The sequence below is a fragment of the Bacillus timonensis genome (genome assembly GCF_000285535.1).
Lineage (GTDB): Bacteria > Bacillota > Bacilli > Bacillales > Bacillaceae_L > Ferdinandcohnia > Ferdinandcohnia timonensis.
Map to the genome: position 1 here is coordinate 1 of NZ_HE610993.1, position 45,756 is coordinate 45,756.

Consider the following 45,756-nt stretch of genomic DNA (forward strand, 5'->3'; position numbering starts at 1 on the left):
TACACCAGATATAAAATCTGGTGCTCAATTATTAGGCTAAGAAGATAAAATATAAAATAAAGATAACAAATAATCCGTACATGATTGGGTGAATTTCTTTTGCTTTTCCTTTTACCATCATAGTAATTGGATAAAAGATGAAGCCAATCGCAATTCCTGTTGCAATACTATATGTTAAAGGCATTGTTACGATTGTTAGAAATGCTGGTACCGCAATTTCGAATTTTTTCCATTCAATATCACCTAGAGTAGCAACCATTAAGACCCCAACAATGATTAGTGCTGGTGAAGTAACGGCTGGTGTTACAACCCCTAATAAAGGAGAGAAGAATAATGCTAATACGAATAATATAGCTGTTACCACTGATGCAAATCCAGATCTTGCTCCTGCTGCAACTCCTGCAGTTGATTCAACATATGACGTAGTTGAGGAAGTTCCTAGAATAGCTCCAATAACTGTACCTGTTGAATCCGAAACTAATGCTCTTCCTGCACGTGGGAGTTTGTTGTTTTTCATGATCCCTGCTTGGTTCGCAACACCGACTAGTGTTCCTGCTGTATCAAAGAAGTCTACAAACATAAATGTAAGGATAACAACTAGCATATCCGTTGTAAAAACATCTCCGAAATGTGTAAATGCCGCTCCGAATGTTGGTGCTAGACTCGGTACGTGACTTACAATTTTGTCTGGCTCATCAATTAAATTAGTAACCATCCCAACAATAGCTGTGATGACCATACCAACAAAAACGGCTCCATTAATGTTACGTACCATTAAGATTACTGTAATAACAACACCGAAGATAGCGAGCAATGTGTTTCCGTTTGTTAAATCGCCTAGAGCTACTAAAGTAGCTGGATCTCCAATTACAATTCCTGCATTTTTAAGTCCAACAAATGTGATGAACAATCCAATTCCTGCACCAACCGCTAATTTTAGGTTTTGTGGAATGGCATCGATAATCTTTTCACGGATACGTGTTAACGTTAGTAAAACTAATACAATCCCTGAAACTAATACTCCAGATAAGGCGGTTTGCCACGCAATACCCATTCCTAGTACAACTGAATAAGCGAAGAATGCGTTTAGTCCCATACCAGGAGCTAAAGCTACAGGGTATTTCGCAACGACACCCATAATAAATGTTCCAAGTGCTGCTGCAAGTGCAGTTGCAACGAAAACGGCGTTAGCATCCATTCTTAATTCTGCCGGTAAATCCGGTACATCGCTTAATGATAAAATGGATGGATTAACAAATAAAATATATGCCATAGATAAGAATGTTGTTATCCCACCAATAATTTCTCGTCTATAAGTAGTTCCAAGCTCATCGAATTGAAAATACTTTTTCATAAAATAATTCCCTCTCCCTTTGATCCATATCGTCGTACAAAAGAGACTTTGGTTTGAACATAGTTATCAAACACATAAAAAGCGCTCCAGAATATCTGAAGCGCTTGACTGCAAGGTTAACGATAGAAAAGGAGAATCGTAGTTAATAGACTCTCTTCATTATCCGTTATACCTCGTAGTCAAGCCAGTTTACGGTAGCTTGGTAGAAACTTTTGGGCCATATCCCCAAGATTATACGACGTATTTCAACAAAATCTTAATTTTGATTTCATTATATGACAATGTACCTAGAGAGTCAACCTAAAAACGAACATTGGTATATTTTTCTTCACTATCGTTCGTATATTTATATTATTCCCATTCGATTGTTGCAGGTGGCTTGCTCGTAATATCATAGACAACTCGGTTTACATGACTTACTTCATTTACAATTCTAGTTGAGATAATTTCAAGAACATCCCAAGGAATACGAGCCCAGTCTGATGTCATTCCATCAATCGACGTAACAGCACGAATTCCAATTGTGTAGTCATACGTTCTTGCATCTCCCATTACACCTACACTACGGATATCAGGAAGAACCGTAAAGTACTGCCAAATCTCGCGCTCTAGACCTGCTTTTCTAACTTCTTCACGTAGAATATAGTCTGATTCACGAACAATCTCTAATTTATCCTCAGTAATCGCTCCAAGTACCCGGATACCTAAGCCAGGTCCTGGGAATGGTTGGCGCCATACGATTTCATCTGGAATACCGAGTTCTGTTCCTAGTGCACGAACCTCATCTTTAAACAGTGTGTTAAGTGGTTCAATTAATTTAAACTGCATATCTTCTGGAAGTCCACCAACATTGTGATGTGATTTGATCGTTTGTGCAGTAGCTGTACCACTTTCAATGATGTCTGTGTAAAGAGTCCCTTGTGCAAGATAATCGATACCTTCAAGCTTAGCCGCTTCATCATCAAACACATAAATAAACTCATTACCAATGATTTTACGTTTTTGTTCTGGGTCACTTACGCCTTCTAATTTAGTTAAGAAGCGTTCCTTCGCATCAATTTTAATGACATTCATATGGAAGCCTTCACTGAATGTCTTCATCACGCTTTCAGCTTCTCCTTTCCGTAAGAGGCCATGGTCAACAAACATACATGTTAATTGATCTCCAATAGCTTTGTGGATTAAAACAGCGACAACTGAAGAATCTACACCACCGCTAAGTGCGCAAAGAACTTTTTTATTGCCAACCGTTTGACGGATTTTTTCCATTTCAATTTCAATAAAGTTTTCCATTGACCAACTTTCAGTGCATCCACATGCACCGAATACAAAGTTTTTAAGTAAATCATTTCCATATACAGAATGGCGAACCTCAGGGTGGAATTGAACACCATATAGTTGACGGTCTTTATCACTCATCGCCGAAATTGGACAAGATGAGCTTACAGCATCAACCGTAAATCCTGCTGGTGTTTCAACAACTAAATCTCCGTGGCTCATCCATACCACTTGTTCATTAGGAAGGTTAGTAAATAGAGCAGATTCATTTTGAACAGTGATGGTTGCTTTTCCATACTCACGGTTATGTGCTTTTTCTACTCGACCACCATAGTGCTGTGTCATGAGCTGCATTCCGTAGCAAATTCCTAATACAGGAATACCTAAATCGAAAATTTTCTCATCACATCTAAATGAGTTTTCATCGTACACACTATTTGGTCCACCAGATAAAATAATTCCCTTCGGCTGCATCGCTTTAATCTCTTCAACCGTCAAAGTGTGTGGATGGAGTTCACTATATACCCCAAACTCACGAATTCTGCGAGTAATTAATTGATTGTATTGGCTACCGAAATCTAAAACAACGATCATTTCTTGAACGTTATTCACAAAATCACCTCGTTTTATTTTGTAATATAACCATCAGATAATATACATGAAATATATCTTGTCGAAATAAAAAAAACTAGAATCCTACCTAAATAAAAAGGCAGAATTCTAGTTCACGTACCAAAATAGAATAGCTGCCTTCATAGTCAAACCATTTACGGTGGTCTGGTAGAAACTTTCGATCCATATTATCGAGGATATACGAAGGGTTAACTCATAACTTCTATTAAAATTGTGTTTTTATTCTATCAATCAGGTACTTATTGGTCAAGATGATATCTTTTTAATTAAATTTTCCCATAATTCAACAGATTTTTCCCATTCAGCATTGGCATTGTCTTTTCGGTATAGAGCACGCTCGTAACTTAGGGTTAATTGCTCCATGTCATGTCCTCTGTAAAATTTATCAACCTGTAAAGAGTAGTCTCTTAAGGTTTGACCTTCCCTTCTTGGGAAGCCCACACGAGACAACTGCTTTAATAATGCATTATACGCTTTAAAATACGCATCTTCATCTTTGTTATTTTTATATCGCAAAATATAAAGATTAGGAATCCATTTATGCCGAGTTTTAAATAGGATATAAACAATCAAGAAAATACTTAATAGAATAATCAATACATATTTCCAAGAGAAAAAATCTGCTATCTCTTCGAAAATGCTGCTGCCTTTTTCTTTTGAAATTGGCGTAGCGACTGTTTCTTGCACCTTTTCTTCCTCAAGGGTTTCCTCAGGTGTTGTTTGTGAAGTTTGATTATTTTGATTACTAGTACTAGTTAAATCATAGGAAAACAAATTCGAATTACTAAATCCTTTGGTTGGTTCAAATGGGACCCAACCGAACTCTGGAAAATATACTTCGACCCAAGAGTGCGCATTATTATTCGTGATTTCATACGAATTTAAGGCCACACGTTGGCCCTCGGTATACCCTTTTACCCATCTGGCTGGTATATCGGCCGCACGTAATAAAACAACCATTGAAGTTGAAAAGTTATCACAATATCCCATTTTTGTATCAAACAAGAACTGGTCAACATAGTCTTGATCTGCCGACGGAATTGCCACATTTTGCGTTTCATACACAAAACCGTTAGTTTGGAAGTAGCTTTCAACTGCCTTTACTTTATCGTACCGGTTCGTTTCAGAACTCGTGATTTCGACCGCAAGCTCTTTTACACGTTTCGGTATGTCAACAGGCAATTGGGTGTATCTTTCTTTGAAAAGAGCGTTCTGCTCCAAGCCACCCGCTCCTGTAACTTCTTTTAAGTGGTTAATATGGTATTTTGGATACTCAAAGTTCATGGTATAAGTATCCAATTTGACCTCATCATCGCCCCTGAATGTTGAAATTTTTTCCGATAAGGGGTTTACACGAAAATGGATATCTGGGTCCACCTCAACGGAAGTCAAACCTAATGGATACACAATATGAGAATAGGTAAGGTCCATTTGAATTTCAGTTTCAAATTCCTCAACCTCTGTTTTTGACTCATACCAATTCAACACTGTATTTTCCGCGTTAAAGGTTTCTTGTTCCGCATCACCTGATAATTTCCAACCTTTTCCGGTATAGGTATCCTTGGATTCAACGCGCCAATAATGGCGTTTCTCTGTCTTCGCCGCAAACACAACAGTATCATCCGCAATAAAAGGCCCACCAAGGTTTTGGTCATTCGTTCCATACCCAATTTTCTTTACTCCATTAATGGAGCCGTTCGTATTTTCTTGCCCATATCCCTTTAAAAATGGAACGGGATCCGGCCATTGTGGAGCTGCTTTCGGTGAAACATAGCCAATGAATGTAGAAAATATAATAAAAATAGCTAAGGGAATCGCCCATTTTTTCCCGATGTTCGCATGTTTTGAGAGTTCTTTATCTTTTAAACGCTCAAACTGCAAAATCCCTAGCATAAAAAAGCCAATGAATACCGTCCGCATTATCGCGATTTTTGCATTATATGGACTGAATGTATCGATTACCGTGATATATATAATGGTCAAAACAAAAAACAAGAGAATTCTTTTTTGAAAAGTAAACCAATAATGAAGTAAATAACTCATTAGCCAAAGCAAAATACAAAAGAGTAGTGTACGAAAGATTGGCGTCATTCCATACCAATTCGCTTGGAACATGAGCCCGATATTTTTTAGAAAATCTGCTACAAATCCATTAACCCACCTTGCATCAAAAAAACCTTGTTGAAAATAGAGTGAGTTGATCATATAGAAAATTAGGAACACCTTAATAAGTGCACCATACACAAACGGGACTCGTAAAAACAGAAAAAGAAAGCAAACACCGATAAAAATAACAAACTCAGACGTCTCCTGTGTATCCGTCACGATTTTTAATGGTCTAAGCCATTCCCAAAGTAGCAAAAAGCCAAAGATATTCAGTAGTAGGTTTCGAATATTGCGTTGAACTTGTATTTTAGGCTTCATGGATATTCACCTCATAAAATACTTCCGAAAACTGTCCTTCATAGACAACTTTTACAAATACATTGTGCTTTCTGACTGCCCCAAGAACATTCATTTCTTCTGTTGTCATTCGAGTGCCTTTTTCTTTTACAACGAAAATCTGCAAATCAGCGTTTCGCATCGTAAATCTTCCCACTACATGTATCGTATCTTGACTTAATTCACTTGTAATAAGTATGAAAGTAACAGGTTGATAGATTTTTTTGATCTCTGATTCAACAATTTGTGAAAATAGAATAGAACTATCGTCTTTTACCTTAGCTAAATGATGATAGATGACTTGTTGCTGGGATTCACCACTTTTTAAAGGAAAGATTGTTTGGTCTTCCCCAATTGAAAAAAATGAAACCTGTGCTCCTTTTCGCAAAATAGCTTTCGTTATGGACGCTGTAAAATTAACGACCTGCTCGAAATGATCTGAGGTTGTGCGATCCATGAATAACACAACATCATGGCTTTGCTGCTGCTCGAATTCTTTCGTCATAATATCATTTCTTCTTGCAGACGCCTTCCAATCAATCCATGAAAAACGGTCACCAGGTGTATATTCCCTAACACCAATCGCAATCGCAGTATCCCGCTGCAGCCTCACGTTTGATGAAGCCATCCCTTGTTCAAATCGACTTTCCTGTTGTCTATAAACCATATCTACGTACTGTGGATATACTAAAAACTGGTCACGTACAGATACAATGGTTTCTTTTTCAATGAGTCCGAACAAATCTCCTGTCTTAATTCGAATTCCCTCTAATAGATGCTCACCTCGAGGAATAGAATCAAACTCATATTTATAGGTCATTTCTCGTTTAAACCAAGGGAAAAGAATCACCTTTGATTGCTTCGATTGCTCGTATTTTTTTAATTGTGCCGGAAGAAGCTCCTCAACAATCAAATACATCAGTGGAAAAGGAATCTTTCGGTTAATCCCAATTGTTGCTTCGAGCTTTTCCCCTGCCACATATTCCGTATGCGTAATGTGGCGCACAAGCTGAAAATCTTTAAGAGGATAGATAGATAGAACAAAAGAATATAAGCCGAACGGGATAAAACTATAAAAAAGAAACCAGCTTACGAATCCTCCCTGAAACATTGCATATACAAATGTTGCAACAATGAGAAGAAAGATGTTGACGAGTTTCCCCGTTTCCTTTAGCTTGCGAAATAGCCTCCTCATCAACGGTTCAACGACCTTTGCACAGGGATAGGTGTTCTTTCAATGATTTTCTCCACTATTTTTTCAGTTGTCATTCCATCAAATCTTGCCTCAGATTTTAAAATGATTCGATGCGGAAGTACATATGGTGCAAGATATTGAATATCATCCGGAATCACAAAATCCCGTCCGTGAATCAAAGCATATGCCTGTGCAGCTTTCATTAATGCGATTGAACCACGTGGACTTGCTCCTAAATAAATAGAGTTATGCTCTCTAGTTCGACTCACTACATCTACAATATATTCTTTAATCGTTTGGTCAACATAGACTTCTTTTGCTTCATTTTGAAGAGTAATTAGTTCTTCAAGGGAAATTACTGCTTCTAATTGTTCAATTGGCTTAGACTTTTCCGCTCTATTTAAAACTTCAATTTCCTCATGTACGGATGGGTACCCCATTTTCATTTTTAATAGGAAACGATCAAGCTGTGCCTCTGGAAGTGGATATGTTCCTTCATATTCAATCGGATTTTGGGTAGCCATAACAAAGAAAGGCTTCGGTAAGGCCCTAGTTACGCCATCAACTGTGATACTGCTTTCTTCCATCCCCTCAAGCAGAGCGGATTGTGTCTTCGGAGAAGTCCGGTTAATTTCGTCCGCAAGCACAATATGACCGATAATCGGACCCGGTCTAAACTCAAATTGAAGCTCTTTTGGATTATAGATTGACGTTCCAGTTACATCTGACGGTAATAAGTCTGGCGTAAACTGAATCCGCTTGAAATCCGCACTCACTGATTTAGCAAGGGAACGCACCATCATTGTCTTCCCTACACCTGGTACATCCTCTAATAAAACATGTCCTTCTGCTAGTAATGCAACCAAACTCAGTGTGGCTACATCTCTTTTTCCAATCATTACTTTTTCAATGTTTTCTATAACTCTTCCTAAAACTGGATGCAACGAATCAAGCTGTGTCATTTCCCATCCCCCTAAAGCCTCGTATCGTCTTACAATATATGTAACTATTATACTATCCGCCCACTAAATATTAAAGCGAATATAGACACTTCTAACTTTCAACAAGCACATTCCGATAGTTGCTGAAGACAAGGTATTCTTGAAAGACTCTCTCAGGATTTTCTGAAAAAAAATGGCTCAGATTCTTACAATCTGAGCCAAAACCAATTCTATACGTATTTTTTAAACAAGACTTGATAGAACATGAACACGGAGGATGATTCCTAACAGTCGCTGATCCTCTTCAACTACTGCTAATGGAAACTTTGTCTCCAATGCCTTTGGTATGATGTCTTGAATGTATTCATCTTTTGAAACTGTAAAAATATCATCCCGAATTACATCAGTCAGAGTCTTCTTTTCTTTGATTCCATCGATGCAATCGTCAATGGTAACAATTCCTTGTAGCTGTCGATGTTTGTTTACAACAAACACACTTGATATCCCGTTCTTCTGCATTTCTTTGACAGCAACCTGCAATCCATCCTTTAGTGTTACCAAAGCACTCGATTTAATCATGACATGCTCTGCCTGTAACACTTTAGAGCGGTCGATATCTTTAATAAACTCTGAGATATAGTCATTGGCAGGTGTTTCTATAATTTCTTCAGGTGTCCCAATTTGTTCGACTACCCCGTCCTTCATGACAGCAACACGATCTCCTAGTTTAAAAGCTTCATTGATGTCGTGTGTAATAAAGATAATCGTTTTCTGGAGCTTGTCCTGCAACTCCAACAGTTCCAGCTGCATTTCTCTACGAATGAGTGGATCAAGCGCACTAAAAGGTTCATCCATAAGGAGGATATCAGGATCGTTTGCAAGTGCTCGAGCAAGTCCAACCCGCTGCTGCATTCCACCAGAGAGCTCTCCTGGATATTTATCCTCATATCCTTTTAACCCAACACTTTCGATATTTTTCAATGCAATTTTCCTACGTTCTTCTTTTGTAACATTTTTAATTTCAAGGCCATATTCCACATTAGCTAAAACAGTTCGATGACTAAATAAACCAAAGTGTTGAAACACCATCGCAATTTTATCTTGTCTGAATTTCTTCAACTGTGATGAATTATAGCGAACTACATCTTCCCCATCTACATAGATGGATCCAGATGTTGGTTTATTTAATAAATTAAAGCACCGAATCAAGGTAGACTTACCACTTCCGGAAAGCCCCATGATGACAAAAATTTCACCTTTTTTAATTTCCATTGATGCTTTGTACACACCAACAGTATGATTTGTTTTTTCTAATATTTCTTTTTTACTCATTCCTTTTTCGACCATTGGAATGATTGACTTTGGTTTTGAACCAAATATTTTTGAGACGTTTTCGATTTTAATTTTCGTTTCCATTATTTAGCCCCCCTGTGTTTCTGGAAGGAATTTGCTACTCCTGATGTCACACGGTCAATAATGATAGCTAGAAACACGATACTGATTCCCGCTTCAAATCCGAGTGCCATATCAATACGGTTAATCGCAATTAGAACCTGCTCGCCAAGTCCCTTCGCACCTACCATTGACGCAATAACAACCATCGCAAGAGCCATCATTGTTGTTTGGTTTACACCCGCCATGATGGTTGGAAGTGCCTGTGGCAATTGCACCTTTGTTAGCATTTGCCATCTGGATGAACCAAATGATTGTGCAGATTCAATGACATCTTCATCCACATTTCGTATCGCAAGCTCAGTCAACCGAATAACCGGTGGCAATGCATAGATTAGAGTTGCAAACACGGCTGAAACATTTCCTAGACTGAAAAAGAAAATCGCCGGAATTAAATAAACGAAACTTGGCATTGTTTGCATCGCATCTAAGATTGGCCTCATAATAACCGAAAATCCTTTACTAAAGGCCATCCACACCCCTACTGGTATCCCAATGACAAGAGAGATGACCACAGATGTTAAAACAATCGCAATGGTAATCATCAATACATCCCATAATCCAAACGTTCCAATTAAGAAAATGAAAAATGCATATAAGACACCGGAAAAAATAGATTTAAAACGCCAACCTAATAGGAAAATAATTACTAAGAAGAGCCACCAAGGAATGAAGCTAAAGAAACTGTCGATTCCATTGATTGTTTGAGAGGAGATAAGATGTATAAAATCAAAGAATCCTTCGAACGTTGTATCTAACCATTTAATAAACTTTTCTACATATTCTCCTAGAAAATCCCATCGTATATCTGGAAAACTACCCATAAGCAGGTTACATGATGTAACCGTTCACCTCACCTTTTTTGACAAAAATCTGTAGTAGTTGGCAAGTTACCAACTACTACGTATGTTTCACTCAATTTTGCCCCTGGCGCCTACGGCTATGGTAATAAGCCAATTGCTTCTGAAGGATAGAACACCTCTGTCAGCGCTTGTCTTATACTTGTCACCGATAATCAGCGGGGCTTAGAACTTTCTTATTCTAATGATGTTTTTACTTTCTCTGCTATATCTTCTGGAACCCAAGAAGTCCAAATGTCTTCATGCTGCTTCATCCACCACTCAGCAGCCTCTTCAGCAGAAGCCTCATTTTCATTCATATAGTTAAGTGCTTCTTCAGTTAAATCGTTACTAGTTTTATAATTTTTTAGAAACTCCACAACCTCTGGTGCTTGTTCAGGCATGTCCTTATGCACAGCTACAACCACATCATTTGGTGGAAATGCCGTTCCAAAATCTTTGTTCCATTGTTCTTCGTTATATTCTGGTTCTTCTAAAAGAGTAAGATCATATTTTGCAGTTACCCATGTTGGAGACCAATAGTAGCCAACCCAACCTTCGCCTTTTTCATATGCATCAACAAGTGTTGCGACAGCACTTGAATCCGAACCTGGGCTAATATAGGTAAATGTTTCACCAAGTCCATAAGTTTCAAATTTCGCCGTCATTGTTTCGTTGACTGCCCAACCAGTTGGGGCACCAACAATACGTCCCTTGCTTGAATCCTCTGGATCCGGGAAAACCTCAGGGTATTTTTTTAAGTCCTCAACCGATTTTAAATCCGGAGCTAACGGCTCAATTCCTCTTTCTTTGTCCCCTTCAATCACATATGTCGGTACATATAACCCTTGACTATTGTCATTAAAGTTTGTAGACACGGTTTCAATATCTCCAGCATCTATCATTTCTGTGTACAGTTCTTTGACATTATCAGTCCATACTTCCATATAGACATTGATGTCACCTTGACGTAGACCCTCTAATGTTGCAGGAGTGGACCCTACCGTAACCTCTGTTTCATATCCAAATCCTTCTTCAAGGATTCTTTGCGCTATACTGTTATGGAAGCGAATACTATCCCAACCAGCATCAGCAAGCACAATTTTATCTAATTTTTCTGGCTCTCCATCTCCTGAAGACCCTTCACTACTACATCCAACTAAGGCTAGTAGCAAAACTGATAATAATGTAAATAGTTTTCTTTTCATCATACATTCTCCCCTTTTTTCTATTTTTAATTTTAAATTAAAAGTAAACCTATTGATTTACTAAGTATAATATGAATAACCATTCATTTTTTTGACGCTAATTCATTTCTCCCTACCCTTTACAAGGATTGCATTAGTTAATGGATTAATAGAAAGGTAACAATTAGGTTATTCTGTCCGATGAAAAATGCGGAGATAGATAAAGTACATTTTTCAAAAGTTTAGAGGATACATCTTTTGAACTATTGTTCTAGGAGGGTTCAGTTTTTTAGTTGAAAAGCAGCAGTACCTTTTCGGGGTACATTAAAAGTATAGAGGAATAATAAAACGAGGACAAACGTGATAATCCAGCATATCTCATGATAAACTAGCATATTTTGCGGTTTCACAACCTGAGGGGGGCAAAATGGTTTATCCTTCAAAGATACTCCCGTATCCTCGAATATCCTCAAAATATGAAGAAATTTTCTGTTTTTTCGCCAAAATACGCTATATGTAGTAACAGCATAGTACCTAAGTACCGTATTTAGTTCCAACATATTGACATGTACACTGTCATTCTTGAATTTTGTGCATATAAAAAAACCAGATTTCGTTTAGAGAATCTGGTTTTGGTCATTATTATTATTAGATTTACCTTTTTTTCTTCTGTAAAAATTTTTCATTGATAACAAGCACTTTCCCATCAACAGTTGGCCTGTATTTACGGAATTTGAACTTATTTTTCTCAAAAATGATATTCCCAACAAAGTAAATCGGCAAAACGATAAGCATATTAATTAACATTTGCAGCAACAAGTTTAATTCCTTCTCAAATATATAAACGGAAAAAACTACAGAAAACGCAAATGATACCATTAAGACAATGAGTATATTACATATATGAAAAGCAATTACACTCGTTTTTTCACGAAACATCCTCTCCAATTCAGCCTTGAAAAATAGTGAAATAAACACTGAAATCCCTATCGCAATTAGGGTCACTATATATGTAAAAACTGTGTTCATTTCCCTAATCCCCTCGCCCTCATTTTTCCTATCATTTTTAGCAATCGAGAATTGATTATCTATCCTCATTGTAACATATCCTATACAAAAGAGGCCTGAATTACCAATACTAGATAAACTGGAGGATGAACTCATGGAAAATGAAAAAGCAGATCGATTACGGGTACAACTAGAGGAAGCGTTACAACCCATTATTGAGCGGCTTGATCATATGGAAAAGATGATAAAAACCTTATTAGACCAGAAACGATACTAAAGAACAGGGGTTGAAGCTCACATCTCAACACCTTACGCCCTAATAAAGGTAATCATCTAGCTCACATTCAATTGGATAATGATCTGATAGTTTAGCTACTTCCGTATTTCTTAAAACCTTTGCGGTAGGATTTTTTTTAAGAAGATAATCATTCACTAGCACATAATCTAGCCTTGAATAAAATGGATCTTTGCTGTTTGAGATCTCGGTTGGCATAGAAAAATCAAGCTTTTCCTCGTCGTTAATATCATGTAATCCTGCTTCCAATAATATTTCCATAGGGCGGTAGTTAATTTTTCCATTTTGGATATGCTGCATCACTTTGCGTTCCCTAGCTAGTATTTTATCTAGTTCATAAAAATCTTGATCGAGTGGGGAAAAGGTATTGAAGTCTCCCATAACAATAACTGGTTCTTGAAATGGATGTATGTACTTAACAATTGCTTCGGCTTCTTTTTCACGTTTTACAGATTCAAACGGACAAAGATGAGTAACCAAAAAGTTTATATGGTGAACTTTCACATGCAACATACCATGGTAGAATGGGCTGTCTTCCAGTTTGTTGATTAGTGTAATTGGAGACTTTGCTGCAACACCAATAAAATATGGGCTCGAATCCATCTGAAATAAACAGGTAAAGGGATACCCGCAGTTATCCATTTCTCGCTGGAACTCTACCTCTGTCCAGTCATTTAACTCATTAAATCCAACTACATCATAGTCTTGAACAGATAACCATTTTAGGAATGGCTCGTAGCGGTCAAGTGTTTTACAGCCATCTAAAAGATTATATTGTAAAATCTTCAAACATAATCACCCCTTCTTTACTTGCACCTTATAACAATAGCCACTGCTCTAAATATAATTATAGCTACACGGTAAGGTCTCTCGTGATAACATACTGCCGCACTTTAATAATTATTCCTAGAAGAAATAATGCGTAAAATAACAGCTAAAATCGATGTATGTTAGAATGAACTAAAATGTATATACGAAAAGAGGCGAAAACATGTTTGATAAAATTAAAAGACAACTACGGAATATCGCACGAGGGAGCAGTAGTAGAAGGCGCCGTTACTATGGTGGAAGCAGTAGCAAAAAAAGGCATCGTTACTACGGAGGAAGCAGTAGCAGAGGACATAAATATAATCCACTGAGCGGTAGTAAACGCTATAAACGAAGAAGCTGGGGAAGTAGCAGTTAAAACCAGTCACTCACTTTCCTCTAGAGCTTTAACTGCAACATAAAGATCGTACAAGATACCATCAATCGAGGAATACGGTTTCTCCATTCTTAGAAGTTTTTTTACTAATAAAACGGTTTCCTGCCTTAACGAAAGTTCTTCTGTCCACGGGAGGGCTTTTTTCGTTTTAGAAGAATACGTCGTATAAAGTAAATATAAAAGAATATCGCCTATATCGTAATAGTCCTGAAGCTTCAACTCTTTACGATCATTTTCATTGGATTGATTTGGTTTTTCTTGTTTTGCCAAGCCAAAATCGATTAAATATGGCTCATTGTTTTTTAATAAAATGTTTGGTATTCGTAAATCAAGATGGTAAATATCCTTTTTATGAAGGTAATCAACTACTTGAATTAATTTAGCAACAAATAATAAAGACTCTTTCTCATTAAATGTCTTCTTATTTTGAAAAATTTCATCCTCTAGGTTTACCCCCTTAATGTAGCTCATTACGTAAAAATAATGGCCACTTTCGGAAAATGCCTCATAGAAAACGGGCATGCGATGATGCTTTAGGTTTCCCATGACAGATACCTCATCATGAAATAGCTTAATTTCATTCATAGCTTTACGCCTGCTAGGACGTAGTTGCTTGAGGATTCTATCTTCCCTCGTTAGAAGATCTCGACAAAGATATACCATTCCATAACTTCCAGATCCAATCATTTCTAAAACCTGGTACCGATGATTTACTATTCCTGATTTTTTTATTGGTTTATCAACAATAAACTGATAGATTTTTCGAATCGGCCGTAGCATGATTTACTCCTTTATAGATAAGGGGATTCCTATGAGAATACTGTCCTGCTTTGCAGCTAGCAAAACACTTCACAAAAAAAGTCTATAGGAGAAGAACAAAAAGTACTTCTCCTATAGACTAATTGAAAAACTTATTTTTTTCTACAAAAGTATTGATGTCATCATTCATTTTGTATACACTAATAAACGGCAAAAAACTTAAGCATGAGATATTTGGATGCTAAGTGCCTCAGTTTTGGGTCTGTCTATTTCCTATTTTCAACTTACCAGGTTAGATTGCTAGGATTAGACACCCGAAACTTCAACTTCACTTATATCTTCCTCTTCATTTGTTTGAGCTTTCACGTAATCAATCATCACTATTGTTTCATCATCTTCATGTTTAATCGTGCAGTTACTATATTCTTTTTTAATATCTGCGATTCGAACAGAATGCCCAATTTCAAATTCAGTGATGTCAATTTCAATGTAATCAGGGATGTCTTTCGCTTTTGCTGTTAGATCCAATTCGTAAACAAATTGTTTTGCAACTCCTCCAGCTTTCTCACCAATGGAAGTTCCCTTTAAAATCACATTAACCTTTGTATCAATTTCAGTATCTTTATCGACTTGTAGAAAATCGACATGGAGAATTTCTTTTTTTATAGGGTCGTTTTGGTAATCCCTTAAAATAACATTCTTTGATTTCCCATTAACAGTTACTGAGAAAATCCCATTTCTTCCCACATCTTTAATGACACTTCTTAAATCGGAATTGTTAATTAATAAAGATTCAGTTTTGCTATTCCTTCCATAAACAATTGCAGGGATTTTCCCTTCACTTCTCCACTTTTTCAAGATAGATTTTTTGAAAGTTTTTCTTTCTTCTGCTAATAGCGTACTCATTTTATTTCCACCTTTCCATAAGTTTCATTTCTTAGACATTAGTTTTTGTAGGAAAAACAGTCTATGAAATATTAGAATTACTTATACTTCTAGTATATCGAATCCTTCATTTTATTTCATCTATTTGGCTTTAAAAACGGATTCGAAATACTTTATTGATAAGTGGATATAGAAATTTCACTCCTTTTTTCGTTAGCATATCTCCTACTATATGTGAGAGATAAGCTATCGTGGAAACAAGAGCCAAACCATCTACGTCGGTGCTAGCTTCTAGCAGATGTGACATATACCACCAATAAATTAGAGCCCAAATCGTATGAGTTGGCCCTCGGTGGGCAAACCACCCCGCTCCCCCTAGATATAAGGAAAACATCACCAACCACCACAATTCATTTGTTACTGCATAATAGATTAGGAATAAACTTAACATGCTCATCAGAATATTTTTCAACGTTTCCTGACTCTTCAGGGAAAGTCCTATTATAACAGCTCCCCACCCAAAAAGCAGAAGTATATTTTGTTGACTAAACCATTTTTCATCTAGGAAAGATAAGAGATTTAAATCAAAAAAGAATGTAATCAAAGACAGGACTATTAATGTCAGACCCGCAAATATTCCACCTTTTTTGATTAATTTAGCCGTTTTCGTTACACGTTTATTTAATAGATTATTCCCATCCAAATCAGGAGCAAGGGAAGCCACCCCTGATGCAACTAAAGTGATAGGCATCATTTCAAGTGGTTGACTAATAGCGGCCACTGCTCCTATTCCTAATCCAATTGTTAAATGTGTCCGACCTTTCATGTTGTCACCTCTTTTGTTGTTATTTCTCTTTTTCTATCAGGACTTATCAGAAACGTAATTACCTTAACAGTTAGCTTCTATTAATATAGAACCACATTTAGACAATCATCAGTCTTAATTCTCTACTAAACTCTATATCTCAATATTTCATTCTAATTTATTTGTCGATATCTGCTCAAAATTTTTAGATATTTCCCGGGAATTTGTTGAAAATTGAAAAATGGTGAGATTTATTGGGGCGAGGGTAATTTTCTAATGTTCAAGTATCGGAATCTCTGTTCAATGGTTCATTCTTATCTTTCTATGTTTAAAAACACAAAAGACCTTTTAATATAACATCTAAGAATGCGCCCGTATCGCGTAACGCTATAAGCTCCGATATCAGATTCTACATAGATACGTGGATTGCTTTGTTGCTTTACTTTTGAAATAGTAGGAGCTACATTCCCACTCATAGGAAAAGAATGGCCCATTCATCAGATGTATATTATGTCCCATATCAGACCTTCTTTTGATAAAAGGTTAGAAGATTTAAAATTCCAAAGCATATCGCCTGGCGATACGAATCATAAAAATAGTTGCCCACCCTTCCTATTGAGCACTAAATACTAGCTACTGGACAAGGTCAACCTTTCTATTAAACTGAGACATATTGCTTAACAGTGAAATCTCACTTTACACATTGCTGGTTAGTTCGTAAAGTATATCGCCCAGCGATATTCAGTAACACATAAAATGTCCAAACAGACACCTATTTTCGGAATATCGAGAAGATTCCTCCCCATTTTTCTTTAGGCTTATGTATCGCTTCTTCTAAACGTTTATTGAAATCATTTTGTGAATTCCATTCTTTTTTCTGTTCGTCCCGCATAATTTGTATTTCTTTTTGCAAAAGTTCAGATTTTTGTTTTTCTTGTTGAAGCAATGTTTCATAATGGTTCTTCTGTTGTTCAGTTAATTTTTCAATTTTAGCATTCGTTTTTTGCGCTGAATTCCCAATAGTAGAACTTATAATATGATGATCTTGCTGAAGGCGAGATACCTTCGTTTTAAGCTCTACCATATCGTTTGTCAGTTGGACATTCATTTCACGTGTGGCTGCAAGTTCATTAGCTAAGAACATTAAGACCTCTTTTAATTGGTTAGGATCTTGTGGTAAATTTTCATATGTATTGGTTAACGCAATCTTCGTTTCATTAGATTCTTCTAATTTTTCTTTTTGTTCTTCCACAAGGTCTTTAGCTGTATCGTCTAGAGACTTGTCTGTATCGCGTAACGCTATAAGCACTTCGATGTCAGATTGAACAAAAATACGCCGATCGCCATCCTTTAAAAACTCATACCCATTCTGCTCTAAAATTTGACCATACTTTCGGACAGTGGGTGTTGCAATCCCCACTACTTCTGCCACTTCCTTAGTTGTGAAAGCTCGTTCATTTGGTTGTATATCGCGTCTCATATCGCACCTCCCTCCTATCTAATATGAAGGTTTTTAGATTTATTTGCAAGTGTTATATCGCCGGGCGATATGATACAAAAAAGGACCGGATTGTCTCCAATGATAAAGATTCCTATCATTTTTTTAATCTCTTAACAGAAGTTTATCCAATTCACGTACTTGATCATATGCATTTAATAGATATTCAGGTACCAGTGTTCTCCCGTATTCCCAAGCATTTTCTTCTATTTCTGCTAAAAGCTGTTGCTTTTCTTTTTCTTCGCCATAAATGAGGGTCTTTAAAACTCGTGTATTTTTCCTATATTCTAAATAATAACCAAGCTGACGATAAAGAATAAGCTTTACAAAATTATCATCTGTTTCTTTAACTTTAAAATTTATTTTAGAGTTATACCCATTAATTTGTAAGTAATTAAACTTTATTGTATTTGTTGATACATTATAACTCAACGGTGCAGGGAGTTTATCGCTTGATTCAACATTAATATTTAGTTTGAGTTCTAGTAACGTAGTTTCAATAATCTTCTCTATATGCCACATATATAGCATTTTTCTTCACCATTCCTAAAAAACATTTTTATATCTATATTTTGGTTCAATTATCTTCCAAAAGGTTGTCACATTATGTCATTTTTACATTATTATAAGCTGTATATTGTGACAAGAGCCATTTATCATGGGCACGATTTACTGTCATTTATCGATTATCCTACTTTCACATTAATGTTTTACAATTGACGTGAACTTTTACTGATAATAATAGATTGATGAATAGAAAAGAAGCTTCTCAAAAGTCTATGACTAATGAGTAGCTTCTTTTAATTTTGTTAAAGTATTTATTACAATATTATGCACGTTGGATGAGTCTGAAATTATAAAGTAATTAATGCTTTCGTAATCCCTAATTTCGGATAGTTTTCCAGGACACTTTGAACCTCTTCCAGTTTAATTCTGTGACTAATCAACGGTTCAATATCCACTATCCCTTTATTCAACAATTGTATCGCTTCATCTAAGGTGAATGGATTGATGAAAGATCCTGAGATAGTTAACTCCTTGTTAAAAATATCATATGGAGTAATTTCAACGACTTCATTTGGACTTGGGACACCAAACAAAAGTAATTGCGCCCCTTTATCTGCACATTTCACTGCATTTTCAATGGTAATTCTTTTTCCGACACATTCAATCACAATATCGAATTGATTGTATAGCGTAGAATTAATTTCAGAAACAACTTCTGTGGCACCCAATTGTTTTAGTACTTCATGCTTTGCTTGATTAATTTCGTTTACAACAATTGATCCGAATGTGTGATTCCGTATAACTTGCAAGAATAACATTCCAATAAAGCCGCCTCCAACAATTAAGACACGGTCATTCGGCCGAATGGTAAGCTGCTTGAAACCATGCAACACACAGCTCAAAGGCTCCACCATGGCTCCCTGTTCATAGCTCATTGAATCTGGAAGTTGATAACAGTTAGCCTCTGGGACTAAAACATATTCTTCCATGCCGCCATTTCTTGTAACTCCCACTGCTGATAAATGTGAACACAGATGGACTTTACCACTTCGGCAATATTTACATTTTCCGCAATAGATATTGGGATCCACTGCTACTCTGTCTCCAACTTTAAAATTCGTAACATGCTCACCAATTGCTACAACCTCGCCTGATAATTCATGGCCTAATACGACAGGAGGAGTTACTTCCGCTGAACCAGGATCACCATGGTAAATATGGACGTCAGTGCCACAAATGCCGCAATTTTTCACCTTAATCATTACCTCATTCGGAATTGGCTCTGGAATCATCAGTTCAGACAAATTCATTTGTTCTGTTCCCGTTAACACTAATGCCTTCATTCTAATCTACCTTCTTCTCAAATAATATTTAATATCTATCACTCTCTTACATTCACGAAAATCAGAGACTAAGGTCTACGTTTATTGGCTCGAGATTAAAAGATTAATATCCATTTTATTCGGAAGTGAGGAAATAGCTCCTTTTCCGGTCGTGGTTAGTGCCCCGCTTGCATTTGCAAATGCCAAGATTTGTCTATGATTATCTTCAAGAATTTCCTCCAAATTTTGCTGGGTTGTATTCTTATCAAGCAACTGATACAACAAACCGCCAACAAAAGCGTCTCCGGCTCCGGTCGTATCGTAAACTTTAACCTTGTAACCTGTGGATACATATTTTTTATTCCTTACAAAGAGGTCAGCTCCACCTTCTCCTTTTGTAAGGATAATAGCTTTCACATCACCAACAAACAAACAGTCAATCGCTTCTTCCACATTTATTGTACCGGTTAAAAAATCCAGTTCCTCTTCAGAAATCTTTACGATATGTGCCATTGGCATAAATGATAAAATGGTGTTACGACATTCTTTCGGTTCGTCCCAAAGAGGAAGACGCACATTTGGATCAAAGCTAATGATTGCCCCTTTAGACTTTGCAAATTCTATAGCCTTAACATGTGCCTGCTTCATTGGACTTTCTACTAAATCAACCGAGCAAAAATGAAGAATATCTCCTTCTGAAAACCACTTTTCATCAATCTCTCCCTCAGTAAGTAATAAATCCGCAGAAGGATTTCTATAAAAAGTAAAGTCCCTTTCCCCATTATCTTGCAATGAGACAAAAGCCAATCCTGTATTTGCTTCAGTACTTCTAAAAACCTTATCTGTCAGGACTCCGACATTTTCTAACTGTTCCAAAAGGAAGTCTCCGAAGGGATCATTCCCTAATTTTGTAATCATTGATGCTCTACCTCCGTACTTCGCAACGGTTGCTGCAACATTGGCAGGGGCACCTCCAGGAGCACGCTCGAACCCAAAAACGTCCTTTAATGCTTTTCCTTTTTGAAGAGGAATAAAATCAATTAACAATTCGCCTATTGAAAACAAAGTTGACATTTTCCATCACCTAGGTATGTTTTTTCTTATTTAACGGTTCTATATTTTATATACACGTGTTTCATATGGTCTTAATGAGAAATGTTCAATACTCTCATTTTCATTTACGTCATAATTACTAATGAGCAGTTGTTTATTTGTATCATTTAAATCGGATGGAAGTTTAAAATCAACTTGTTCTTGGGTAAAATTACAAATTACAAGAAGCTTTTCATCATTAAGTGTTCTTGTATAAGCATAGATAGATTCGTCGTCTTTCATTAGTTCCTCAAAATTCCCATAGACAATGACAGAGTTATTCTTCCGGAGTTGAATTAACTTTTTATAATAATGAAACACGGAGTTAACGTCTTCTACCTGTGCTTGTGCATTAATCTGTTTAAAGTTAGGATTGACCTCAATCCAAGGTGTTCCTTTTGTGAAACCAGCATTTTCACTCTCATCCCATTGGAATGGTGTACGTGCGTTATCTCTCCCGATATAATAAACAGCTTCCATAAACTCATCTTCACTCATCCTATTTCCAGTAACATAGTCTTCGTACGCATTTAACGTTTCTATGTCCTTGTATTGAGAAATGGATGGGAATTCAACATTTGTCATTCCTAGTTCTTCACCTTGATAGATATAAGGTGTACCTTTCATCATGTGTAGGCAGGTTGCGAGCATTTTTGCAGAAATTTCTCGATACTCATCTGAATCGTTGCCAAAACGAGAAACAACCCTTGGTTGGTCATGGTTGTCCCAGTACAAGCTGTTCCACCCATCCTCTTCTAATTCAACCTGCCAATGAGATAGTATACTTTTTAATTCTGTAAGCTTCCATGGTTGACGATCCCATTTTCCATCAGGACCATTGCCGACAGTCATATGCTCGAATTGGAACACCATATTGAGTTCATTGCGTTTGGAACCTGTATACATCTTTGCTTCATCAGTAGTTACTCCTGGTGTTTCGCCAACAGTTATAATGTCATACTTTGACAAAACTTCCTGATTCATTTCTTGTAAAAATTCATGAATTCTCGGTCCATTTAGAAAATATGAACCACCATCAGCATACTTCTTGCCTTCTAACACTTCTCCATCGGGATAGCTTTGGTCTTTTGAAATCATATTGATGACATCCATTCGGAAGCCATCAATTCCTTTATCAAGCCACCAAGTCATTAAATCATATACTTCTTTTCGAACTTTAGGATTTTCCCAATTTAAGTCCGGCTGTTTTTTACTGAATAAATGTAAATAATACTCTTCTGTCGTTTCATCATATTCCCAAACAGAGCCACTAAAGATAGACTCCCAGTTGGTCGGTTCCTTTCCATCCTGTCCTTTTTTCCAAATATAATAATCTCGTTTGGAATTATCTTTTGAAGACTTTGATTCCAAGAACCATTGATGTTCATCTGAGGAATGGTTCACTACTAAATCCATCATGATTTTTATACCACGTTTATGAGCTTCCTCAAGAAGTTCGTCAAAATCTTCCATAGAACCAAACTCACTCATAATTGCTTGATAATCAGAGATATCATAGCCATTATCATCATTTGGAGATTGATAAATAGGGGATAGCCAAATCACATCAATGCCAAGCTCTTTAAGATAGTCTAATTTTGAAGTTATTCCTTTTAAATCACCGATACCATCGTTGTTACTATCCATAAAGCTTCTTGGATAAATTTGATATACAACACTTTCTTTCCACCAAGTACGTTCCATCTTTCATACCTCCGAAATAAAAATAAAAAGGACAACTATCCCTTACATTCTTTTTTAGTAAAACCGGACGAAATCGTCCGGTTTTTCCATTTATTAATTCTTTTCGATTATCTCTTTAATTTAACCCATGTTTCATCTAAAGCTTTAGAAAGTTCATCTCTATCTAGTTGTCCTCCAACATATCCTTGTAAAGATGCACCAAACTCTGGTATTGAGCCCTCAGGCCATTTGAACCAGTTCCAAGAAAGAGTCTTGCCTTCGTTAGAGTACTTAACAATTTCCTCACCTAATATTCCAATACCTTTGCCCTCAACTGGGATATTTTTAAAAGCAGGAATAAATTTAAATTCTTCAACTAATGCCTTTTTACCTTCTTCAGATGATACCAACCAATTTAAGAAATCTTTGGCTGCTTCTTTGTCTGCAGATGGTGCATTTTTGTTGACTACCCAGTTACTAGGTACACCAATTTGTAGCTTATCGTTCACTGCTTCATCATCATTGATTGGCATTGGGATAAAGCCAATGTTCATGTCAGGTGTAATCTTATCAATCATTGGCTGTGTCCAGTTACCTTGTTGCATCATCGCTGCTTCACCAGTCGCAAATAGTGTTACCTGTGTATTATAGTCAGTTGTTAATGGATTTTTGTTCCCATACTTTACAGTTAAATCTAATAAATCAAGAACTTGATCAAATTTTTCATTACCCTCAATTGTCGCTTTCCCCTCGTGAAGTCCTTGAATAAATGTATCTGGATCTTCTTGTTGGGCAAATGCTAAGTTTAATAAGTGCTGGCCAATTACAAATGATTCAGCATATCCATTTGAAAAAGGCGTAATTCCAGCATCTTTAAGTTTTTTACTAACTGTTTCTAACTCAGATAAAGTTTTGGGGATATCTGTAATACCCGCTTTTTCAAATAGATCTTTATTATAAATATATCCATAACCTTCTAGGTTTACCGGCTGACCATAGAGTTTTCCGTCTACTGTCATTGGTTCTAATGCACTTGGATAAGCATCTTTTACCCATGGCTGATCTGATAAATCTTCTAATTTATCTTGCCATGTGATTGCTTCTTGGTAACCGCCGTTATTGAAAATATCCGGCTGGTCGTTAGAGGCAAATTGTGCTTTAAGTGCCGCACCATAATCAGCACCACCACCAACCGTTTGAATGTTAAATGTCACATTAGGATGTTCTTCAGTATATATATCAGTTAATGCTTTAAACTGATCGGCAATTTCAGGTTTAAACTGGAAGATATCAACAACAACTTTGCCATCACCACTACCGCCATTACTTTTTTCTGATGTGTCATTAGTTCCACATGCACCTAAAAGAAGTGTGGCAGATAAAACGCCTGCAACTAACGATGATTTTTTAAAACGCATATAAAGTCCCTCCGATTGATTTATATTTTATAGAGTCTGTTGCATGTTCATTCAAAACTATTTAATTGCGCCGCTTGTAATTCCTTTAATAATGTGCTTTTGCATTGCAAAAAAGAAGAGTAACAACGGGAGAATTCCCATTACTAACGCCGATAGTGCCAAATCCCATTGTTTTGTATATTGTCCAAAGAAGAAGAAAGTTGCTAATGGGATTGTCCTTAATTCTGGATCTTGAAGAACAAGTGATGGTAATAAATAGTCATTCCAGATCCATAGGCTGTTAAGAATAATTACTGTAACCGTAATCGGTTTCAAGAGTGGGAAAACAATTCTAAAGAAGACACCAATACGTGTGCATCCATCAATAATAGCAGCTTCTTCAAGCTCTACAGGAATACCTTTAATGAAACCATGATATAAGAAAATTGTCATACCCGATCCAAAGCCAAGATACATAATAACAAGGCCCCATATACTATTTAACAGACCTAAACTACTAGTTGTCTTTATAAGCGGGATCATGATTGATTGAAAAGGTATAATCATGGCTGCTACAAATGTCATAAAAAGGATATTGCTTATTTTCTTTTTTGTCCGAACTAGCATGTAAGCCGCCATTGAACAAAAAATAACTAGAACCAGGTTACTCGCAACCGTAATAATTAATGAATTTGAAAACACCTTTACATAATTCAACTTTTCAAATGCTTCTACATAGTTTTGAAACTGTAGCACTTTAGGTAATGCCGATGTATTCGTTAAAATCTCAGAAAATGTCTTTAAGGAGTTTGACACCACATAATAGAATGGAATTAAAAAGATGATTCCAAGCAGGATCCCAAAGATCTCAGTAATAAATGATTTACCTGCATACCTTCCCATTACGATTCAACCTCCCTTTTCTTCGTAATTGTAACTTGAAGTATTGTAATTGCTGCTACAACGATGAAGAAAATTAATGCTTTAGCTTCCCCAATACCATAGCGGTTATTGACAAAAGCCTCCGTATAAATATTAAGCGCTAACATTTCAGTTGATTTAAATGGTCCACCATTCGTGAGTGAAAGATTGGCATCAAAGATTTTAAATGATGAAGCTGTTGTTAAAAATAAGCAGATGGTAACAGCTGGTGCAACCATTGGCATTGTAATATTGCGAAGTATCTGCCATTTATTCGCTCCGTCGATTTTAGCCGCCTCTATTAATTCTTGTGGGACATTTTGCAATGCAGCTACATAAATAATCATAATATAGCCCGCTCCTTGCCAAACGCTTACAATCACAAGACCCCAAAATCCAGTACTAGCATCTCCCAGCCATGGTAAATTGAAAAAAGGAATTCCAGTTAACTCACCAATTGAGGCAAATCCTTTAATAAAAATGAATTGCCAGATAAACCCTAGTAAAATTCCTCCAATTAAATTTGGCATAAAGAAAACGGTACGTAAAATATTTCTCGTTTTTAACTTTTGTGTGACTAACAGTGCCAGTCCAAAGCCAATGATGTTCGTTAATAGGATAGCAACAACCGTATATTTGGTTGTTAAGAGGAAGGAATCTTTAAAGTCAGTATCTTGTGTAAAAATATATTTAAAGTTATCCAGCCCCACCCACTTTACGTTTCCGGTTACCCCGTTCCAATCAGTAAAGGCATAGTAGACCCCTGTAAAAAAAGGAATTAGAACAATGATGGTGAATGCAAGGAATACTGGACCAACGAAAAGAGAAAACATTCCCACTTCTTTAAGTTTCTTCTTATTAGCAGAAACAGTTCTGGCCGCTTTAACATCTTTTTGTTCTTTAAAGGTTCCCACATCTATTTTTTCTGTATTTGTTTGACTACTCAATCTCATTGCACCTCCTATATCTTCATTTTAATGAATATAAAATTTTATGAAACGGCTTACATTGACGAGTAGGGTGTAAAATATTGAACTGTTATGTTGAGGGCATGTTATTATAGTGCTAAAATGAATTGAAATTTTTGATAAATAGGAAAGGCTTGTTAGCATATGAAATGGGGTATACGAAAAAAACTAATCTTTTTCTTAATGATCGTGACAATTCTGCCTTTTGGTTCAGCTATTGCTATCACTTATTTCCAAACAACAAAGTCACTCAATACCCAGTTTGTTTCGACGAATCACACTCTAATAGAAAATGGTGAAAAAGAACTAACAAACTATTTAGAGTCTGTGGCTGAGCTTTCTACACTACTCTATCGTTACACCCCCTTTATGAGTGTAATGAGAGATGGAATATCGGAAAATTTAAGCAATAACCAAGAAGAGGTAAGAAGAGCAATGGCCTATATATTTAATTCCCGGCCTGAAATTGAACAAATGCATTTATATATTGATAAGGAAAAGGACTCCTTTACAAATTATCATTCAAGTATCAGTGGAAGGGGAAAATACGAGGACATTCTATCACACCCCTATTATGCTAAATTAGATCGAAATAAGGATCTTTTCTCGGTGATTGAGCCACCCCATGAAATATACAGCTATAATGGGATGTCATTCATACCTGATTCAGAAAAACGGAATGTGATAAGTTTTCACACATCAATTAGAGATATACCATCGAATGACATATTAGGTTTTTTATCGCTTGATATTAATCTTTCAAAAGTTAAAGTAATCGCTAGCCGATTATATACAGTCGACAAAGAAGATTTTTATATCATGGATGAAAACAACATCATCATTTACTCTTCAGATGAAGAAAAAATCGGAACGAAAAATAATGAAACGTGGTTTAGTCAGGTAAAAAAAGAGCCAGAGGAACAAAAAAGTCTAAAGTGGAAGGATAAGCAATTTTCAGGAGTCATTGTTTATGATCAATTTCCTGCACCCTATCAGAAATGGTATATCGTAAAAAGAATTCCATTTGATGCTCTCTATCAAAGCGCTAGAGAAACCGTATGGATTAATATTGTGATTGGAATTGTAACTTTATTGGTTGTGCTGTTAGCAACGATTGTTGTTTCCTTCAAGACTACAAGACCTATTAAAATATTAATTGAAAATATGAAAAAAGTTGAAAAGGGAAATTTTGAAGCAGACTTCGATTCACTAGGGAACGACGAAATTGGACTATTGGGAAGGCATTTCAAATCGATGATTGATAGGATCGATAAATTAATCGAGAAAAAGTATAAGTTGGAAATTGAAAATAAAGCATCAGAACTTCGTGTACTGAGATCACAAATTAATCCGCATTTTTTGTATAATGCGCTCCAGTCGATTGGAACATTAGCGCTCAAATCGAATGCAGTTCCTGTATACAGGTTATTGACATCATTGTCTACTATTATGCGATACAGCATGAATGTGAAAGAAGATATAGTCCCTTTCTCATCCGAAGTGTCTCATGTAGAATCCTATTTACACCTGCAAAAACAGCGGTTTGAAGAACAATTTCAGTTTGAGCTAAATATCCAAAAGGAAGTACAGAATGTATTGGTACCAAAAATGATCCTTCAGCCGATAGTTGAAAATTGTTTCAAACATGGATTTGATCAGCAGATACACAAGTGCACTATTCAAATGGATGCTTTTCTACAGAGTGATGATATGGTTTGTATTCAAATAAAAGATAATGGGATGGGCGTAAATGAGGAACATCTCCAGAATATTCGCCAAGGTCTTTACCAACGATTTACGAAAGAGAATCAGATGAGAGAAACGATTGGATTAAAAAATATATTTGATCGTTTGCAAATTTATTATGACCATCAAGCAAAATTACTGGTTTCAAGCCCAAATGAAAACGGCTTTATCGTAACAATTGAAATTCCAAAGACCATGCCAAAAGGGGTGGAACAGTCATGAGAGTACTAATTGTCGATGATGAAAAGCATGTCCGAGAGGGAATAAAGCTGCTTGGAGCGTGGGAAGTGAATGGAATCAATGAAATTTACGAGGCGGAAAATGGAGAACAAGCTATCCAATTGATCCAAAAATTAAAACCAGAAATTATCTTTTCTGATATGAAAATGCCCAAGAAGGATGGAACCCAATTATTAGAATGGATTCATGTTAACCATCCTGAGAGTAAGACGGTAGTAGTTACAGGATACGATGATTACCACTATATGAGAAAAGCCATCCACTTTGGTAGTTTAGATTATCTATTAAAGCCTGTAGACCCTGATGTGTTAAATCATACACTTGAGAAAGCTGTAAATGAGTGGAAAAGAGAAGATGAAGACCGGAAGAATAAGGATACAAACCGTCAATTGATCAATGATATGAAACCATTTTATCGAGACCAGAAGCTAACTCAGCTTTTAAATAATGAAACAGAAGAGGATGAATATTATAAGCCATTTGGGTTTCATCCATCCAATCAATATAGAGTTGTCTTGGCTTGGTTGCAAGGAAAAACGATTAAGCTGTTTGAGAATAACCAAAATTTAGCCTACCTTACCGCCCTGGAATTAGTAAATGGGATTTTGTCTGAAAAAGAATCGGGCATCGCTTTTCGCTATTTATCGAGTAAAGGAGAAATAGTGCTTATTCTTTGGAATAACTTTGAGGAAATAGAAGCACTTTTAAACAGAATTTATTTGGATTTAAGGGATAACATGAATATTTCTTGTTCAATGGCGATAGGAAGACTAGTAGGGAGCCGTTCAGACTTAATCGATTCTTATCGTGACGCGAAAGAGATTTTACTAAGCCGTAATATATTGGAACAAAGAGATAACAAGGTCTATACAAAAGCAAGTTATGTTGAGCATGAATTAAAGAGTTTAATAGCCTACTCTTCTGCAATCGAACTTGCTGTGAAAGCAGGTAAAATAGAAGCCTTCGAGGAATTAATTCACCAAATCGAAAATGATCTTACAAAAAATTCTTATTTATCTTTCAAGCAGCTCTTGCATTTGGAAAATGACTACCAAGTAATCAGCAATCTCTGGCGGGAGCAATACCATCTTCCTGTTAACGGACCAGATGACTTAGAAAAGAGTGTTTATTTGTATTTTGACGAAAATGGCGTCTTTAATTTGAATCATTATAAGAAAAGAATAAAACGTGAGATTTCCCTTTTTTTAAGAAGGATTAAAAAATATACACCGAAAAAAACGACCAACGTAATTTATGATATAGCTAAATACCTGCAAGAAAACTTTGACAGGGATGTTAAACTGCAAGAGATTTCCGACCACTTTTACATCAGCAGGGAGTATATCTCAAGGAAGTTTAAACAGGAATTTAACGTTAATATTTCTGATTATGTTGTCAAAATCCGTATGGATAAAGCTAAATATTTTTTGAAAAACAGTAACTTAAAGATTTATGAAGTTGCCAATATGATTGGTTATCAAGATGACAAATACTTTCGGAAGGTATTCAAAAAAGTAGTAGGCATTACACCTAATGAATATCGGGCATCCGTTACGTAATAAAAGCAGGTTCCCCTATCGGGAACCTGCTTTTTCTTTAATGCTGTGTGCGACGCTTGAATGATGATGTTGGCCAAGGAAGTAGCCATAATGATTAGGAGCAATGGAGTTTGAATCTGTACGGTTTTTAGTTTTATAAGTATGATAGATATGGAGGTGATAGTATGGATACGATTATTTTTGATGTGGATGACACGTTATATGATCAGGCATTAACCTTTAAAAATACATGTACAAGAATCTTTGAAAAATCGTTTACAGAGGATGAGTTAGAAACCTTTTATAAAGTGAGTAGAAAACATAGTGATGCGCTATTTGATAAAACTGTAAATGGTGAACTATCAGTGGAAGAAATGCACATATGTAGAATTACAGATGCATGTGATGAGCTTAGCATTGCGGTTACTACAAAAATGGCACTAGATTTTCAAGAGGCATATGTTGAGGAACAACAAAAAATTACCTTATTTGATGAAGTGGTAGAATTATTTGACTTACTGTATCAGCAAAACAAACAACTTGCCATCCTAACAAATGGCTCTGAAGGGCATCAAGCAATGAAGATAAAGCAATTGGACTTAACTAGATGGATTCCTGCAGAGCATCTATTTATTTCTGGATCCATCGGCTATTCTAAGCCAACACGTGAAGCCTTTACTATTCTTGAAACAAAACTTCAATTAAAGAAAGAAAAAACTGTCTATATTGGCGATTCCTTTGCTAATGATATCGTAGGAGCCAAGCAAGCAGGCTGGCACGCCATCTGGATGAATCATCGTAACAGAAAAATACCTAAGGGTCCTTTTAAACCCAATCACATTGTGTATCACCCAAAAGAGTTACTAGAGCTATTTAAGAATAGCGAAATAGGTTCGGTTTTTATTAAGTAAAAAAGAAGCTTCTCAAAAGTCTAGTGACTACTGAGAAGCTTCTTTTATTCTTGCTAGAGTGTTTAAAAATGATTTTACATGCTAAATCTCAAATGTTCCTACACCTTATCAAAATGATCTGGATCTGCAAACATACGTTGGTCCTGATTTAGGGCATTAATTTTCTCCATATCCTCTTGTGAAAGTTCAAAATCAAAAACATTAGCATTTTCGGCAATACGGTGAGGCTTTACTGACTTTGGAATTGTGACGACTCCTGTTTGTATATCCCAGCGGATAATGATTTGGGCAGTCGATTTATTGTGTTTTTTTGCAATATCAACCAAAATCGGTTCATCAAGCAGGCCTCCTTGCATTAATGGAGACCATGCTTCAAGCTGAATGCCATGCATTTTACAAAAACGATGTAATTCTCGTTGATTAAAGCGCGGATGATATTCTACCTGATTAACCATCGGTATGATATCACAGTTTGCTATGATGTCTTCTAGGTGATGGATTTTAAAATTGCTTACACCAATCGCACGAACACGTCCATCCTTATACAGCTTTTCAAGCGCTTTCCATGTTTCTATATATTTACCTTCAGAAGGAAGAGGCCAATGAATTAAATAAAGGTCTAAATAGTCAATACCCAGCTTTTCCATACTACTATCAAAAGCTGAAAGAGTAGATTCATAGCCGTGATTTGCGTTCCAAACTTTCGTGGTGATAAATAATTCTTCCCTAGGAACATTTGACTCAGCAATCGCTCTGCCGACTCCTTCTTCATTTCCGTAAATGGCCGCAGTATCAATACTTCTGTATCCATTTTCAAGAGCGGCTTTTACTGAATTCACAACTTCCTCTCCATCTTTAACTTTAAAAACGCCAAAACCTACACATGGCATTTTTACACCGTTATGTAATGTAATTGTATCTTGTAAACTACCCATATTGTGTATCTCTCCTTATAAAAAAGTGTTATACCATCGAAATTATACGTTCACATAATTTCTCCATTTATGAATGGGTTGCCAGTTTAGGAGCTTCTTAGCTTTTTCATTATTTAACAAAGGATCAAAGCCAGTTATATCTTTTCTAAAATCTTTCACATCTGGGAAACATATTTTCATTAGTTGTCTACTTTCAATATCCATACTTGTTTCATCCGCACCAATATTAAGCGTAACAGAACCCAGCCCCTCCGCCTCAACGGCTAAACGATAAGCAGTCGCTGCATCTCGGGTATCAATATAGCTCCACAATATAGTCTTCCTTTGTTCAGGGTTATGGATGAATCCAGGGAAATTCTTATACATTTCAGGTGAAATAACATTTCCTAAACGAAATGATACTACCTGCATCCCCGTTCTACGGTAGATCATATCAGCTGTTTTTTCATTTACAATCTTAGATAAACCATAGCTTTCTTCCGGCAATTGAGGATGATTCTCATCTATTGGTACGTATTGAGGGTTTAGATTTTGCTTTGAAAAACAAATACCATATGAAGACTCACTGGAAGATATCACTGCTTTTTTAATTCCTAAATTCCCTGCAGCTTCTAAAATGTTATAAGTGGACATGACATTATTATGAAAGGTCACTTCATTAGGATGTGAGTATGCTACCGGAATAGCTGCAAGATGGACAACTGCATCAGCACCTGTTAATACACCATACACTTCACCCAGATTCGTTAAATCTGTTATGACCGTTCTGCATAGAGCTTCTTTTGGATATTTAATATCTGCATTAATAACTTCATAATCATGATTTAAAAATTCTTTTATTACCGCTGGACCAAGCAATCCACTACCACCTGTTACAACTACCTTTTTCATTCTACCCCTCCATATTCTATCGAAACATGATTAGACTTTATGTTTCATGTTTCCTTTTTCTTTGTTTATCCATTATACAAACCAAGTATATAATGAATGATTAGTAATTTTCAAGCAACTTTTGTTTCATTTTATCAGAATTATTTTAAGCAGTTTCGTTTCCTGCATACTTTCGGTAATTCCAGGGTTCTTTAATCCATATGTTTCGTTTGAAATCACTTTGGGTCAACCCAATTTGTCATACATAAATACCGATGCTTCCTCTTTTTGTACATAGGCCTGGATAGCCGGATTCTCTCAGATCTGAGAATTTTACAGGCACCTTAGCTCTCGATTAATCCGGTTTCCGTTAAGTATTCTTTGACTACCTCGTCGACGCTTCTTTCTTCGATATCGACTTCATAGTTTAACTTTCTCATATTCCGCTATAATATGGCGGATAATCGCTGAATACTGTCGAGTTTGAGGGAATTTTGATGAGAAAGGTGAAGTTGCGGTATGGATTAAGTGGAGTGGATCTAGCTAAAGTAGGTAGATATAGACCACGCATTCATTATAATATTAATGGGATTTAGCATTTCATTAAAATAGGTGAGTAAAAACAAATACTAAAACAGAGGTACCTAAAACAGATACCTCAGAACAGTTAAAATGGATTGGTTGCGATTAAACTAGCCGTTTTCACGTAAATACGTGGAGGTAGGCTTAATTGAGAAACGATGAATTCTGCAATGTCTTCTGGCTGCATGTATTTTTCATCATTGTTTTCAGTGATGAGCTTTAAGTCTGTTGCTAATTCAGTTGCTACAGTACTTGGAGTTAAGGCGGTCACTCGGATATTATTTCGTCGCACCTCTTGTGCAAGTGATTCCGTTAAACCAATCACTCCAAATTTTGATGCACTGTATGCACTTGCTGTAGCAGCACCCCCTAGCCCATTCGTTGAAGAAATATTAATAATATCCCCGCCATTTTTTTCAATAAGTTGAGGAAGAACTGTCCGTGTCACATAATACAGTCCCATTAGATTTACATCGATAATTCTTTTCCACTCTGTTGGATCCATATCCAAAAGGGTGTCAAATTTGCCAATCCCCGCATTATTTATCAAAATATCAGCTGTTCCTAATTCAGAAGTTATTTTCTGAACCGCTAGTTCTACCTCATTTTGTATAGAAACATCAACTGGTGCATAAGCAGCTTTTACTCCTAACTTTTCCGCTTCTCTTGCTACTTCCTTTAAGTTCTTCTCAGTTCTTGCAAGTAAACCAATATGCACCCCTTCTTTTGCCAAGGCAATTGCAACCGCCTTACCAATTCCTTTACCCGCACCAGTAATGTATGCAATTTTTCCTTTTAAAGATTGAACCATTACATATCTCCTTTCAAACATACAGAATCTCTGTTTCTTAGTATGTATAAAGAAAAAGATGATATACTTTCATTCCGTAACGATTGATTAATTAATTTCTCCAAGCAAGTCGTGCTCACCAAATGAAAAGTTTGTTTAGTAGGGCCTATGGCCGGTAGATCATACTCAAGATAGAATCTCCATGCTAAAAAAGGCTTCTCAAAAGTTTAGTCAACTTTTGAGAAGCCTTTGTAAAAAATATTGGCCTTAACCTTATATATCAAGGTTTGAGGGCATTATTACATCATGCCGCCCATTCCACCCATGCCGCCCATGTCAGGCATTGCAGGAGCATCTTTTTCTGGTAGGTCAGCAATTACTGCTTCAGTTGTTAAGAACATAGCTGATACAGATGCTGCGTTTTGAAGTGCAGAACGAGTTACCTTAGTTGGGTCAACGATACCAGCGTCAATCATGTTTACCCACTCACCAGTTGCTGCGTTGAAGCCAACACCAATTTCTTCGTTTTTCAAGCGTTCAACAACTACAGATCCTTCAAGACCAGCGTTGTGAGCGATTTGACGTACTGGCTCTTCTAATGCACGAAGAACGATGTTTACACCAGTTGCTTCGTCTCCAGCTAATTCAATTGCAGCTACTTTGTTATATACGTTCACAAGTGCTGTACCACCACCTGAAACGATACCTTCTTCAACTGCTGCACGAGTTGCGTTAAGAGCATCTTCAATACGAAGTTTGCGTTCTTTTAATTCTGTTTCAGTAGCAGCACCAACTTTGATGACTGCAACTCCCCCAGCTAATTTAGCTAGGCGCTCTTGTAATTTTTCTTTGTCAAATTCAGAAGTAGTTTCTTCCATTTGAACACGGATATTGTTAACGCGAGATGCAATCTTGTCAGATTCGCCAGCACCTTCAACAATTGTAGTATTTTCTTTTGTTACGACAATCTTAGAAGCGCGACCTAATTGAGTAATGTCAGCAGATTTAAGGTCTAAACCTAAATCTTCAGTGATTACTTGACCACCAGTTAGGATTGCGATATCTTCTAGCATTGCTTTACGGCGGTCACCAAATCCAGGAGCTTTAACAGCTACTGCATTGAATGTACCACGAAGCTTGTTTACTACTAGAGTTGCAAGTGCTTCACCTTCAACATCTTCAGCGATTAGTAATAATGGCTTGCCTTGTTGAACAACTTGCTCTAATACTGGTAGGATTTCTTGAATGCTAGAAATCTTTTTATCAGTAATTAAAACATATGGATTGTCAAGAACTGCTTCCATTTTATCAGAATCAGTTACCATGTATGGAGATGCATATCCACGGTCAAATTGCATACCTTCTACTACTTCTAGTTCAGTAGAGAAGCCTTTAGATTCTTCAATCGTAATAACACCGTCGTTACCAACGCGCTCCATAGCTTCAGCAATCAATTGGCCAACTTCTTTGTCATCTGAAGAAATAGCAGCAACTTGTGCGATAGACTCTTTTCCTTCAATTGGTTTTGAAATAGCTTTTAACTCTTCAACAGCTGTAGTTACAGCTTTTTCAATACCTCTACGAACTACCATTGGGTTCGCACCAGCTGTAACGTTCTTTAAGCCTTCACGAATCATTGCTTGAGCAAGAACAGTTGCAGTAGTAGTACCGTCACCAGCTACATCGTTTGTTTTGCTAGCAACTTCAGCAACTAGTTTTGCACCCATGTTTTCGAATGCATCTTCTAGTTCGATTTCTTTTGCAATTGTTACACCGTCATTTGTGATAAGTGGTGAACCGAATTTTTTCTCAAGAACCACGTTACGTCCTTTTGGTCCTAATGTTACTTTAACAGCGTTTGCTAATGCATCAACACCACGAAGCATAGCGCGACGAGCATCTTCACTAAATTTAATTTCTTTTGCCATTCTTAAGCCCTCCTCAAAAAATTAATGAAATCTTATGATATAAAATGCTGCATTCTATTAACCAATAACAGCTAAAATGTCGCTTTCACGTAAAATTAAGTATTCAGTACCTTCGTATTTCACTTCAGTACCAGCATATTTTGAGAAGATAATGCGATCACCAACCGCAACCTCTAAAGCTACTTTTTCACCACTGTCTAGTACACGGCCTGTACCAACAGCAACTACTTTACCTTCTTGAGGCTTTTCCTTTGCAGAATCTGGTAATACAATCCCGCTTGCAGTTTTTTCCTCTGATTCAACTAGTTCAATAACAACGCGATCACCTAATGGCTTTAACAAGTGAAACAACCTCCTCAAATAATTTTAATTATTAGTTTCGTCTTATTATTAGCACTCAAACCACCTGAGTGCTAACACAATTATTATATTAAATAATCTCACTCTTTTTTGCAAGTAATTTGATATAGAAATTTATAAAAAAATTCTATTTTTCCTGTAATCGTAAGCCCACCTATCTATCCTATGTTATAACCAGGAAAAATAAACCAGCAATTTAAATTCTATCAATGAAATTTTCGATTTGCATTATACTAATGGAGAGATATGAATATATGTTACAATACTAAGGGTGGACAATAGCTAAAATTATTCAATCCACAAAAAGGAGATTTTCATGAAAGCTCGATATTGGTATGTTATTTTAACGTATATCATCATGCAGTTCTCCGGCATTCTCGGTATCCCACTTTTGTTGTATGTAGGAGTTGGCGATAACTTAGACCCGAATACTGCAAAAAATATGATTATTGCACTTTGGACTGTTATTAGTTTTGTGGCCGCACTTCCGATTGTTCTCTTTTTATTACGACAAGATATTAAGGAACGTCATGAGAATCTTCAACGTTCTTCCAAAGGTGAAGCAGTTGGGTGGGCGATTGCAGGTGTATTTATGGCTATGACAGCTCAAGTCATTGCTGCAAACATCGAAATCCATGTTTTTGGTATTGAGGCTGGTTCTGAGAATACACAACAAATCTTGGCCTTGGTTAAATCATTACCATTGCTTGTAATCGTTGTTTCGATTATTGGTCCCATCCTTGAGGAAATCATTTTCCGCCAAATTATTTTTGGTTCCCTTTATAAAAAGTTTAACTTTTTCATCTCTGGCTTGATTAGTTCGTTAATCTTTGCCGTTGTACATATGGATTTCACTCATATCTTAATTTATACAGCAATGGGCTTTACCTTTGCATTCCTTTATGTACGGACAAAACGGATTATTGTTCCGATTTTTGCACATGTTGCGATGAATACTTTTGTAGTAGTGGTTCAAACAATTTTTGCAGATGATATAGAAAGGATTATGAAGCAAGCCGAGAAGCTGCAACAGACATTTATTGGAGGCTTTTAATTTATGCGAAGAACTTCACCTTTTGCAATGGGCATCATATACGCATTAATGGGGACTCTGTTTACCTATATTGCGATTGGTAGTGCGACTGAGACAATCTGGAACTTTTCCACCATTCTTCTAGCACTTGTCGCAACCTTTGACTTTGGTGTGGCAATCCGAATGTTTGCCCTACACACTAAAATAAGAAAAATTACAAAAACAAAAAATAACCTCATATTTGGAGGTTATTTTTTATTGGCTAGTTTTTTAGCATTTTGTTTATTCCATGCCATTCGCTGCCATCATTTCGGCTTTTAGTACTTTTCTGTAGGCACTTCTCGATACGAGAATACTGATTTCATATAATCCGAATAATGGTACGGTAACCATTAAATGCGAGATTATCTCAGGAGGTGTGATTAATCCTCCTATTACTAATAGAATAAAATATGCATACTTTCTTATTTTCGATAAAAACATCGGTGTAACAATTCCAAGTCTTGTTAAGAACATCACAACAACTGGCAGTTGAAACAAAAAGCCAAACGGTAAAGTAAGCTGCAGCAAGAATTGAAAATATTCATTGATTCCAATTACTTGATTAATATCAAGGCTCACAGCTAGCCGCGTCATAAAATTCACAACAAATGGAAATAAAATAAAGTAGGAGAAAGATACTCCCAGTAAAAACAAAAAGACTGAAATCGGAATATAACTCAAAGTTACCTTTCTTTCCTTCTCATACAACCCTGGACTAATGAAGGCCCAAAGTTGATACAGTAAAAAGGGTGAAGAGATAACCAGTGCAATAATAAAGGCAAAATTCATATAAATTTTAATTGGATCTGTCATACGGAAAGCATTCATTGTCAGTTCTTTGGCTTCCTCTGCATTTTGCAAGTACACAATTACCGGCTCCGCAAGAAAAAAGCTTCCTAATGCAACAATGAAGAAGAAAACGACCACATATATCAGTCGTTTTCGTAACTCTCCAATATGATCATAGACGGACATTTCTTTTTCGTTCATGTGACTCATCCTATCATTACTTCACATCTTGAGTTTCGTTCTTCTTTACATCATCATCGTCATCATCTGCTAAACCTTTTGTTGCGTTTTTGAATTCTCGCAATGTATTACCTGCTGCTTTTCCTAACTGAGGTAACTTCTTAGGTCCAAAAATCAATAATGCTGCAAATACAATCAATAAAATACTACCGAATCCAAGACTTCCCACGGTAAGTCACCTCCCTACATATTTGTTTTTTCTATTCTTCATTTGAATAATGCTTTAAAAAATAAACAAGTGCTTGTAACTCAACAGCCAAGTCAATATGGTGAACACGAATATGTTCAGGCACATTGATTCTTGCTGGTGTAAAATTAAGAATCCCTTTAATTCCTTTATTGATGAGGCGGTCAGTAATTGACTGGGCTGCCCCAACCGGTACCGTCAAAATGGCAACCGTAACATCATCCGGCAATTCTTTTTCAAGGTCATCTAAATGATGTACCATAACTCCACCAACACTAGTACCTACCTTATTATAATCCACATCAAACGCAAGCTCAATTTTTGTATTATTATTTTTCGAAAAATTATAATGTAAAAACGCAGTGCCTAAATTACCGACACCAATTAATGTAACTTTCGTTAACTCATCCTGATCAAGTGTCTTACTAAAAAAGGATAATAAATAATTTACATTATAGCCATACCCTTTTTTTCCCAATGCTCCAAAATAAGAAAAGTCTCGCCTTATCGTGGCTGAATCAACCTTTACTGCATCACTTAATTCTGATGATGATACCCTTTGCTTTCCTGAGGCATGCAAATTTTTCAAAAAGCGATAATAGAGTGGTAGCCTTTTGGCAGTTGCTTGTGGTATTTTTGATTGTTCATGATTCATGTTTTATTCCCCCACTACTTGCCTGATTATTCCCTTTTAAAATCTCCGTTCTTTCCACCTGTCTTTTCGGCTAAATAGGTTGGCCCAATAACCATACCTTTATCAACCGCTTTACACATATCATACACTGTTAACGCGCAAACGGATGCAGCAGTAAGTGCTTCCATTTCAACTCCTGTGCTACCCTTCGTCTTCACTGAAACAGTAATGTGTAGAATATATTCATCTCCTACCGTCCAACTAAATGAAATATCGACACCCTTCAATGCCAACGGATGACACATTGGGATTAAGTCCGACGTTTTTTTGGCTGCCATAATGCCTGCAACCTGTGAGACGGCTAGGACATCACCCTTACGTATCTTATTATTTATTATTTGCTCATAAATGATTTTATTTACAGTAATACTTGATTTTGCAATTGCAGTACGGACAGTATCTGCCTTGTCCGTAATGTCGACCATCTTAGCGCGACCCTGCTCATTAAAATGGGTAAATGATGTCATTTATCTAATCCTCCACTAGAACTATACACTATTTTACCACATCTGTCTTTGAAACGTATGTGAACATTATCATTGCAGTTGCTCTATTTAGATAATATAAGATACACTGTTGGTAGAAACAAGAGGTGAATTAGCATGATTTTACTACAAGTAAATCAGCTCAAAAAGTATTTTGCTGCTGATCTTATTTTATCGAATATAAAACTAGAAGTACAAACGCGTGACCGAATCGCCATTGTTGGCCGAAACGGCGCTGGAAAATCAACACTATTAAAAATAATTGCTGGCCAAATGTCTCATGATGGCGGTGAAATCATTAAACCTAAAAGCGTCACTGTTGATTATCTTGCACAAGACACGGGACTTGAATCCACTCTTACCATTTGGGAGGAAATGCTGACTGTATTTAAGCCATTACAAAAACTTGAAAAAGATCTTCGAAACCTTGAAATCAAAATGGGGGAGCCTTCCCTTTTTGAAAACCCAGCCGTTTATCAAAAACTACTCGAAGAATATGATCAGCTCCAAGTTGATTTTAAGGAAAAAGGCGGCTACCAATATGAAGCCGATATTCGATCCATTTTACATGGTTTTAATTTCACGGAAGAAGATTACAACACAAAAATATCCAGCTTAAGTGGTGGCCAAAAGACACGACTTGCACTATGTAAACTTTTACTAACAAAGCCTGATTTATTAATCTTGGACGAGCCGACTAACCACCTTGATATTAGCACACTCACATGGCTTGAACAATATTTACAAGGTTATCCTGGCGCCCTTTTAATCGTTTCTCATGATCGTTACTTCCTAGATAAAGTCGTCAATCAAGTCTACGAAATTTCAAGACACACAAGTACACGCTTTGTCGGAAACTACAGCAATTACTTAAAACTAAAAGCTGAAAACTATGAGATTGAACTGAAAAAATATGAAAAACAACAGGAAGAAGTAGAAAAGCTAAAAGATTTCATCGCTAAAAATCTTGTTAGAGCTTCAACCACAAAGCGTGCTCAAAGTAGACGAAAACAGCTTGATCGAATGGAAATAATGGACAGACCATTAGGTGACGAAAAATCAGCTTCCTTCCGATTCGAAATAGACAGACAAAGCGGTAATGATGTTCTAAGTGCAAAAGACATCTCCGTTTCGTATGAAAAAGACAAACCAATTATTAAAAATGTCAATTTTACTATTTTCCGTGAAGACAGTATAGCTTTAGTTGGTCCAAACGGGATTGGGAAGTCCACCCTGTTAAAAGCAATAATTGACAAGCTCGAACATGTGCATGGAACAATTCGGTTTGGTTCACACGTGACCATTGGTTACTATGACCAACAACAAGCAGACCTTACCTCAAATAAACGAGTATTAAATGAATTATGGGATGAATATCCTCTTAAAACTGAAAAAGAAATTCGTACTGTTCTTGGCAATTTCTTATTTTCAGGGGACGATGTGTTAAAAACAGTATCGACCCTGAGTGGTGGAGAAAAAGCGAGACTTGCCCTTGCTAAGCTCATGATGGAAAAATCAAATTTCCTCATTCTTGACGAGCCTACCAACCACTTAGATCTGGATAGCAAGGAAGTACTTGAAAATGCTTTAATTGATTATCCTGGGACCATTCTTTTCGTATCCCATGACCGATATTTTATCAACCGCATTGCTACAAAAGTTTTTGAGTTATCCCCAGATGGACTTACAGAATACCTTGGTGATTATGACTACTACCTCGAAAAGAAGTTCGAAATGGAAGAACTCGCTAAACTAGAAATGCAAGACAAAAAGGTTGATAAACGAGAAGTAGTCCAAGAAAAAACATCCTATGAACAAGAAAAAGAACTAAAAAAGCAAGAACGCCAAAGAAAACGCAGAATTGAAGAAATTGAACTTGAGGTATCGTCGCTTGAAGAAAAACTCGAGGAAAATGAGCAACTTCTATGTGATCCTGAGGTCTACCAAAACCACGAGGAAGTTCAGCGAATTAATGATGAAAATGAAAAATGTACAACAAAATTAGAAGCACTGATGGAGGAATGGGAATCCCTTCATGAAATTAGTGGATACTAACAGCCCATACCTTTTCACCTATCCACAAAATAAGATATCCCCATCTAAAAATTTTTAGAATGGGGATATCTTATTTATTTTCCACAAATTAATGAGTTATGCACCGACTTATCCACATTATCCACATTCATCAACAGGGTTATCCACATAAAATGTCCACAAATGCATATTAGTTATTTCAGTAGTTTCTATTAGTTTTCCACAAAGTCTGTGACTTTGTGGATTATTTATCAACAAAAAAAGCCCTCTTCTTCAAAAGAGGACTTTCTTCCTATCAAATGCAATGTTACATTTCAATATCTAATCCAGGATTTGCATTCAATGCATATGATGACCGTTTCCCTTTTTCATAAAGTACACTTCCAACTGCTGCAATCATCGCCGCATTGTCTGTACACAATGAAAGGGGCGGAATAATAAGCTTCACATTAGGCATTTCTGAAAATGCATGTTCTAAGGCTGCACGTAGACCTTTATTTGCGGCAACTCCACCTGCCAATAAAACCTGTTTAACTTTATATTCTTTTACAGCTTTCACTGTTTTCGTCACTAACACATCAATGACACTTTCCTGAAAGCTTGCTGCTAGATTCTTAGGTTCAATTGTTTCCCCACGTTGCTCCGCATTATGAAGAGTGTTAATTACAGCCGATTTCAACCCACTAAAACTGAAATCATATGAGTCCTCTTCTAGCCATGCTCTAGGTAAATCAATAGTCGCTGTTCCCTCATGTGCAAGTCGATCAATATGAGGACCGCCTGGATATGGAAGGTTAAGTGTTCTTGCGACCTTATCATATGCTTCACCAGCAGCATCATCCCTCGTTTCCCCAATTACTTTAAAGGATGCATGCTCTTCCATATAAACAAGCTCCGTATGACCTCCAGAAACGACCAGTGCCAATAAAGGAAATTCTAGCTCCTCGACTAAGCGATTTGCATAAATATGGCCTGCAATATGATGAACTCCTAAAAGAGGAATATCATGGGCAAAAGCCACTGCTTTTGCAGCATTTACTCCAATTAACAAGGCTCCGACTAAACCGGGACCTTCTGTTACAGCAATTCCATCTATGTCTGAGAAGGTAACCTCAGCCTGCTTTAATGCTTCTTCAATCACAAGTGTAATAGCTTCTACATGGTGCCTTGATGCAATTTCGGGAACAACCCCACCAAAGCGTTTATGACTTTCAATTTGAGATGCTACCACATTTGAAAGGATTTCACGCCCATTTCGTACAATTGATACGGCTGTTTCGTCACAGCTTGTTTCAATTCCCATGATTAATTGGTTATCACTCATTTAAATTCACCCACATTACTAGCGCATCTTCATTATTGTCTGTATAGTAATTTTTTCTTATTCCGCCAGGTTTAAAGCCTAGTTTTTTATAAAGATTTTGCGCAATATGATTGGACACTCTAACCTCAAGCGTCATCGTAACTGCTTGATGCTGCATTGCTAGAAGCTTCGCCTGCATTAGTAAAGCTTCGCCTAGCTTTCTTCCCCTGTATTCTGGGAGCACTGCAATATTGGTAATATGAGCCTCATCCAAAATTAGCCACATTCCACAATACCCGATAACCTGACCATTATCAGTCATAACAATATATTTTGCAAACTGATTATGAACAAGTTCGTTATAAAAAGCTTCCCTCTTCCAAGGGACCGTAAATGCTGATGTTTCAACCTTCATAACACCGTCAATATCATCTAAAGTCATAAAACGAAACAAAATCTGTTGGTCGATGATCTCTTCCATTCTTACCCCTGCCTCTTCCCTAACCAATTTGCTTCCGCCTCTGCCAAACGTATATAATTTGGCACAAATGTATGAATATCTACAGGCTCTTTTTTCATTCCCAAATCGGCTAATTCACTTGGTCTTGGATTCCAATCCGTATATGGTGCAACATATGCAAATTCCTTTAAATCTGTTTCTATTTGCTCATTGTGGATAACGATATCATTACCAATAAAAAGTACCGGTGTTTCTTTCTTTTTAAGCTCCTGAAGCCAGTCTGATAATAAAATAATTTTATCTTCTTCAACACACGACAGCGTCTTTCCCTCAAATTGATACAGACCTGTATACACTTGTCCACGACGTGCATCAAATAGTGGAGATATAAAGCCATTAAAAAATCTGCCATTTGCTGCAACCACTTCTAAGCTTGAAACACCAACCAATGGAATTTGCAATGACCATGCTAATGTTTTTGCAATTGTTACTCCGATTCTCACTCCTGTATACGAACCTGGCCCCATAGCTACTACAATTTTTTCAAGCTCCTTAGGCTTGATACCACATTCATTCATTAACTTTTCAATTGTAGGCATAACACGAACAGAATGATTCTTTGGTAAATTGGTAATGACCTCGCCAATCACCTTTTCCTCATCTACAATTGCGACCCCTAAAACATAATTAGATGTATCTATAGCTAAAACTTTCATTCGGTAAATAACTCCTCACATAAATGTTGATACCGCTCACCCTTTGGTATCACCGTAATCTTACGCTTCGTATCCCCTTGGTGTTCAATTTTTATAATAAGCCTGTCCTTAGGAAGTCGGTCTTCAATAAGATGTGCCCATTCAACAACAGTCACACCCTCGCCATCAAAATATTCATCAAAACCTAAATCTTCATCACTATGTTCCAAGCGATATACATCCATATGATACAAAGGAATTCTACCTTTGTATTCCTTTATTATCGTAAACGTTGGACTATTTACCGTTCTTGTTATACCAAGTCCTTTTGCAAGCCCTTTTGTAAAAGTTGTTTTTCCTGCTCCTAAGTCACCCTCAAGAGTTAATACATCACCCGGCCCTAGCTTTTCTGCCAACCGATATGAAAAACTCCCCGTTTCATCAGGTGTATTTGTGATAAACTCAAATTTTTTCATACATTCCACCTTATTTAGTAAAATGATTATACCCTTTCATCTCGAGTTTACATAACTCACCGTCTCTTTTTAGAAATACAGCTGGACCACCTTCTGAGACAGTTCCTACTTTCGTAAGAATATAACCATGTTTTTTCGCTTGTTTCTGTAGTATCTCCCAATCTGAAGCTGCAATAGTTCCAACCAATTCAAAATCTTCCCCACCATATAGGGCAAACTCAAGAGCACGATCTTGATGTTGTTTCAAAATAGCCTCACTGAATGGGATTTTATCTTCATCTATTAGTAGAGTAACACAGCTTGCCTTTGCAATTTCATTTGTTTCACTCGCTAAACCATCACTTATATCATTTAAAGAAACCCTTTCAAAGGTAGACAAAAGTCTCCCTATTTCAACTCTCGGAATCGGATACTGATGTTTTTGAATAAGGGTCTTCTCTGACTCTGAAAAAGAGTAATTTTTCTTATTATGTAATAATAAACTCAATCCTGCGCTAGAATCGCCAATCGTCCCAGAAACAAAAACGATATCTCCTGGCTGTGCATGACTGCGTAAAAGATGTTTTCCTTTTTCAACTTCACCAAGTACAGTAACTGTCACAACTAAATTTCCAGCAATTGATACAGTATCGCCACCGATTAAATCCATATGGTACTTATCTGCTAGCATTGCCATACCTTCGTAAATAGATAACAGTTCTTGCTCATTCCAATCCTTTGGAATCGCAATAGACACTAAATAATAGGTAGGGGTTCCACCCATTGCTGCAATATCACTAATATTCACAGCCAAAGCTTTGTAACCAATTTGATAAGGATCCATGGTTTTCTTTGTAAAATGAACACCCTCTACCATTGTATCCATGCAAATAATCTGTTCCATTTCTTGTGTTGGACGAAAAAGAGCAGCATCATCCCCAATCCCAGCAATTAAACCTGACCTGGAAACTCGCTTCGGTTTGATTTGGTCTATAAAGTGAAATTCATCCTGCAAAGCCATCACTGTCACTCCCATTATGTCAAAAAGAAATGTGTATACAAATTAGTGAAAAAAAGCCTTAGGACCAACGCCTAAGGACATTCATACATCAATATAAGTGTACCGTATTTATACAAAATCGGCAAAAAATAAATGATTTATTAAGTAGTGCGGTTTGATAAAGTCGATTTTCATATTGATGGAAGATTTTTTTAGGGTACCCAAAGGCTCTTGGACCTTCATACGCTTGATGAAGGACTTTTTCCTGGGATACTTGCTCCGTTCGGGACTTCATAACACCGATGAAGGACTTTTCCCTGGGCTGCTTGCTCCGCTCGGTCCTTCATAACCTCGATGAACGACTTTTCCTGGGGCTGCTCGCTCCGTTCGGGACTTTATAACACCGATGAAGTGCCGAATGAAGTGCTCCTCACTTCATTCTTCATTCGGTCCTAGATATGATTGAAAAAGATGGTATCCTTGTTAATTCTACTATTATCTCCATAAATAGAAAAAACCACAACATCGAATGTGTGGTAAACCCAATTCTTATACTTTTTAACAATAAAAAAACGAAACCATAGGTTTCGTGTGTTTACATATATGGCGGTCCCGACCGGGATCGAACCGGCGATCTCCTGCGTGACAGGCAGGCATGTTAACCGCTACACCACGGGACCATTTGGTTGCGGGGGCAGGATTTGAACCTACGACCTTCGGGTTATGAGCCCGACGAGCTACCAGACTGCTCCACCCCGCGATAATATTAAAGCC

43 protein-coding genes, 2 tRNA genes and 2 riboswitches are annotated in these 45,756 nt (G+C 36.7%); of the genes, 8 read left to right on the forward strand and 37 right to left on the reverse strand.

Features of this window, described 5'->3' with window-relative positions:
• Window positions 1-31 precede the first annotated feature (31 nt).
• From BTHG_RS23440 to BTHG_RS23480, 9 genes are all read right to left on the reverse strand, one after another.
• Window positions 32-1,354, reverse strand: coding sequence for an NCS2 family permease (locus tag BTHG_RS23440; RefSeq protein WP_010285458.1), 1,323 nt, complete (start codon window positions 1,352-1,354; stop codon window positions 32-34).
• Between the two features lie 156 nt (window positions 1,355-1,510).
• Window positions 1,511-1,613: riboswitch (purine riboswitch) on the reverse strand.
• Window positions 1,614-1,705: 92 nt separating this feature from the next.
• The gene (guaA, locus tag BTHG_RS23445) at window positions 1,706-3,226 is read right to left on the reverse strand and encodes a glutamine-hydrolyzing GMP synthase (RefSeq protein WP_042342530.1); all 1,521 of its coding nucleotides are present in this window, start codon (window positions 3,224-3,226) and stop codon (window positions 1,706-1,708) included.
• 141 nt (window positions 3,227-3,367) lie between these two features.
• Window positions 3,368-3,469: riboswitch (purine riboswitch) on the reverse strand.
• A gap of 42 nt (window positions 3,470-3,511) precedes the next feature.
• Window positions 3,512-5,689: a DUF4129 domain-containing transglutaminase family protein gene (locus BTHG_RS23450; RefSeq protein WP_010285463.1), complete on the reverse strand. Its 2,178-nt coding sequence runs from the start codon at window positions 5,687-5,689 to the stop codon at window positions 3,512-3,514.
• A complete protein-coding gene (locus BTHG_RS23455; RefSeq protein ID WP_010285466.1) occupies window positions 5,679-6,902 on the reverse strand; it encodes a DUF58 domain-containing protein in 1,224 nt (407 codons plus the stop codon). The genes BTHG_RS23450 and BTHG_RS23455 overlap by 11 nt, the downstream gene beginning before the upstream one ends.
• Window positions 6,902-7,864 carry an AAA family ATPase gene (locus tag BTHG_RS23460; protein ID WP_010285469.1) on the reverse strand — a complete coding sequence of 321 codons (963 nt, stop codon included), beginning with the start codon at window positions 7,862-7,864 and terminating at the stop codon, window positions 6,902-6,904. Before BTHG_RS23460 ends, BTHG_RS23455 begins: the two co-directional genes overlap by 1 nt.
• Window positions 7,865-8,086: 222 nt before the next feature.
• Window positions 8,087-9,259 carry a quaternary amine ABC transporter ATP-binding protein gene (locus BTHG_RS23465; RefSeq protein ID WP_010285471.1) on the reverse strand — a complete coding sequence of 391 codons (1,173 nt, stop codon included), beginning with the start codon at window positions 9,257-9,259 and terminating at the stop codon, window positions 8,087-8,089.
• Window positions 9,259-10,119 carry an ABC transporter permease gene (locus BTHG_RS23470; protein ID WP_010285473.1) on the reverse strand — a complete coding sequence of 287 codons (861 nt, stop codon included), beginning with the start codon at window positions 10,117-10,119 and terminating at the stop codon, window positions 9,259-9,261. The genes BTHG_RS23465 and BTHG_RS23470 overlap by 1 nt, the downstream gene beginning before the upstream one ends.
• Window positions 10,120-10,331: 212 nt before the next feature.
• Entirely contained in the window at window positions 10,332-11,342 is a 1,011-nt protein-coding gene (locus tag BTHG_RS23475; protein WP_010285474.1) for an ABC transporter substrate-binding protein, read from the reverse strand.
• Window positions 11,343-11,975: 633 nt separating this feature from the next.
• The gene (locus BTHG_RS23480; protein ID WP_042342532.1) at window positions 11,976-12,350 is read right to left on the reverse strand and encodes a DUF3021 family protein; all 375 of its coding nucleotides are present in this window, start codon (window positions 12,348-12,350) and stop codon (window positions 11,976-11,978) included.
• 133 nt (window positions 12,351-12,483) lie between these two features.
• Between BTHG_RS23480 and BTHG_RS27745 the strand changes: the two genes are divergently transcribed.
• A complete protein-coding gene (locus BTHG_RS27745; protein ID WP_269719523.1) occupies window positions 12,484-12,606 on the forward strand; it encodes a hypothetical protein in 123 nt (40 codons plus the stop codon).
• A gap of 39 nt (window positions 12,607-12,645) precedes the next feature.
• On the opposite strand, the gene BTHG_RS23490 is transcribed toward BTHG_RS27745, so the two are convergent.
• A complete protein-coding gene (locus tag BTHG_RS23490; RefSeq protein ID WP_010285476.1) occupies window positions 12,646-13,413 on the reverse strand; it encodes an endonuclease/exonuclease/phosphatase family protein in 768 nt (255 codons plus the stop codon).
• Window positions 13,414-13,615: 202 nt separating this feature from the next.
• On the opposite strand from BTHG_RS23490, the gene BTHG_RS26945 reads away from it, so the two are divergent.
• Window positions 13,616-13,810, forward strand: coding sequence for a hypothetical protein (locus BTHG_RS26945; protein ID WP_148361293.1), 195 nt, complete (start codon window positions 13,616-13,618; stop codon window positions 13,808-13,810).
• 6 nt (window positions 13,811-13,816) lie between these two features.
• Here BTHG_RS26945 and BTHG_RS23500 read toward each other — a convergent pair whose 3' ends face one another.
• The 11 genes from BTHG_RS23500 to BTHG_RS23550 all read right to left on the reverse strand — a co-directional run bounded on the left by BTHG_RS23500 (window position 13,817) and on the right by BTHG_RS23550 (window position 25,530).
• Window positions 13,817-14,608 (reverse strand): serine/threonine protein kinase, encoded by a 792-nt coding sequence (locus BTHG_RS23500; protein ID WP_010285477.1) that lies wholly within the window; start codon window positions 14,606-14,608, stop codon window positions 13,817-13,819.
• A 285-nt stretch (window positions 14,609-14,893) separates the two neighbouring features.
• Window positions 14,894-15,493: a 50S ribosomal protein L25 gene (locus tag BTHG_RS23505; RefSeq protein WP_010285481.1), complete on the reverse strand. Its 600-nt coding sequence runs from the start codon at window positions 15,491-15,493 to the stop codon at window positions 14,894-14,896.
• Window positions 15,494-15,623: 130 nt separating this feature from the next.
• The gene (locus tag BTHG_RS23510) at window positions 15,624-16,298 is read right to left on the reverse strand and encodes a metal-dependent hydrolase (RefSeq protein ID WP_010285484.1); all 675 of its coding nucleotides are present in this window, start codon (window positions 16,296-16,298) and stop codon (window positions 15,624-15,626) included.
• 751 nt (window positions 16,299-17,049) lie between these two features.
• The gene (locus tag BTHG_RS23515; protein WP_010285487.1) at window positions 17,050-17,757 is read right to left on the reverse strand and encodes a hypothetical protein; all 708 of its coding nucleotides are present in this window, start codon (window positions 17,755-17,757) and stop codon (window positions 17,050-17,052) included.
• A gap of 123 nt (window positions 17,758-17,880) precedes the next feature.
• Complete coding sequence (locus tag BTHG_RS23520) at window positions 17,881-18,306, reverse strand: hypothetical protein (RefSeq protein WP_010285504.1); 426 nt, start codon at window positions 18,304-18,306, stop codon at window positions 17,881-17,883.
• Between the two features lie 323 nt (window positions 18,307-18,629).
• The gene (locus BTHG_RS23525; RefSeq protein ID WP_010285507.1) at window positions 18,630-19,625 is read right to left on the reverse strand and encodes a zinc-dependent alcohol dehydrogenase family protein; all 996 of its coding nucleotides are present in this window, start codon (window positions 19,623-19,625) and stop codon (window positions 18,630-18,632) included.
• A gap of 81 nt (window positions 19,626-19,706) precedes the next feature.
• Window positions 19,707-20,678, reverse strand: coding sequence for a carbohydrate kinase family protein (locus BTHG_RS23530; RefSeq protein WP_010285511.1), 972 nt, complete (start codon window positions 20,676-20,678; stop codon window positions 19,707-19,709).
• 39 nt (window positions 20,679-20,717) lie between these two features.
• Window positions 20,718-22,400: a glycoside hydrolase family 13 protein gene (locus tag BTHG_RS23535; protein WP_010285514.1), complete on the reverse strand. Its 1,683-nt coding sequence runs from the start codon at window positions 22,398-22,400 to the stop codon at window positions 20,718-20,720.
• A 107-nt stretch (window positions 22,401-22,507) separates the two neighbouring features.
• Window positions 22,508-23,797, reverse strand: coding sequence for an ABC transporter substrate-binding protein (locus BTHG_RS23540; RefSeq protein ID WP_010285526.1), 1,290 nt, complete (start codon window positions 23,795-23,797; stop codon window positions 22,508-22,510).
• Window positions 23,798-23,854: 57 nt separating this feature from the next.
• Complete coding sequence (locus tag BTHG_RS23545) at window positions 23,855-24,679, reverse strand: carbohydrate ABC transporter permease (RefSeq protein ID WP_010285527.1); 825 nt, start codon at window positions 24,677-24,679, stop codon at window positions 23,855-23,857.
• Entirely contained in the window at window positions 24,679-25,530 is an 852-nt protein-coding gene (locus BTHG_RS23550; protein WP_232284518.1) for a carbohydrate ABC transporter permease, read from the reverse strand. Before BTHG_RS23550 ends, BTHG_RS23545 begins: the two co-directional genes overlap by 1 nt.
• Window positions 25,531-25,809: 279 nt before the next feature.
• Here BTHG_RS23550 and BTHG_RS23555 point away from each other — a divergent pair, with 279 nt between their 5' ends.
• The 3 genes from BTHG_RS23555 to BTHG_RS23565 all read left to right on the forward strand — a co-directional run bounded on the left by BTHG_RS23555 (window position 25,810) and on the right by BTHG_RS23565 (window position 30,100).
• Complete coding sequence (locus BTHG_RS23555) at window positions 25,810-27,633, forward strand: sensor histidine kinase (protein ID WP_010285530.1); 1,824 nt, start codon at window positions 25,810-25,812, stop codon at window positions 27,631-27,633.
• Window positions 27,630-29,210 carry a response regulator gene (locus BTHG_RS23560; protein WP_010285532.1) on the forward strand — a complete coding sequence of 527 codons (1,581 nt, stop codon included), beginning with the start codon at window positions 27,630-27,632 and terminating at the stop codon, window positions 29,208-29,210. The genes BTHG_RS23555 and BTHG_RS23560 overlap by 4 nt, the downstream gene beginning before the upstream one ends.
• Window positions 29,211-29,374: 164 nt before the next feature.
• Window positions 29,375-30,100 (forward strand): HAD family hydrolase, encoded by a 726-nt coding sequence (locus BTHG_RS23565; RefSeq protein ID WP_010285533.1) that lies wholly within the window; start codon window positions 29,375-29,377, stop codon window positions 30,098-30,100.
• A 98-nt stretch (window positions 30,101-30,198) separates the two neighbouring features.
• Here BTHG_RS23565 and BTHG_RS23570 read toward each other — a convergent pair whose 3' ends face one another.
• The 5 genes from BTHG_RS23570 to groES form a co-directional block, all read right to left on the reverse strand.
• On the reverse strand, window positions 30,199-31,035 hold the full coding sequence (locus BTHG_RS23570; RefSeq protein WP_010285534.1) for an aldo/keto reductase: 837 nt from the start codon (window positions 31,033-31,035) through the stop codon (window positions 30,199-30,201).
• A gap of 42 nt (window positions 31,036-31,077) precedes the next feature.
• Window positions 31,078-31,926: an NAD-dependent epimerase/dehydratase family protein gene (locus BTHG_RS23575; protein WP_010285535.1), complete on the reverse strand. Its 849-nt coding sequence runs from the start codon at window positions 31,924-31,926 to the stop codon at window positions 31,078-31,080.
• 646 nt (window positions 31,927-32,572) lie between these two features.
• Entirely contained in the window at window positions 32,573-33,298 is a 726-nt protein-coding gene (locus BTHG_RS23580; protein ID WP_010285536.1) for a 3-ketoacyl-ACP reductase, read from the reverse strand.
• A gap of 278 nt (window positions 33,299-33,576) precedes the next feature.
• The gene (gene groL / locus BTHG_RS23585; RefSeq protein ID WP_010285538.1) at window positions 33,577-35,205 is read right to left on the reverse strand and encodes a chaperonin GroEL; all 1,629 of its coding nucleotides are present in this window, start codon (window positions 35,203-35,205) and stop codon (window positions 33,577-33,579) included.
• 57 nt (window positions 35,206-35,262) lie between these two features.
• Window positions 35,263-35,547, reverse strand: coding sequence for a co-chaperone GroES (gene groES / locus BTHG_RS23590; RefSeq protein ID WP_010285540.1), 285 nt, complete (start codon window positions 35,545-35,547; stop codon window positions 35,263-35,265).
• A gap of 334 nt (window positions 35,548-35,881) precedes the next feature.
• Between groES and BTHG_RS23595 the strand changes: the two genes are divergently transcribed.
• Together BTHG_RS23595 and BTHG_RS27855 are read left to right on the forward strand one after the other, a co-directional pair.
• Entirely contained in the window at window positions 35,882-36,619 is a 738-nt protein-coding gene (locus BTHG_RS23595; RefSeq protein WP_010285542.1) for a CPBP family intramembrane glutamic endopeptidase, read from the forward strand.
• Between the two features lie 3 nt (window positions 36,620-36,622).
• The gene (locus BTHG_RS27855; protein WP_026021951.1) at window positions 36,623-36,919 is read left to right on the forward strand and encodes a YdiK family protein; all 297 of its coding nucleotides are present in this window, start codon (window positions 36,623-36,625) and stop codon (window positions 36,917-36,919) included.
• On the opposite strand, the gene tatC is transcribed toward BTHG_RS27855, so the two are convergent.
• Genes tatC through moaC form a run of 4 tightly spaced genes read right to left on the reverse strand, consistent with a single transcriptional unit; the run spans window position 36,881 to window position 39,017 of the window.
• Window positions 36,881-37,630, reverse strand: coding sequence for a twin-arginine translocase subunit TatC (tatC, locus tag BTHG_RS23605; RefSeq protein WP_010285543.1), 750 nt, complete (start codon window positions 37,628-37,630; stop codon window positions 36,881-36,883). The two genes, BTHG_RS27855 and tatC, sit on opposite strands and share 39 nt — an antisense overlap.
• Window positions 37,631-37,646: 16 nt before the next feature.
• Window positions 37,647-37,838 (reverse strand): twin-arginine translocase TatA/TatE family subunit, encoded by a 192-nt coding sequence (locus tag BTHG_RS23610; protein ID WP_010285546.1) that lies wholly within the window; start codon window positions 37,836-37,838, stop codon window positions 37,647-37,649.
• Window positions 37,839-37,869: 31 nt separating this feature from the next.
• Window positions 37,870-38,511 (reverse strand): redox-sensing transcriptional repressor Rex, encoded by a 642-nt coding sequence (locus BTHG_RS23615; RefSeq protein ID WP_010285548.1) that lies wholly within the window; start codon window positions 38,509-38,511, stop codon window positions 37,870-37,872.
• A gap of 26 nt (window positions 38,512-38,537) precedes the next feature.
• Window positions 38,538-39,017, reverse strand: coding sequence for a cyclic pyranopterin monophosphate synthase MoaC (moaC, locus tag BTHG_RS23620; RefSeq protein ID WP_010285552.1), 480 nt, complete (start codon window positions 39,015-39,017; stop codon window positions 38,538-38,540).
• 135 nt (window positions 39,018-39,152) lie between these two features.
• Between moaC and BTHG_RS23625 the strand changes: the two genes are divergently transcribed.
• Window positions 39,153-41,090, forward strand: a complete 1,938-nt coding sequence (locus BTHG_RS23625; RefSeq protein ID WP_010285553.1) for an ABC-F family ATP-binding cassette domain-containing protein — start codon at window positions 39,153-39,155, stop codon at window positions 41,088-41,090.
• Window positions 41,091-41,376: 286 nt separating this feature from the next.
• Here the strand turns inward: BTHG_RS23625 and tsaD are convergent, their stop codons facing one another.
• From tsaD to BTHG_RS23660, 7 genes are all read right to left on the reverse strand, one after another.
• Entirely contained in the window at window positions 41,377-42,393 is a 1,017-nt protein-coding gene (gene tsaD, locus BTHG_RS23630) for a tRNA (adenosine(37)-N6)-threonylcarbamoyltransferase complex transferase subunit TsaD (RefSeq protein ID WP_010285555.1), read from the reverse strand.
• Window positions 42,386-42,853: a ribosomal protein S18-alanine N-acetyltransferase gene (rimI, locus tag BTHG_RS23635; protein ID WP_010285560.1), complete on the reverse strand. Its 468-nt coding sequence runs from the start codon at window positions 42,851-42,853 to the stop codon at window positions 42,386-42,388. Before rimI ends, tsaD begins: the two co-directional genes overlap by 8 nt.
• A 2-nt stretch (window positions 42,854-42,855) precedes the next feature.
• Window positions 42,856-43,548 (reverse strand): tRNA (adenosine(37)-N6)-threonylcarbamoyltransferase complex dimerization subunit type 1 TsaB, encoded by a 693-nt coding sequence (gene tsaB, locus BTHG_RS23640; RefSeq protein ID WP_010285561.1) that lies wholly within the window; start codon window positions 43,546-43,548, stop codon window positions 42,856-42,858.
• Window positions 43,545-44,003: a tRNA (adenosine(37)-N6)-threonylcarbamoyltransferase complex ATPase subunit type 1 TsaE gene (gene tsaE, locus BTHG_RS23645; RefSeq protein WP_010285573.1), complete on the reverse strand. Its 459-nt coding sequence runs from the start codon at window positions 44,001-44,003 to the stop codon at window positions 43,545-43,547. Before tsaE ends, tsaB begins: the two co-directional genes overlap by 4 nt.
• Before the next feature lie 10 nt (window positions 44,004-44,013).
• Window positions 44,014-45,003, reverse strand: a complete 990-nt coding sequence (gene thiL, locus BTHG_RS23650) for a thiamine-phosphate kinase (protein ID WP_010285575.1) — start codon at window positions 45,001-45,003, stop codon at window positions 44,014-44,016.
• Window positions 45,004-45,586: 583 nt separating this feature from the next.
• Window positions 45,587-45,662 (reverse strand) — tRNA-Asp (locus tag BTHG_RS23655).
• Window positions 45,663-45,665: 3 nt separating this feature from the next.
• Window positions 45,666-45,742, reverse strand: a tRNA-Met gene (locus BTHG_RS23660).
• Window positions 45,743-45,756: the final 14 nt, after the last annotated feature.

Excerpts from the sequence above, each read along its gene's own strand:
- BTHG_RS23510 (WP_010285484.1), bottom strand. The coding sequence starts at position 16,298 with ATGAAAGGTCGGACACATTTAACAATTGGATTAGGAATAGGAGCAGTG.
- BTHG_RS23455 (WP_010285466.1), bottom strand. The coding sequence starts at position 6,902 with ATGAGGAGGCTATTTCGCAAGCTAAAGGAAACGGGGAAACTCGTCAAC.
- BTHG_RS23440 (WP_010285458.1), bottom strand. The coding sequence starts at position 1,354 with ATGAAAAAGTATTTTCAATTCGATGAGCTTGGAACTACTTATAGACGA.
- groL (WP_010285538.1), bottom strand. The coding sequence starts at position 35,205 with ATGGCAAAAGAAATTAAATTTAGTGAAGATGCTCGTCGCGCTATGCTT.
- BTHG_RS23500 (WP_010285477.1), bottom strand. The coding sequence starts at position 14,608 with ATGCTACGGCCGATTCGAAAAATCTATCAGTTTATTGTTGATAAACCA.
- BTHG_RS23520 (WP_010285504.1), bottom strand. The coding sequence starts at position 18,306 with ATGCTATATATGTGGCATATAGAGAAGATTATTGAAACTACGTTACTA.
- BTHG_RS23580 (WP_010285536.1), bottom strand. The coding sequence starts at position 33,298 with ATGGTTCAATCTTTAAAAGGAAAAATTGCATACATTACTGGTGCGGGT.
- BTHG_RS23560 (WP_010285532.1), top strand. The coding sequence starts at position 27,630 with ATGAGAGTACTAATTGTCGATGATGAAAAGCATGTCCGAGAGGGAATA.
- BTHG_RS23540 (WP_010285526.1), bottom strand. The coding sequence starts at position 23,797 with ATGCGTTTTAAAAAATCATCGTTAGTTGCAGGCGTTTTATCTGCCACA.
- BTHG_RS27855 (WP_026021951.1), top strand. The coding sequence starts at position 36,623 with ATGCGAAGAACTTCACCTTTTGCAATGGGCATCATATACGCATTAATG.
- tsaB (WP_010285561.1), bottom strand. The coding sequence starts at position 43,548 with ATGAAAGTTTTAGCTATAGATACATCTAATTATGTTTTAGGGGTCGCA.
- BTHG_RS23530 (WP_010285511.1), bottom strand. The coding sequence starts at position 20,678 with ATGTCAACTTTGTTTTCAATAGGCGAATTGTTAATTGATTTTATTCCT.
- tsaD (WP_010285555.1), bottom strand. The coding sequence starts at position 42,393 with ATGAGTGATAACCAATTAATCATGGGAATTGAAACAAGCTGTGACGAA.
- BTHG_RS23625 (WP_010285553.1), top strand. The coding sequence starts at position 39,153 with ATGATTTTACTACAAGTAAATCAGCTCAAAAAGTATTTTGCTGCTGAT.
- guaA (WP_042342530.1), bottom strand. The coding sequence starts at position 3,226 with ATGATCGTTGTTTTAGATTTCGGTAGCCAATACAATCAATTAATTACT.
- BTHG_RS26945 (WP_148361293.1), top strand. The coding sequence starts at position 13,616 with ATGTTTGATAAAATTAAAAGACAACTACGGAATATCGCACGAGGGAGC.
- BTHG_RS23470 (WP_010285473.1), bottom strand. The coding sequence starts at position 10,119 with ATGGGTAGTTTTCCAGATATACGATGGGATTTTCTAGGAGAATATGTA.
- BTHG_RS23575 (WP_010285535.1), bottom strand. The coding sequence starts at position 31,926 with ATGAAAAAGGTAGTTGTAACAGGTGGTAGTGGATTGCTTGGTCCAGCG.
- BTHG_RS27745 (WP_269719523.1), top strand. The coding sequence starts at position 12,484 with ATGGAAAATGAAAAAGCAGATCGATTACGGGTACAACTAGAGGAAGCG.
- BTHG_RS23475 (WP_010285474.1), bottom strand. The coding sequence starts at position 11,342 with ATGAAAAGAAAACTATTTACATTATTATCAGTTTTGCTACTAGCCTTA.
- BTHG_RS23595 (WP_010285542.1), top strand. The coding sequence starts at position 35,882 with ATGAAAGCTCGATATTGGTATGTTATTTTAACGTATATCATCATGCAG.
- BTHG_RS23570 (WP_010285534.1), bottom strand. The coding sequence starts at position 31,035 with ATGGGTAGTTTACAAGATACAATTACATTACATAACGGTGTAAAAATG.
- rimI (WP_010285560.1), bottom strand. The coding sequence starts at position 42,853 with ATGGAAGAGATCATCGACCAACAGATTTTGTTTCGTTTTATGACTTTA.
- BTHG_RS23615 (WP_010285548.1), bottom strand. The coding sequence starts at position 38,511 with ATGAATCATGAACAATCAAAAATACCACAAGCAACTGCCAAAAGGCTA.
- tatC (WP_010285543.1), bottom strand. The coding sequence starts at position 37,630 with ATGAACGAAAAAGAAATGTCCGTCTATGATCATATTGGAGAGTTACGA.
- BTHG_RS23565 (WP_010285533.1), top strand. The coding sequence starts at position 29,375 with ATGGATACGATTATTTTTGATGTGGATGACACGTTATATGATCAGGCA.
- BTHG_RS23525 (WP_010285507.1), bottom strand. The coding sequence starts at position 19,625 with ATGAAGGCATTAGTGTTAACGGGAACAGAACAAATGAATTTGTCTGAA.
- BTHG_RS23460 (WP_010285469.1), bottom strand. The coding sequence starts at position 7,864 with ATGACACAGCTTGATTCGTTGCATCCAGTTTTAGGAAGAGTTATAGAA.
- BTHG_RS23465 (WP_010285471.1), bottom strand. The coding sequence starts at position 9,259 with ATGGAAACGAAAATTAAAATCGAAAACGTCTCAAAAATATTTGGTTCA.
- BTHG_RS23450 (WP_010285463.1), bottom strand. The coding sequence starts at position 5,689 with ATGAAGCCTAAAATACAAGTTCAACGCAATATTCGAAACCTACTACTG.
- BTHG_RS23480 (WP_042342532.1), bottom strand. The coding sequence starts at position 12,350 with ATGAACACAGTTTTTACATATATAGTGACCCTAATTGCGATAGGGATT.
- BTHG_RS23555 (WP_010285530.1), top strand. The coding sequence starts at position 25,810 with ATGAAATGGGGTATACGAAAAAAACTAATCTTTTTCTTAATGATCGTG.
- thiL (WP_010285575.1), bottom strand. The coding sequence starts at position 45,003 with ATGGCTTTGCAGGATGAATTTCACTTTATAGACCAAATCAAACCGAAG.
- BTHG_RS23550 (WP_232284518.1), bottom strand. The coding sequence starts at position 25,530 with ATGTTTTCTCTTTTCGTTGGTCCAGTATTCCTTGCATTCACCATCATT.
- BTHG_RS23515 (WP_010285487.1), bottom strand. The coding sequence starts at position 17,757 with ATGAGACGCGATATACAACCAAATGAACGAGCTTTCACAACTAAGGAA.
- moaC (WP_010285552.1), bottom strand. The coding sequence starts at position 39,017 with ATGACATCATTTACCCATTTTAATGAGCAGGGTCGCGCTAAGATGGTC.
- BTHG_RS23545 (WP_010285527.1), bottom strand. The coding sequence starts at position 24,679 with ATGGGAAGGTATGCAGGTAAATCATTTATTACTGAGATCTTTGGGATC.
- tsaE (WP_010285573.1), bottom strand. The coding sequence starts at position 44,003 with ATGAAAAAATTTGAGTTTATCACAAATACACCTGATGAAACGGGGAGT.
- BTHG_RS23505 (WP_010285481.1), bottom strand. The coding sequence starts at position 15,493 with ATGAGTACGCTATTAGCAGAAGAAAGAAAAACTTTCAAAAAATCTATC.
- BTHG_RS23535 (WP_010285514.1), bottom strand. The coding sequence starts at position 22,400 with ATGGAACGTACTTGGTGGAAAGAAAGTGTTGTATATCAAATTTATCCA.